This is a genomic window from Kosakonia sp. LAM2021, assembly GCF_016620385.1.
GTDB lineage: Bacteria > Pseudomonadota > Gammaproteobacteria > Enterobacterales > Enterobacteriaceae > Kosakonia > Kosakonia sacchari.
Genome location: NZ_JAENHT010000005.1, coordinates 230,325 through 287,211, shown reverse-complemented (window position 1 = coordinate 287,211; position 56,887 = coordinate 230,325). Strand labels below are relative to the sequence as shown.

Sequence of the window (56,887 nt, the reverse complement as noted above, 5' to 3'; positions counted from 1 at the left end):
CCCGCAGGTGGATAACGGCTACGACGTGGCGAATTACACCGCCATCGATCCGCTTTACGGCACACTGGCAGACTTTGATGAACTGGTCGCTCAGGCGCACCAGCGCGGTATCCGCCTGGTGCTGGATATGGTGTTCAACCACACCTCGACCCAGCATGCCTGGTTCCAGGCGTCGCAGGATCCGGCCAGCCCATACCGTTCTTTCTATATCTGGCGCGACGGTGAACCAGAAACGCCGCCGAATAACTGGCGATCGAAATTCGGCGGCAGCGCATGGCGCTGGCACAGCCAGAGCGGTCAGTACTATTTACATCTGTTCGCGCCGGAGCAGGCCGATCTCAACTGGGAAAACCCGGCGGTACGCGACGAGCTGAAAAAAGTCTGCACCTTCTGGGCCGATCGCGGTGTCGACGGTTTGCGTCTCGATGTGGTGAATTTAATCTCCAAACAGCAGGATTTCCCCGACGATCACAGCGGCGACGGGCGACGTTTTTATACCGATGGCCCACGCGCCCATGAGTTTTTGCAGGAGATGAGCCGTGAGGTTTTTCGCCCGCGCGAGCTGATGACGGTTGGTGAGATGTCATCCACCACGCTGGAACATTGCCAGCGCTACGGCGCACTCGACGGCAGCGAGCTGTCGATGACGTTTAACTTCCACCATCTGAAAGTCGACTACCCTGACGGCGAAAAATGGTCGCTGGCGAAACCGGATTTTGTGGCATTGAAATCGCTGTTCCGCCACTGGCAGCAAGGAATGCACAACGTAGCGTGGAATGCGCTGTTCTGGTGTAACCACGATCAACCGCGCATTGTGTCGCGCTTTGGCGATGAGGGTGCGTTGCGCGTGCCTGCTGCCAAAATGCTGGCGCTGGTGCTGCACGGCATGCAGGGCACGCCGTACATTTATCAGGGCGAAGAGATCGGTATGACCAACCCGCATTTTGTGCGCATTACCGATTATCGCGATGTGGAAAGCCAGAATATGTTTGCCGAACTGCGTGCAGCCGGGCGCGAGCCTGAAGAGTTGCTGGCGATCCTCGCCAGTAAATCGCGCGATAACAGCCGCACGCCGATGCAGTGGACCGCGCGCAAAAACGCCGGTTTCACCACCGCCGATCCGTGGATTGGGCTGTGCGATAACTATCGGGAAATCAATGTCGAAAACGCGGTCAACGATCGCGATTCGGTGTTCTATACCTATCAGTCGTTGATTCGCCTGCGGAAAAACTTGCCGATACTCACCTGGGGCGATTATCAGGATCTGCTCCCCACTCACCCGCACTTATGGTGTTACCGCCGTCAGTGGCAGGGAGAAACGTTGTTGGTTATCGCCAACCTCAGCAATCAATTCCAGCCGTGGCGGCCAGAAACCTTGCCGGGAGACTGGCAGGTTATCATCAGCAACTATGCGGAAATTTCCCCTGTTCCAGGTGAAATGACCCTGCGACCGTTCGAAGCCGTTTGGTGGCATCAAAAATAAGCGTTTTTCACTTCCCTGGCGCAAAAAAACAGCAGGCATAAACCTGCTGTTTTTGTTGAATTTTTAGTCAAAATGAGAAAGGCTAAATTTACATTTCCTCTGAGTGCCCGTCCTCTGCGCTATCCGGTTTTTACTTTGTCCTGAGTCAATAAAAACGCAAACATGTTTGATGCAAATCACTATATATAGAAATTAGAATGCACCCCGGCCCTATATGTTGTATTAATCGACTACTATTCGAACAAGCTGACCACCGCGAAAGCGATACACGCTGTGGATAACACGGGCCTGGATGGGACGAACTTATTGGTTTTAGTAATGAATAACCAGCCAGTCTGCGCGTCCTCCTATTGTGGATAACCTGTTTTCTAAAATGGAGTGATCATGACACCGCATGTGATGAAACGAGATGGCTGTAAAGTGCCTTTCAACTCAGAGCGCATACAAGAAGCAATTTTGCGTGCAGCTAAAGCAGCGGGAGTCGATGACGCAGACTATTGCGCCACCGTCGCAGAGGTAATTAGTCGTCAGATGCAGGGCCGATCGCAGGTCGATATTAGCGAAATCCAGACTGCCGTCGAAAACCAGTTAATGTCCGGGCCGCACAAACAACTGGCGCGCGCCTACATTGAGTATCGCCACGATCGCGATATCGCCCGAGAAAAACGTGGCCGTCTGAACCAGGATATTCGCGGTCTTGTTGAGCAAACCAACTCGGCGTTGCTCAATGAGAACGCCAACAAAGACAGTAAAGTGATCCCGACCCAGCGCGATCTGCTGGCGGGCATTGTCGCCAAACACTACGCTCGCCAGCATTTGCTGCCGCGCGATGTGGTACTGGCGCACGAACGCGGTGAGATCCACTACCACGATCTCGACTATTCCCCGTTCTTCCCGATGTTCAACTGTATGCTGATCGATCTGAAAGGCATGCTGACCCACGGCTTTAAAATGGGCAACGCGGAGATTGAACCGCCAAAATCGATCTCCACCGCCACGGCGGTTACCGCGCAGATCATCGCTCAGGTCGCCAGCCACATTTATGGCGGCACCACCATTAACCGGATCGATGAAGTGCTGGCACCGTTCGTCAGCGCCAGCTTCGAAAAACACCGCAAAGTCGCCACCGAGTGGAACATTCCGGATGCCGACGGCTATGCGCGCAGCCGCACCGAGAAAGAGTGTTACGACGCGTTCCAGTCGCTGGAATATGAAGTTAACACCCTGCACACCGCGAACGGCCAGACACCGTTTGTCACCTTCGGTTTCGGGCTGGGTACCAGCTGGGAATCCCGCCTGATCCAGCAGTCGATCCTGCGTAACCGCATTGCGGGTCTGGGTAAAAACCGTAAAACCGCCGTGTTCCCGAAACTGGTGTTCGCTATTCGCGACGGCCTGAATCACAAGTTCGACGATCCGAACTACGACATCAAACAGCTGGCGCTGGAGTGCGCGAGCAAGCGCATGTATCCGGATATCCTCAATTACGATCAGGTCGTGAAAGTGACCGGCTCGTTTAAAACGCCGATGGGCTGCCGCAGCTTCCTTGGCGTGTATGAAGAGAACGGCGAACAAATACACGACGGGCGCAACAACCTCGGCGTCATCAGCCTTAACCTGCCGCGCATCGCGCTGGAAGCGAAAGGTGATGAAGCGGCGTTCTGGAAACTGCTCGACAGCCGCCTGCAACTGGCGAAAAAAGCGTTGATGACCCGTATCGCGCGCCTCGAAGGGGTGAAAGCCCGCGTTGCGCCAATCCTCTATATGGAAGGGGCTTGCGGGGTGCGCCTGAAAGCGGACGACGATATTGCGCCCATCTTTAAAAACGGTCGCGCCTCGATTTCGCTGGGTTATATCGGCATTCACGAAACGATCAACGCGCTGTCTGGCAATAAACATATCTACGACAGCGAAGCACTGCGCGCCAAAGGCGTGGCGATTGTTGAACGTCTGCGCCAGGCGGTTGATCAGTGGAAAGAGGAGACCGGCTACGGTTTTAGCCTTTACAGCACACCGAGCGAAAACCTGTGCGACCGCTTCTGCCGTATCGATACCGCTGATTTCGGCGTCGTGGAAGGGGTAACCGATAAAGGTTACTACACCAACAGCTTCCACCTTGATGTCGAGAAAAAGGTGAATCCGTACGACAAAATCGATTTCGAAGCGCCGTACCCGCCGTTAGCCAGCGGTGGCTTTATCTGCTACGGCGAGTACCCGAACATTCAGCACAACCTGCGCGCACTGGAAGATGTCTGGGATTACAGCTACCAGCATGTGCCGTATTACGGTACCAACACGCCAATTGATGAGTGTTACGAGTGCGGTTTTACCGGCGAGTTCGAATGCACCAGTAAAGGCTTTACCTGCCCGAAATGCGGTAACCACGACGCCTCCCGTGTCTCCGTTACCCGCCGCGTTTGCGGCTACCTCGGTAGCCCGGATGCACGTCCGTTCAACGCTGGCAAGCAAGAAGAAGTGAAACGCCGCGTGAAACACCTCGGCAACGGGCAAATCGGTTAACGTCTCTGTCGCCCGGTAAATGGCGTTTACCCGCGCCGGGCACATGGTCAGTGACGTCACCGTACCTGATTGCCCGATGGCGCTACGCTTATCGGGCCTACGTTTTCTGCCGCTACAATTTCTGTCTGATACGTTTCCTCTAAGCAGTTGACGTTGTAGCAAGGCGGCAAATGAGTAAATCCCGGGGAGCTTACATAAGTAAGTGCCCCGGGTGCGCGAGAGTAGCCAACGCAGCTACAGCGCCAAATGCGACGAGGAAACATGAATTACCACCAATACTACCCAGTCGACATCGTCAACGGCCCCGGCACGCGCTGCACGCTGTTTGTCTCCGGCTGCGTACATGAATGCCCTGGCTGCTACAACAAAAGCACCTGGCGGCTGAATTCCGGCGTGCCGTTTACCGCAGAAATGGAAGATCGGATCATTGCCGATCTCAACGATACGCGCATCAAACGCCAGGGGATTTCGCTCTCCGGCGGCGATCCGCTGCACCCGCAAAACGTGCCGGATATTTTAAAGCTGGTGACCCGCATCCGCGTCGAGTGCCCCGGTAAAGATATCTGGGTGTGGACCGGTTACAAAATGGACGAACTGAACGCCGCGCAGCGGGAGGTGGTCGGGTTGATCAACGTGCTGATCGACGGCAAATTCGTTCAGGATCTGAAAGACCCGATGCTTATCTGGCGCGGCAGCAGCAACCAGGTGGTGCATCACTTGCGTTGACCACACTAGAGCCGCTTACTGGCATCTTGATAAGCGGCTGCTTTTTCGCGTTTACCGATAGACACAACGAATACCGTCACCACATGGTCTCTGACCTGATAGACCAACCGGTAGCCTGATGATCGTAATTTGATCTTGTAGCAATCCGGAAATTGATGCAGTCGGGCCTTTTCAATTCTTGGTTGAATCAGCACATCTGCCAGTTTCTTTTTGAACTGTGTTTTTACCGTGGCACCGAGTTTTTTCCATTCGTTGTATGCGCGGGGATCAAACACCAGCTCATAATTCATCCAGATTAACCTTGATGCCTTTTTGCGGGTTCGCCAGCCGCTCCCGGACAATCTCCAGCAACGCCGATTCGTCCTCGCTCACCGTCACTGTTTTGATCGGCATACGCCCGTTTTCAGCGACATATTGAAACAGTAAGCGAACGGCTTCGGTTGGGGTGATATTGATTTTTTCCAGCACGCGCCAGGCCTCTTCTTTGAGTTTGTCATCCAGTCGAACATTTAACGTCGCCATTATGCCTCCGGTAAAAAGAGAATGTGTAATGCAATATAGCATTACATGCGCATTACACGCATTTGTGGAAAGCCGCTCTCATTCTCGCTCTTTCAGTGCGACGAGATATATTCCGACGCTGAATGCGCCGGAGGAACGGCAAAACTGTTTTGCATACGTCTGACCTCCTCCGCTGGCGGTAAACCGAAGAGCCGTTTGAATTCGCGGTTAAACTGTGACGGGCTTTCGTAACCGACAGCGTAACAGGCCCCTGCGGCAGTGAGTCGCTGGCGAACCATTAACATCCTCGCCTGGTGCAGTCGCACCGATTTTACATACTGCATCGGCGGCGTCCGGGTTATCGCTTTGAAATGGCTGTGGAATGTCGGCACGCTCATCCCGGCTTGCTGAGCCAGTTGCCTCAGCGATAAGGGTTCTGCATATGTCGCGTGAATGTAACGCAGCGTTTTGCCAATTTTACCGAACTGCCCCTGCAAGGCTAACGCGGCACGCATTGCATTGCCTTGTGCGCCGGTCAACACACGAAAATAGAGTTCTCGTACCCGCGCCGGGCCAAGGATCGCCGCCTCAAGCGGGTTACCGAGCGTTTCCAGTAAACGCAGCACCGCTGTTTTCAGTGTCTCGTCCATCGGGCTGGAGATCATACTTTGCGGCGCAGCGGATAATAGTGGAAAGCCGTGCTGTTCAATTTGCAGCATCACATCTGCGGCAACCTGAAAATCCAAATGCATGTAAATCGCCAGCAGCGGGTGATCTGTCGATGCATCCGTTTCCATCACAAAAGGCACAGGAACCGATACCGCCAGGTAGTGCTGCTCGTCATAAAGATAGATCTGTTGACCGAAATATCCCCGCTTGCTGCCCTGGCAGACAATCACGATCCCCGGATCGTAGAGCACCGGCGTGCGGGCCAGCGGGCGATCGGAACGCAAAATACGCACATCCGCCAGCGCGGTCAGGTTGTACCCCTCCTGCGGGGCAAGTTCCATTAACCTCGCGATCATGTCAGACATCGCGCACCTCATAAGATCAGGCAATAAAAAGAGAAGATATGGCCTAAAAAGCCAGCAGGTCAGAGAATACTATGCAGCTTCCATTTTTCATGGGAGTAGACGTTATGTCATCTGTAAAAACACTTTTTATCACTGGCGTCAGCAGCGGCTTTGGTCGCGCGCTGGCTCAGGAAGCACTGGCTGCGGGTCACAAGGTCATTGGTACGGTGCGCAACCGCGAAGCGCAGCAGGCATTTGAAGCCCTGCATCCTGACCGGGCATTTGCCCGCCTGCTTGACGTCACCGATTTCGCGCAAATCACTGACGTGATCGCAGAGGTTGAATCACGCATCGGGGCCATCGACGTACTGGTAAATAACGCCGGTTACGGCCATGAAGGGATCATGGAAGAGTCCTCGCTTGCAGAGATGCGCCGCCAATTCGACGTCAATGTATTTGGCGCCGCGGCCATGATGAAAGCCGTGCTACCCGGCATGCGCCAGCGCCGCAGCGGGCACATTATCAATATCACCTCGATGGGAGGTTATATCACCATGCCGGGGATCGCCTGGTACTGCGGCAGCAAATTCGCACTGGAAGGGATCAGCGAAACGTTAGGCAAAGAGGTGAAGTCTTTTGGCATCCACGTGACGGCAGTAGCGCCGGGATCGTTTCGTACCGAGTGGGCCGGACGCTCAATGATGCGCACGCCTCGCGCCATTGCCGATTACGATGCGCTTTTTGATCCGATTCGCCAGGCGCGCGAGGAAAAAAGCGGGAAACAGCCCGGCGATGCCGTCAAAGCAGCTCGCGCCATGCTGGCGATAATAGACAGCGACACACCGCCCGCGCACCTGCTGCTGGGCAGCGATGCGCTCAGCCTGGTGCGTGAAAAACTGGCGGCACTCACTGCGGAGATTGACGCATGGGAGGCGCTTACCCGCTCTACCGATGGTTAACGGGCACGGGGCGTGAAAGCGCCCCGGCATTGGCTCAAAAGCGGCTCAGCGACTCCATCGCCACGCGTTTAAACGACGCGAAATCCGCACAGGCACAGAGTCGCGCCGTCACGCGCTCGCGCAGGAAGGTGACGAAAATATCGTAGATCGCCATCGCCTCTTCATATTCGCTCTTGCTGATCGCCAGCAAGAAGATGACATGCGCAGTTTCATCGCCCCACGCGATCCCCTGCGGCGCCAGCACGGTGTAGACCACCGTTTTTTTCGCCAGCAGCCCGAGGGCGTGCGGCAACGCGATGCCCTCGCCAAGCAGGGTGCTAACAATCGCTTCGCGCTCGACCACCGAATCGAGAAACTCCGCATCGACAAAGCCTTCATCCTGCAATTGATGGCACAAAGTGTTGAACAGCGTTTGTTGATCCATCGCGCCATCGATGATGCGGAAATGTGCGGCATCAAAATACTTTTCCAGCATCCACGGGCGCGTTCTGTCTACCAGCACCAGCTTGCCGATCTGCTCCAGTTGATACTCGCTGGGAAACGGCGCGATGGTGACGACCGGCTTATCTTTTTCATTTACCCGCGCGGTGGAGATAACAAAATCCTCCGCGATACCGTCGCACTGCTCGTACTCACGCAGCGTCACGGTGCGCGTCACCACAATCTGCGGATATTTACGCGCCAGCACCGCTTCAATCATCCGCACCATCGCATTTCCAACATCGCACACCAGCAACACGCGAGGCTGGCGCTGATAACCCACGTTGTAATGGCGCTCAAGGCCGACACCAATATGCAGCACCAGAAAACCGATCTCGTTTTCGCTGATCACATACGGCGTGTATTTCCCCCAACTGGAGACCGCCGCCAGCGTCATATCCCACGCCATGGGATAGTGCTGTTTAATGTTATCCAGCAATGGGTTAGGGATCATTATCTGGTAGCGCACGCGGGTGATCATGGTTTTGATATGGGTGAGCAGATCCGCGTGCAACTGGTCATCGTTTTGCAGGTTGTAGTTATAGTGCGTGTTGATGTAGCCAAGAATGTAGTTGACCAGCGTTTCGTCGTCATCGGCGCTGATGGCGCTGGGCGCAATCTCCTGCACGCGCCGTCCGGCGATATGCACCCGCAGCCAGTGCTCTTCCGCCGCCGCCAGCGGTTTTCCCGCCAGTTGTTGCAGCGCGGCGGAGATATCCCGCGCAGCCTCTTTGACATTTTCGTCCCCATCTTCGGCGCTGAATTCAGAGAGAGGATAGCCCTCGCTGATACGGCGGACCGCCACCGCGCAGTAGAGGCGGATAAACAGATCGCCCTCATCCGTGAGGCGAATATGGTGGCGGTTAAAACAGTCATGCAGAATGGCAGCCAGCGCCTCTGGCACACCCGGATTGAGCGCCTCTTCGATGATCAGCGGGTTATCCGCATTTTGCTGCGCCAGTTCCCACAGCAGATCCGTCAAACAGGCGCGCAGCGCCATTTCGCTGCCAAACAGTTTCATGCCGTGGCGCGGGCGCGTTTCCAGCGTCAGACGGTAGCGGGAAAACCACTCCCGCACCTCGGTCATATCATTTTGCAGCGTGGCGCGGCTGACAAACCACTCATCCGCCAGATCTTCCAGCTTGAGCGAGAACGCAGAGGTGAGAAAACGCACCACCAGATAATGCACGCGCTCCGGCCCGCTACGCGGAATGCGCAGCGCGCGCGGGCGCGCCGCCTGCAAGCTCTGGTAACGCGTGGCGTCATCAATTTTCAGTTGATAGCCGCTGCCGCGCGTCAAAATAAACTGCGCGCCATGGTGCAGCAGTAGCGCATTCAGTGCGGTGATATCGGCCCGAACGGTACGCGTCGAGACCGACAAGCGCTGTGCCAGCTCATCCTGCGGTAGCGTCTCGTTTTGCAACATCATAAACAGTTGCGCCAAACGTTGGTTCGGGAATCGCACGTCGCTCTCCAGGCTTAAGGGTGAGATGAAATAACCATCTGAGATGGGCTGCCTACCGGCGTGTAGTCCGGCTCAAAATGCAGTTTCCCGTCGCGTTCCACGCGAAAACGGGTGATGTTATCGCTGCGCTGGTTCATCACGTATAACCAGCGGCCATTATCCGCCAGCGTTAGCGTGCGTGGGTAATCGCCGCGTGTCCAGACATCGTCCTGATGGGTAAGCGAACCATCGGCTTTCACCGTAAAGTGCGCGATGCTGTTATGCAACCGGTTGGCGACATACAGCTGTTTACCGTCACCACTTAATACCAGCCCGGCGGCAAAACTGGTGCCTTTGTACTCTTTTGGCAGCGCCGAAAAGGTTTTCCCCGGCTGCAACGTGCCGGAGGTTTTGTTCAGCGCATAGTGCGTGAGCGTCGAGGCTTCTTCATTTATCAACCACAGGCCATCGCCCTTTGGCGTGAACACAAAATGGCGCGGCCCGGCACCTTGCGAAGAGGCGCTAATAAAGGGTGGATCATTCGGCGTTAACGCGCCCGTTTTGCCATCAAACTGATACTGATAAATGCGATCCAGCCCCAGATCGGTGGAAAAGACGAATTTCCCGCTTGGATCGGCGGCGATCATATGCGCATGCGGACCATTATGATCGCTAATCGCAAAACTGCCTTCCACCGCCGCAGCCGGTTTCGCCGCGCCCGGTTCGCCCTGATCCTGACGCGTATCCACCGCTTCGCCGAGGCTACCATCCGCTTTCACCGGCAGCACGGCAATCGATCCGCTGACATAGTTCGCCACCAGCAAAAAGCGCCCATCCGGCGTTAGTGACAGATAGACCGGTCCGGCACCGCCAGACGCCACCTGGTTCAGCACACTCAGCTCACCGTTATCGCCAATATGCAGCGCCTGCACCGCGCCCTTTTCCACCTCGCTGGCGAGATAGAGCGTTTTACCATCCCGCGCCACCGTTAGCTGCGCCGCATTCGGCAATGGGCTGACCAGCGTTTTATTGCCAAGCGCGCCAGATTGCGGATCCACGGTAAAGCGATAAAGCCCTTCGCCGTTTGGGTTGTAGGTTCCCACCCAGGCGTACTGCGTTTGTGCCATGGCGCTGGTCGCCAGCAGAGAAAGTGAAACGGTAAGCAGATGACGAGCGGTAAGCATGGTGGCTCCTTACGTGACGAGGGGGAGTTTCCCTCCCGTATCGGGAGGGAAGATCGTTTACTTCACCAATGTTTTGGTCATGTCCAGCAACTGGCGAACATCCGCCGGGCGCGTGTCGCCACTCGCCTTATCAATAATCGAACTGTAAATATGAGGGATCACTCTGCGAACGCCCGCATCCAGCGCGATTTGCAGGATTTCGCTGAAGTTGTCCAGATCGATACCGCCGGTCGGCTCCAGCCAGAAATCATGTCGTGCGCAGGCTTGCGCCACAGCGATAAATTCGTCGCGGCATTTCAGCCCGCCCATCGGGAAGTACTTAATGGAGCTGCCGCCCATATCTTTTAGCAGTGCAATGGCGGTTTCCACCGGCACAATGCCGTCTGGCACCTGGCTGCTCAGCGGCCCAGTGGAAATTTTTACCCTTCCCGGCGTGCCAGTTGGCGAAACCAGACCGTTAACCACCGTGTCGTTCTGCCCGAGTAGCGCGCGGCTGGTCGCCACGCCGGTGAACACCTGGTTAACGTGCTGCGGTTGTACTTCACGGGAAATGGCGCTGACCATGGCCGACTGGTTCGGATCGCCCGCGCCAAGGCCAACGGAAAGCGCATTATCGATACGCGCCGCGTAGTCGCGCATATCCGCGACGGCACTCGCTACATCCGGGTAGTTTTTCGACAGCACGCCGACCAGCACATGGCCTTCCGCGGCCTCGTAAATCGCGCTGGCGTTCTCTTTGCTTCCCGCCAGCACGTTCAGGCATACGCGGTCACGGTAAAAATTTGGCGTCAGTTTCATGCGTTTGATCCCTTGTTCAGTTCTTCGGCGATGCGGCGATACACAATCGCCAGTTGCTCAGCGGTGACGCTGCGCACATCGGCTTCGATAATCCCTTCGTTGGCTTTATAACCACGGAAGTAAATGGCGTATTCCCCCTGTTTGAGGGTGCTGACCAGCTCGCCGGTGGCGATACCGGTGACGGCTTCATCAAATTTGATTTCGCTGCGGGCAATATCGCGCCCGGCGCTGTCCCACACCACGCGGGCGCTCACGCCTTTCAGCGTGTTTAGCTGGTCGATAAACGGTGTCATTTTGGCGACCATTTCCGCCCCGCTCTCTTTGCTGGCAGAAAGATAATGCTCAATGGCACAGGTCAGGCCGAGAATGCCCTCTTTGCCCACTTTCATCGCCCGACCAATGCCCGCCGTCTGGCGTTTTACCCACTCCACATACTGCGTTTTGCCGATCACCAGCCCGCTGGTTGGCCCTTCAATCGCTTTTGCGCCGCTGTAGATAACCAAATCCGCACCGGCGCGGTAATAACACTGCAAATCCTCTTCTGCCGCCGCATCAACAATCAGCGGCAGGTTGTGTTTGCGAGCTACCACAGCGGCCTGCTCCACGCTGAGCATGCTTTTTTGTACGCAGTGATGAGATTTGATAAAGAGGATCGCTGCCGTGCGCGGCGAGATCGCCGCCGCCAGTTGATCGGCGGAGCATTCATTGGCATAACCGGCTTCCACCACTTTGCCGCCGCCCAGCGCCACCATGGTGCCTACCGGTGCGCCAAAGTTAACGTTGTGCCCGCGCGGCAGCACGATTTCGTTGTTCTCAATCGGCGTGCTGTGCAGGTTTTCCAGCAGCCAGTCGCTGTCTTTCACCAGCACGGCGGCGACGGACTGGGCAATTCCTGCGGAAGCGCACGACACCACGGTCGCGCCTTCGACATCCAGCAGTTTTGCAATGTACTCGCCGGTTTTATTCACCAGGTCTTTCATTTCGAAGTAGTGATTTATGCCGCTGACTACAGCGTCGACCACTTCCGGGCGCGGCGTGGAAACGCCGAGCGCCGTCATGCGCCCGGAGGCATTAATCACCTGTTTTAGCTGGTACTTATCATAAATCGAAGGCATGTTCGGCACTCCCTTGTTCGGTCATATAGCCCTTGCCCGCGCGAATGGCGGCAAGCGGCGTGAGGATCTGTTCGGCCTGTAGGGTTTCGTTTTCCGCATCGGTGAACAGCACCGGCTGGCGTTTCAGATCGAAAATGGTCAGGTCGGCGTCGAAACCCACGGCAAGACGCCCTTTATGCTTCAGGCGCAGGCCATCGGCGGCGTGGTCGGTCACACAGGCGATCACCTGCGGCAGCGACATGCCAATGGCGAGGAATTTGGACATCACATTCGCCAGCGAGCGCACCGGGCCATCAATACGGTTGCGGCAGTAAATGTCGGAACTGATGGTCTGTGGCAAAATCCCAAGCGCAATAGCCTGCTGCGCTACCGCAAAGCTGAAGCTGGCGCTGCCGTGCCCGACATCAAGGCGCACACCGCGCGCAATGGCGCGCGTTACCGAGGCGCGCAGTTCGCCGGTTGGCGTCAGAATGCGGTTCGGCTTGCCGTTATAGCAGTGGGTAATGATGTCGCCGGAAGTCAGCAACTCAGCAATCTCATCGAGGTTTGGCGGGTTGTTGCCAATATGCACCATCAACGGCAAATCGCCATTCTGTTGCTGGATGGCTTTGGCGCGTTGCAGCGGCGTGATGCCGTTGTCGCCGACCACGCTGCTACTCATGCGCGCTTTCAGGCCGACAATAAAATTCGGGTGACGTTTTATGGCCCCACGCGTGGCGTCGGCGTCGATATTATTCAGGTTCGCCAGTTCGTTTTGCGCAATCAGCCCGACGCGCGAGATATTCAGCAGCGCATAGACGTCCGTTGAAGCCTTACGGGTAATGGCATAGAAATCATCAATGTCGTCCGCGCCGGTGCTCCCGGCGTCAATCACCGTAGTAACGCCGGTCTGAATGCCGACGCTATCGGGCTCGTCATGATAAATGGGTGAGTTCGGGTAACAGTGGACATGGGAGTCGATCCACCCGGCGCTGACATAGTGTTCGCCGCGTAAATCCACGCTTTTCGCCGCCGGGCCGTCGATATCGCCAAGCGCCGCGATTTTGCCCGCCGCGATGGCGATATCCGTCACCGTATCGTCAACCAGACGCGCCCGGCGCAGGAGTAAATCAAACATGCGTATCTCCAGGAGTAACGGGCGCCGCAGCGCCCGTGGGTGTCAGAGGGCTACCGGGAAGATGGAGCCCAGCAGCATCGCACCGAGGATCGCGCCCCCGGTGATCGGCTTCTGCCAGAGGTAAAACAGCAGCGCGCCAATCAGCGAACCAATACCAATCGGAATGGAAGCGGTCATCGCGCTGAGGATAATCAACGGGCCAAGGAAGCGCCCGGATGCGTTACCCGCGCCCATCATCACGTCTGCGCCGTAGGTGGAGTCGCTCTGATTGATGGTGAACTTACGCGCCAGGATAATCAGGTAGCCAATTGCCAGGCCGATGATCAGCCCGGTAGCCAGCGAAGCCACAAAGTTCGCCACCGGGAAGACAAAGCCCGCGCCGAGCAGCAGCGCCGGCACGCCAAGGCCAACGCCGGTTTGAATCGCCCCGCCGATATCGAGAATACCGACCAGCGAACCTTCGATAATGCGGGCGAACAGGAAGCTCGCGCCAAACGCCGCCACCGCGCCGTAAACGCCGGTATCCATGCCGGAACGCAGCATCGAGACAAACGCCACTTCGTTAAACGCGCCAATGCCGTACAGGTAGTACATGTGTGTCCCGGCGAACACGCCGGAAGAGAGCAGGCCGACGAAAATCGGGAATGACCAGTCGGCGTACCAAAAGCCTTTATTCTGTTCCATCTCGGTTCCTTATTTGCCGCTGAGCGAGTTGTGGATAAGCGACAGCCAGTCCGGCGCGCTCAGGTGGAAGGACTCGATCATTTTCAGGTCAAAGCCGCGGAAGAACGCACTCAGCACAAACAGGGCGACAATCGCCGTCATCATCACTTTGGTGACGCGATTCCAGCCGCTCTCTTCCACGCCTTTACCAATCAGAATACCCAGCACCAGGCCCGGTACGGCGTTGCCCATAATCAGCTGCGCCGCGCCGCCAAAGACGGTCGCCCAGAAACCGGATTTCTTGCCTGCATCAATTGCCGCCAGCCAGAAAATCACCGGCATCACGGTGTTGACCAGCAGGTTCGCGGCCGGAACCAGCACTTTCACCGCGGTCACCTGCAACGCCGCCGGAACGGAGGAGGCGGTCAGATTGAGGAAGGTGACGACCACCATGCCGATCAAGCCACAGGCGATAGCCATCTTTTTCGGGTCATGCAGGGTTTCGCCCACGTTGCGGTTTTTCACCATCAACGCAGCCGCACCCCAGTTCGGAATAATGCGGTGGTCAACGTCCTGAGTGAACGAGCCCGCCGCAACGGATGACGCCCAGGCGTTAAAGAAGAAACCCAGGCCAAAGGAGAAGTGCGAAGCCGGGTCCCCTTCGCAGGAGTTCAGTTCGCCCAGTGTACGAAATGCGCCCATCCCTTGCGTGGTCGGCGCGTGGAACATGCGTGCAGCCCCTGCGCCCACACCAACGCCCACCAGGCCGCCGATAATGAGCGATTTTATTAGTATGATTAAGAACATCAGTCTGCCCTCTTCTACCCTGTGATACTGACTCACGGGGTATGCGGTGAGTTATTGCGTGACGAAATCCACTTTATCGAGATTGATGGCGGTCACGTTGACGGTGACGTCCAGCTCCACGCTGTACGTGCGTCTTATACGGCGCAAAAAGAGGAACAAAAATGCCTCTTTGCGCGTCGTTTCCTGCGCCTGAACAACCTGCACGTCCTGTGGCTCAATGCGCAGTAAAATGTGCGGCGACGTTTTCATCACCGCGGCCTGAACATGGTTCAGTGCATCGGCGAAGGCGCGCGCTTTCGCATCGCCCTTGCCCTTTACCCTGACCGTGGTGGTGAACTGTTCTTTCATGGTTATGCGCCGTATTTTTTCTGCCACGCCTGCACCAGACGCTCGCCTAACTCTTCTTTGTCCATAAAGCCAAAGCCCAGCACGTTGCAGCCTTCGTTAATCGCCGTCACGCCCTCTTCCACAGAACGCATGCCATATTTCGCTTTGTAGCCATGCTTGTTCTGCGCGGTGATAGCACCTGCGCCGCCGCTGCCGCAAAACGAGATGCCAAAGGTGGCGTTTTCCGCTTTCATCACATCGCCAAGTTTCATATCCGCCGCCACGCCCGGCACGACCACCGCGCGGCCGCCCGCTTTTTCTACGCCGGCCGCCACTTTCTGGCCTTTACCCAGGCGGTCGCCAATCACTACGGTAATCTGTTCCATTTTTCGCTCCTTAAAGGTTGTCTTTCGCCACTTCGAAGTGCACCGACAGCAGCCAGGCTTCTTCTTCCGGAAGGTTGCCAAAGGCCGCCACGACATCGCGGGCAAGGTTCATGGAATCCGCCGAGATCTCATCAAACAGGCTGGCGTCCACTTCCGGTAGCGGTTCGCCGGTCACCGACCGGTGCGCCATCGCGCGGACATGAGAGGTCAGCATCTGTTGCTGAACCGCATTCGGCGTAATGTTCTGAGAACTGAGTAAGGCATACACCTGCTTCAGCATGCGTTCAGCAAGGGTTGCCGTTTGCGCAGCCTGCTCCGCGTCGTTTATTACCGCTCCGTTATTCACTCGTCGTACCCCGTTAATGGCTTCGGAATAAAACTAGCGTTGCAGGTTAAGAGTTTGTAGCGAGGAGTTTTCCACTTCGAAGTGGAAACGCGGAAGGCTTTAGTGATCTGCGCCGCAAAATGAGGCCGTTCAGGTTTTTTTCACTGTATAGCGGTCACAATTTTGACCAAAAGAGGCGGAAAAACGACAGCCAAAAAGCACAAAAAAACGGCGGACTGGCGGGGAAAAGTGTGAGGTGAATAAGGTTTACTTATTCCTGCCCGTTGTTCAGCGCCCGCAACAGATAATCCGTGAATGACGACACCAGCGGCAGCAACGGCCTGCCGGGTAAATGTAATAAATGCATCGGGCGCGGCGGCGGTAAATAGCCCGGCAGTACGGCGCACAGACGGCCTGCATCGATATCCCGCTGCAACATGATGTCGGCGTGCTGCACAATCCCCAGCCCGGCCAGCGCCGCCTGGCGAATCGCCTCGCCGGAATCCACCATCAGCCGCGGGGTGATCGGCACGTCTTGTTTACCGTCCGGCCCTGCCAGTTGCCAGCTGTGATCGGATCGCCACTGGCTAAAACTGATGCAGTGGTGCTGTTTCAACTCATCCGGGGTTTCGGGCGTGCCGTGGCGCGCTAAGTAATCTGGCGACGCGGCGAGGATCATCTGGTACGGCGCCAGCGGAATAGCAATCATCCCTTCATCGTTGATAGCGCCGACGCGCACAGCGAGCTGAAAGCGCTCCTCAATCAGCGAGACTTTGCGATCGCCCAGCACCATTTCCGCATTCACGCCGGGATATTGCTGTAAAAAACGCGACAAAATGGGGGTTAAAACATGATTGCCCCAGGCCACCGGTGCGCTGATGCGCAGCAGGCCAGAGACATTTTCATAAAGATGATTGGCTAACCCGTCTGCTTCGCGAACGGTGGCAAGGATTTGCAGGCCATACTGGTAAAAACGCTGACCGGCTTCGGTTAGCCCCTGGCGGCGCGTGGTGCGGTGCAGCAGCTTGCAACCGGTGCGGCGTTCCAGTTCGCGCACATGTTTACCGACCATCGCTGGCGTGATGCCTAACGAGTCGGCGGCGGCGGTAAAACTGCCGAACTTGATGGTGCTGACAAACGACTCAACGCATTTGAGATAATCCATTTTCCACCCGCATTCTAAACCCACAGTATCAAATGAAGATAACAATGCCCCATTTATCCGCAACAGGACGCGGGAAATAATAGCGCCATTATCGTTTATTAGGTTCTTAATGATGCAATCGCTGGTTTTCAATGAGTTTGGCGCATCGGACGTGCTCTACCTGCACAATCAACCTACGCCGCAGCCCGGCGCGGGCGAGTTGCTGGTCGACGTGTCTGCCGCCGGGCTGAATTTTGCGGATATTTATCGCCGCCAGGGGCGTTATCCACTGGCAGGAAACGCCCCCTGGGTTGCCGGGTATGAAGGAGCCGGCCAGGTGATTGCCGTGGGGAGCGGTGTGAGCGGCTGGCAACCGGGCGATCGCGTGGGTTTTGCCGATGTGCCGCTGGCGCACGCCAGCCATATTGTGGTGGCGCAGGAAAACGCTATTCGCCTTCCCGACTGGCTTTCTGAAGCGCAGGCCGCATCGATTCTGTTGCAAGGCTTAACCGCAGATTATCTGGTACATGACGTGTTACCGGTAGTACCCGGCATGCGTGTCGCCGTGCTGGCCGCCGCTGGCGGCGTGGGCAGCCTGCTGACGCAAATGCTGGTACACCGGGGGGCGCAGGTGTTCGCCGTGGCCTCAAACCAGGCTAAGCAACGCCTCTGCCTGCGTAACGGCGCAGACGCCGCCGCCGATTACAACTCATGGCCTGAGCAGGTTCGCGCCTGGCATACGCCGGGTTGCGATATCGTGTTTGATTCGGTTGGCAGCACGCTGCTACAAAGTCTGGACAGCCTGAAAGATGGCGGGCGCGTTGTGCTGTTCGGTATGTCCGGCGGCACGATCCCCACGCCGGATCCGGCGCAGTTTTTATTGCGATCCACCGGTGTTATCGGTGCCGATCTGTGGACTTACCTGACATCGCAGCAAGAGCGACAGCGCCGCGCCGACCGCCTGTTCGCGCAGCTGAAAGCAGGGCATATCAAATTGCCGGAGGTGACATCGTTTCCGCTCTACCGGGGTAAAGAGGCGCATGATTTGCTGGAAAACAGAGAGTTTAGCGGGAAGGTGATTTTGATCCCCTGACCTTGCAGCGATACGTTATTAAAAAAGTGCATGAACTTCGCAGCGATGGGGTTGGGTCCCCGCTGAAATCGGCGAACCGAAGAGTGAATGGCAAGGTCTGGACGCCATGGATGGCGGCCAGAGGCGAAACGAGACATGGACAAAATTGCCGGGAGCAATTTTGAACAGCGCCTGCGCTGGCCCCGAAGGGGCGAGTCCCAGGGATGGGACGAGTAATCTTGAGTCGAGCCGACCGCAGCCAGACGCTCGGGAGGTGAGCGTAGTGCGAAGCACCGATGTCCTGCGGGGCTGCGGGGATTGATAAGGGGGACGCAGTGTCCCCCTTATCCCGTTCACAGCACGGGGGTTAATTAAAATAATCCTTCTATTAATGAACGGAACCATTCCACCAAACTAAAAAAAACTGATGCTGACAATGTTTACTCAACACGAGAGAGATTTAACAACAGATGATTTTGATCCCCTGACATAACGCGTTTTAAAAATGAAACAGCACCAGGGAAGCACACAATAAAAAGCGGACACCGGAAATTCCGGTCAAGAAGCTGAAGTAAAAAGCGGGGCAATTGCCCCGCTTCGTTTAACCTGATACCGAATTAACGATATTTCTTGTGATACGTGTTGCGGGTATCAATGAACCCTTTGGCGGCATCCTGCGCCTCTTTCACTTTGCCTTCGTTAGCCAGTTTCAGCGCGCCGTCGATCTGCCCAACCAGCACATCAAAGCCGTGGCGGAAATCTTTCATCTCTGCGCTGTCTGCCGCTTTACCTTCCAGTTTCGGCGGCGTTGCTTTTTGCGCATCCAGCGCAGCGGTACGCATTTTGGTTAATGCATCTTTCATCTCGCCAGCGTCGCTGGTTTTCTGCACCACTTTCAGATTGTCATTCAGGGTGCCCATATCATCTTCGAGATCGGCGGCGAACACCGACGATCCAACAAACAACGATGACACAGCAAGGATCGCTAACAGGTTTTTACGCATTGCTCACTTCCTTTTTTATTATTCACGCTAAAGGCGCAGCTCTGTGCGCCACGGAGTTATTGTCCGGCGATTTTCATCTCCGGGAGTAACACTGAACCACACTGAATATTGCTACGGTGTTCGATATCGTCACCAACGGTAACGATATTACGCCACATATCTTTCAAATTTCCGGCAATGGTAATTTCGCTCACCGGGTACTGGATTTCACCATTTTCTACCCAAAAACCGGACGCACCGCGCGAATAATCACCGGTAATGCCGCTCACGCCCTGGCCCATCAGCTCGGTGACCACAAGCCCGGTGCCCATTTCTTTTAGCATTTGCTCAAAGCTCAAACCGCGCCCGGCAATGCGCCAGTTATGAATGCCGCCCGCATGTCCGGTGCTTTTCAGCCCCAGCTTACGCGCGGAATAATTGGTCAGCAGCCACTGCATCAGCACGCCATCTTTAACGATATCGCGGCGTTCGGTACGCACGCCTTCGCTGTCAAACGGTGAAGAAGCCAGCCCTTTGAGCAGATGCGGATGCTCTTCAATGGTCAGCCACTCCGGCAGGATCTGTTTGCCGAGATAGTCCAGCAGGAAGGTCGATTTGCGGTAGACAGAACCACCGGCAATCGCGCCCACCAGGTGACCAAACAGGCCGGTTGCCACTTCGTGGCCGAAAATGACTGGCGCTTTCATGGTCGGCAGCTTACGCGGCGACAGGCGGGACAACGTGCGACGCGCACACTCTTCGCCCACCCACTCCGGCGTTTGCAGCTCGTTGATGTCACGGCTGATGGTGTACGCGTAATCGCGCTCCATGTCGCCATTCTCTTCGGCAATCACGCAGCTCGACAGAGAGTGGCGCGTAGAGCAGTAGCTTTGCAGCATGCCGTGGCTGTTGCCGAAGACTTTAATGCCGTAGTGGCTGTTGAAGCTGCCGCCTTCGGTATTATTAATGCGTTTATCCGCTTTCAGCGCCGCCTGTTCAGCGCGCGCGGCCCATTCAATGGCTTCATCCGGCGTCACTTCCGCCGGGTGGAACAGGTCGAGATCCGGTGCCTCAAACGCCAGCAGCTCTTTATCTGCCACGCCCGCGTAAGGATCCGGCGAGGTATAACGTGCAATATCCAGTGCTGCCTGTACGGTGCGGGCAATCGCCTCCGGGCTGAGATCGGTTGACGAGGCGCTGCCTTTGCGGTTTTGGTGATAAACGGTTATCCCAAGTGCGCCATCGCTGTTAAATTCGACATTCTCCACTTCGCCGTAGCGCGTGCTGACGCCGATCCCGGTGGTTTTGCTGACAGCCACTTCCGCACCGTCCGCTTTTCCGACGGCTAATTCCAGCGCTGTGGAAACCGCCTCTTCCAGCGTTTTGCGTTGTTGTGCAACTTGTGTGATTACTTTCATTGCCAATGCCATAATTAAGGGAGAGATTCTTTGAAGTCTAACAGAGAACCGTTTTTCAGTGCGCGCCTTAACTGGTAACATTAGCCTCTTTTTTTAAGGAGCCTGAGATGACAAAGCAGCCCGACGACTGGCTCGACGACGTGCCCGGTGATGATATTGAAGACGAAGATGACGAGATCATCTGGGTCAGTAAGAGTGAAATTAAGCGCGATGCTGAAGAGTTAAAGCAGCTCGGCGCGGAAATGGTCGATCTTGGCAAAAACGCGCTGGATAAACTCCCGCTCGACCAGGATCTGCGCGACGCTATTGAGCTGGCGCAGCGCATTAAGAAAGAGGGTCGCCGCCGTCAGTTGCAGTTGATCGGTAAAATGCTGCGTCAGCGCGATGTCGATCCGATTCGCCAGGCGCTGGATAAGCTGAAAAACCGCCACAATCAGCAAGTTGCCTTTTTCCACAAACTGGAGCAGATCCGCGATCGCCTGATTGAAGAGGGTGATGATGCGGTGCCAGAGGTGCTGAACCTGTGGCCGGACGCTGATCGCCAGCAACTGCGTTCGCTCATCCGTAATGCGAAGAAAGAGAAAGAAGGTAATAAACCGCCGAAATCCGCGCGTTTAATCTTCCAGTATCTGCGTGATCTGGCTGAAACCAGCGAGCAATAACCTTTCTGCATTATCCCTCTCCTGCGGGAGAGGGCTTTTCCCGCTTCCCTTTTCCTGTTTCATTTATTTTCCCCTGGATGCTGCGCTGCTTTAGCTGAATCGTTAAAGCTAAAAACATTCCACATCACATATTTACCACACACATAGCTTTCATTTCATAGATAAATGCGATCAATACCAGCTATTTGCCTTCTCATCCTCGCTCATTTTCAGCAAATGAAACGGATCACATTTTCTCCCCTGCGCAAAACGTAGATTTCAGCCATGGTGCAAATAATCGATTCAGCTAAAAAGGACAAAATGATGAAAAAAACCGTAATGCTTTCCGCACTTGCTCTACTTGTATCTGCTCCGGTAATGGCGAAAACCTGGGTGCTGACAAGTGCTGAAGGCGGCGTAGAGCAAGGAAACTGGCGGATCAGCAGCGATCAGCTGAACATCAAAGATCAGCAGTTCAGCATTGAGCAGGTAGTGCTGCATGGTGGTAAACAAGAGGGCAGCAAAGTCATCAAACTGAGCAGTAAAAACGGCCTGACTATCGCGCTAAGTCCGACGCGCGGTATGAATTTGCTCTATGCCGACGGTTTTGGCGTGCATATGGGCTGGAGTTCACCAGTAAAAGAGGTCGTTAACCCGGCATTCATCAATCTGGAAAGCCGCAACGGTCTCGGCTGGCTGGAAGGTTTCAACGAAATGGTGGTGCGCTGCGGTTATGAGTGGACCGGCCATCCGGTAACGGCGGACGGACAGATTTACACCCTGCATGGCAAAGTCGGTAACACGCCCGCTTCGCAGGTTTCCGTCGATGTTAGCGAAACGGCGCCCTATGAAATTCGCATTCGCGGATTAGTGAAAGAGAGCACTTTCAAAAAAGCGGATCTGCAAACAGAAATGGAACTGCGCTACATTCCTGGCAGCAACAGTTTCAGCTTGCATGACGTGCTGACCAACCACGCTGACTATCCGCATGATTACCAAATCATCTATCACAGCAATTTCAGTAAGCCGATCCTTGAACAGGGCGCGCGCTTTATTACGCCGTATGAAAACGTCAGCCCATTCAATGATTACGCCAAAAAGGGGCTGAAAGCGTGGCAAACCTACGCCGGACCAACCAAAGGCTTCGATGAGATGGTGTTTAATATCAAGCCGCTGGCTGACGCCAGTAAACAGACTGTCGCGGCATTGCTGAACAAGGCCGGAGATAAAGGCGTGGCGATTAGCTACAACACCGAACAATTGCCGGTGCTGACGCTGTGGAAAAATACCGACACGGAAAAACAGGGCTACGTCACCGGTATCGAACCGGGCACCAGCTACGCCTATCCAGTCACTATTGAACGCGAACAAAAACGCGTGAAACAGTTGCAACCGGGCCAGAGCACCCGCTTCGATTTAACCTATACGCTGCTGCACAATAGCGGCCAGGTGGCTGAAGTCGAGAAACGCGTGCAGGAAATCCAGGGCAGCAAAACCCCGCAGTCGATTGAAACGCCGATGGCGAAAGAGTAACGCGCAGGCATAAAAAAACCGCGCCTGGTTGTGGGCACGGTTTTTTATTTTACTTAATGCAATCAGGCGTTTTCAGCAGCGAGTTGCGCTTTTTTCGCCAGCCCGTCGAGCAGCTTCTGGTGGATACCACCAAACCCGCCGTTGCTCATCACCAGAATGTGATCGCCCGGCTGGGCGCTTTTGACAATCATCTCCGCCAGCGTATCGATATCCGCACTCCAGTACGCAGGCTGCACGCAGGCGTCCGCCACTTCCGCCACCTGCCAGGGAATATGCGGCGGCTGCAGCAGGTACACTTCGTCAGCACGTCCCAGCGACGGTGCCAGATCGTCTTTGCAGATACCCATTTTCATGGTGTTTGAGCGTGGCTCCAGCACGGCGATAATTTTCGCGGTGCCGCCCACTTTCCCGCGCAGCGCCGCGAGGGTTGCCAGGATTGCCGTCGGGTGATGGGCAAAATCGTCATACACGGTCACGCCATTGGCTTCGCCACGCAGCTCCAGACGGCGGCGCGCGTTGATGAAAGAGCCCAGCGCGTTCGCCGCATCTGCCGGGGCAACGCCAACATGGCGCGCGGCGGCAATCGCCATCAGGCCGTTATGCATGTTGTGCTCGCCCACTAAGCCCCAGTTCACCTGGCCGACGCATTCGTTATCCAGCCACACTTCCCAGTTAGAGGCGTCGGTGTTCAGTTTTTTCGCCTGCCAGTGGCCCTGCTCGCCCACCAGTTCCTGCTCGCTCCAGCAGCCCATCGCCATCGTCTGTTTCAGGTTGATGTCGTTTTCCGGCCAGATGATTTTCCCCTGCCCCGGTACGATGCGCACCAGGTGGTGGAACTGTTTCTGAATCGCTTTCAGATCGTCGAAAATATCCGCATGGTCAAACTCAAGATTATTGAGCACCAGCGTGCGCGGGCAGTAATGGACGAATTTGGAACGTTTGTCGAAGAAGGCGCAGTCATATTCATCGGCTTCAATCACGAAGAACGGGCTGTCGCCCAGACGCGCCGAGACATCAAAGTTGCCCGGTACGCCGCCAATCACAAACCCCGGTTTATAACCGCAGGCTTCCAGAATCCAGGTCGCCATGCCTGCCGTGGTGGTTTTACCGTGCGTACCGGCAATCGCGACAACCCAACGGTCGCGCAGCACAAAGTCATGTAGCCATTGCGGCCCCGACATAAACGGAATGTTCTTTTCCAGCACCGCTTCCACACAGGGATTACCGCGCTTCATCACGTTGCCGATGATGACCAAATCCGGCGCCGGATCGAGCTGGCTGGCGTCATAACCTTCAATCAGTTCAATCCCTTGATTCTCAAGCAGCGTGCTCATCGGCGGATAGACACTGTCGTCCGAGCCCGTTACCTGGTGTCCCAGCGAGCGCGCCAGCATTGCCAGCCCGCCCATGAAAGTGCCACAAATCCCCAAAATATGAATGCGCATACGTCATTATCCTTTCTTAAACTGGCGCACATTTTACTCATATGTTTCACTGCAGAGAAATGCATTTCAGGATAATCCGTATGTAGCTGGCGCGATTCACCTGTGCGCGGACTTTTGAATGTTTGTTAGTATTGTTGCAGGACCTTCGCGTTTTCGTTTGCGAAAGCTCTGGCTGTTACGGCGTCAGCTGTTTACTATCCGGAACTTGCTGTGAGCAGCAACCTGAAAACCACAGGCTACAATCGCTTTACTCCATCATGAAAAATGCAGGGAAAGTGTTATGAAAACGTTAGGTGAATTTATTGTCGAAAAGCAGCATGAGTTCTCGCATGCAACGGGTGAACTGACTGCTTTGCTGTCGGCGATAAAACTGGGCGCCAAGATCATTCATCGCGATATCAATAAGGCCGGTCTGGTCGATATCCTGGGTGCAAGCGGTGCTGAAAACGTGCAGGGCGAGCAGCAACAAAAACTCGACCTGTTCGCGAACGAAAAACTGAAAGCCGCACTCCGCGCCCGCGATATCGTGGCTGGGATCGCCTCTGAAGAAGAAGATGAGATCGTCGTTTTCGAAGGCTGCGAACACGCCAAATATGTGGTGCTGATGGATCCTCTGGATGGTTCCTCCAACATCGACGTTAACGTCTCCGTTGGGACAATTTTCTCCATCTATCGCCGCGTAACGCCAGTCGGTACGCCGGTCACCATGGAAGACTTCCTGCAACCGGGCAACAAACAAGTCGCCGCTGGTTATGTCGTTTACGGTTCGTCCACCATGCTGGTTTACACCACTGGCTGCGGCGTACACGCCTTCACTTACGATCCGTCACTTGGCGTGTTCTGCCTGTGTCAGGAGCGTATGCGCTTCCCGGAGCGTGGCAACACCTACTCCATTAACGAAGGCAACTACATCAAATTCCCGCAGGGCGTGAAGAAATACCTGAAGTTCTGCCAGGAAGAAGATAAAGCGACCAACCGCCCTTACACCACGCGCTACATCGGTTCGCTGGTGGCGGATTTCCACCGTAACCTGCTGAAAGGCGGGATCTACCTCTATCCAAGCACCGCCAGCCACCCGGAAGGGAAACTGCGTCTGCTGTACGAATGCAACCCGATGGCTTTCCTCGCTGAACAAGCGGGCGGTAAAGCCAGCGACGGCAAAAACCGCATTCTGGATATCCAACCGGAAAGCCTGCATCAGCGCCGTCCGTTCTTTGTCGGCAACGAGCACATGGTGGATGACGTAGAACGCTATCTGCGTGAGTTCCCGGACGCCTAATCGGCCGGGTACAATGAGAGAGCGCCACGATTGTGGCGCTTTTTTTTAGCGCACGAAGGTGCGTTTGACGCGAATGGACACCAGGAAATAGGGGATCCAAATCGCTGCGCTTACCGCGTTACGCAGCAACGGCTTAACGTTATCGTAGACGTAAGGCAGATCCATAAGCTGATGTGCCAGCACTAAATCCATCCCGTAAAACGCAAGCCAAAGCAGCAGAAAACCAATGAAAAAACGCGGAAGCTGACGCTTTTTGCGAAAGAACAGGCTCGAAACGAACAGCGTGTAAGCAAACATCGCCACAAAGAAAACCAGCTCAAAAATAAGCAGCCCTTTCTGCCCTGCGACGAACGCGCCGTCGTGCTCCATCAGTTCCTGAACGGTCGTGTTGATTGACACAATAATCGTCAGCAGAGAAAGCACCAGCGAGATCGCCGGAACAAACAGCCAGCCGCGAATTTTTTTAAACTCGCGCGCCTCGCACTCCGCGCAGAAATCACTCTCTTTCAGCGCGTCCTTATCGCATTGAATACAGATTCCCATGTCGTTGCCTTTCGTTATCCCTGCGTCTGTAAACGGAATGAAGCCATTGCCTGCAACAATTCGCGCGACTGCTCTTCCAGCGAACGGGTCGCCGCAGAAGATTGCTGCACCAGCGCCGCATTTTGCTGTGCGGTTTCATCCATCTGGCTGACGGCGATATTCACCTGCTCAATACCGCGACTCTGCTCCTGCGACGCATTGGCGATTTCGCGCATCAGTTTGGTCATGCGCAACACTTCTTCAGCGATTTCGTCCATCGTTTCACCGGCCTGCATCGCCAGATCGCTGCCTTCAGACACCTGCGCCTGCGAGCTGCTGATGAGCGCCCGGATCTCTTTCGCCGATTCGGCGCTGCGGCTGGCAAGGTTACGCACTTCACCGGCTACGACTGCAAAACCGCGCCCCTGCTCACCCGCGCGTGCCGCTTCAACGGCGGCGTTCAGCGCCAGAATATTGGTCTGGAAAGCAATGGCGTCAATCACGCTAAGAATGTCGGCGATACGATCGGAGCTGGTGGAGATATCGCGCATTTTTTCAATCACATAGCAGACCATTTCGCTGCCGCGATCGGCGGTATCGGAAACCGTCTTCGCCAGTTTGTGTGCCTGTTCGGCGTTGTCGGCGTTCAGTTTCACCGTGGCGGTGATCTGCTCCATGCTGGCCGCGGTTTGCTCCAGCGATGTGGCGGTCGATTCCGTACGCTGCGACAAATCGATGTTGCCCGCCGCCAGTTCACGGCTGCCGGTATCAATTTGCGAGCTGGCATCACGCACGCGGGTGACCGAACCCACCAGCGACTGGCGCATCTCTTCGATGGCCGCGTTCAGCCGGTTAAATTCTTTGCTACTGACATCGGTTTTCAGGTAGGTCAAATCCCCTGCCGCCACCTGTTCCAGTTGCTGAATGGACGTATCCAGCGGCTTGAGCAGCAAATGGCGCAGCGCCAGCCAGGCCAGCACGATGATCCCGGCCACCAGCAACGCCACCACCAGAATCAGCAGCATAACGCCGTTTTTGCTGCTCTGAACGGCGCTCACTTCCGCTTTGCCGCGCACTTCGCCCCATTTCTGGAATGCCTGCATGTCGTTGTCGAACTGGCGGGAGATAGGGATCAGTTTGTTTTCCAGCAGGTCATAATAGGCATCGGCGCTCTGTTGGTTGAGCGCATCCTGCATCGGTTTAATGCCCTGATTGACATAGTCGCCGTAGCTTTTCGCTAACGCCGCCAGCAGTGCGGAACCTTGTTCGTCATCAACGCCCGCCTTAATCACCCCCGTAAGCGATTGCTCACCGTGTTCAATTTCGCCATTGATCATTTTCACCGATTTGGCGGCATCATCCAGCAAACCGACTTCCATCATGCGCACGGCCTGGCCCGCTTCATTACGCGCACGCAGGATCAGCGTGTAACCTTCGCTCAGGCGCGCCATCTTTTCGCCCTGAAGCTGGCTAATTCGCTCCAGCGATGAGGAACTTTTATTGAGTGCATAAACTCCGATGCCGCTAACCAGCAACAGGAGAAACGTCATAACAGCCAGCAAAGAAAGTAAACCAGTACGGATCGAAAGCGTTTTAAGCATGATGTGAATCCCGGTAGCAGCGATACTTTTTGGCGTAAATTAAGCCGATTCGTCAGTTATCGACCGCCACCGGAATTACTTTAGGGAAAAATAGTCATTTCAATATGTTATTACTTTGTTGCCGTTGTGCTAACTCGTGTAACAGGCGAGCTTTGGCGGTTCTCCCACAGCACCGTTAAGCCACGTTGCAACGCGATAAAAATAAACAACAGAATGCCGATGGCAATCTTGGTCCACCAGGAACTGAGCGTGCCATCGAAGTTAATATAGGTCTGGATAAGCCCCTGAATACCCACGCCAAACAGTGTGCCGAGCACCGTGCCGACGCCGCCACTCAGTAATGTGCCGCCAATCACCACCGAGGCGATGGCATCCAGCTCAACCCCCACGCCCGCCAGCGCGTAACCGGCCTGGGTGTAAATCGAAAAGACAATCCCCGCCAGCGTCGCCAGCCCGGTCGAGAGCATATAGATACGAATGGTGGTACCGCGCGTTGAGATACCCATCAGGTTCGCGGAAGTGGCGTTACCGCCAATCGCGTAGACTTCATTGCCAAAACGAGTGCGGTGTGCGAGGAAAATACCGATTACCACCACGAACAGCATCAGCAGCCCCATTGCGCTCAAACGTCCGCCGCCGGGGATCATCCACGCCATGCTGGAGAGCGAATCATAAATCGGGTGATTAATTGGAATGGACTCTTCCGAGAGCAGGTAGCTTACGCCGCGCAGGAAAAACATCCCCGCCAGGGTGATGATAAACGCCGGGATTTTTAACGCGTCGATCAGAAGCCCCATAAACGCGCCAAACGCGGTGCCCATCAGCAGAATCAGCGGGAATGCCAGCAGCGGCGAGATGCCCCAGTCACCAATGGCTTTCGCCAGAAAAACCCCGGTAAAAGCAATCACCGAGCCGACGGATAAATCAATGCCGCCAGAGAGGATCACGAAGGTCATACCAACGGCGATAATCCCCAGAAAAGCGTTATCTGTGAGGATGTTACAAATCACGCGCGTTGACGCAAATCCGGGAAACTGCGTCAGGCAGTAGAGGTAGCCGAGCACAAACACGCCCAGCGTTATCATCAGCGGTAAATTACGTTTTATCATGGCCGCGAGCTCCTTTAATCAGCGCGATAAAGCGCGGCGACTGAACAATCAGTACGCACATCACCACCACCGCTTTCACCACCTGGTTGAGTTCCGGCTGGAAACCGGAGAGCAAAATGCCGGTATTCATACCCTGAATAATCAGCGCACCCACCACCGACAGCACAAGATTAAAGCGCCCGCCCATCAGCGAACCGCCGCCGATAACCACCGCCAGAATCGCGTCTAATTCCAGCCACAGCCCGGCGTTGTTAGCATCCGCCCCGCGAATGTCCGCCGCGACAATCACCCCGGCTATCGCCGCGCACACGCCGCTCAGCACGTAAGTCAGCATCACCACAACACGGGTATTCACACCGGCGTTTTTCGCCGCGCGAATATTGATGCCCACCGCTTCAATGAACATGCCGAGCGCGGTTTTGCGCGTGAACAGCCAGAACAGCACCAGCGTGACCAGCGCGATAATCACCGGGGTTGGGAATAGCAGCAGCGAACCGCTGCCCAACCAGGCCAGCGACGGGGCGTTAAAGGTGACTATCTGCCCGGAGGTGATCAACTGTGCGACGCCGCGCCCGGCGACCATCAAAATCAGCGTGGCGACAAACGGCTGGATCTTCAAAATCGCCACCAGAATACCGTTCCACAATCCAGCCAGCACACCAGTGCCAATCGCCGCCAGCACCACCACCGTCAGGCTGTATCCGGCAACCGTTAACGACGCCGCCGTCGCGCCGGCAATCGCCATCACCGCCCCGACCGACAGATCAATACCGCCGGTGGCAATCACCAGCGTCATACCAATGGCCAGCAGCGCCACCGGCGCGGCACGGTTAAGAATGTCTATCGGGCTACCGAACAGGCGACCATCCTGTAACACCACCTGATAAAAATGCGGCGCGACCAGGCTATCCACCACCAACACCAGCAGCAGCGCTATCAACTGCGGCGTTCCGGTCGGCCAGTTAAAACGGCGCTTTGGCGGCGTCGTTTGGCCAAGTGATTGAGGCATCACACTCTACTCCTTACGCCGCAATGGCATTCATGATCGCCGGAACGGACAACTCAGCGAGCGGGATCTCCGCCACCTGTTTACGATCGCGCATGATAATCACCCGATCCGCATAACCGACCAGCTCTTCCAGTTCGGACGAAATAACCAGCAGCGCGAGACCATCGGCACAGAGGGTTTCGATCAGGCGAATGATCTCCGCATGCGCCCCCACATCGATACCACGCGTTGGCTCATCGAGGATCAGGAATTGCGGGCGCGTCAGCAGCCAGCGGGAAAGCAACACTTTCTGCTGGTTGCCGCCGGAAAGAAACTCAATTGGCTGCTCGGCGCTCGGTGTGCGAATGCCAAGCTGGCGAATGAAACGCTCGGCAATCGCGTTCTGCTCTTTGCGCGGGATCGGCCGCAGCCAGCCGCGCTGCGCCTGTAACGCCAGTACAATGTTTTCCCGCACCGACGCAGCGGCGATAATGCCGTCGGTTTTGCGGTCTTCCGGGCAAAAACCGATGCCCAGACACGAAGCCTGGTGCGGTGAGCGTAAGGATTGCGACTTGCCTTTGATGGTCGCGCTGCCGCTGTCGGCGGGTTTAATGCCAAAAATCACTTCGGCGGTTTCGGTGCGACCCGAGCCTAACAACCCGGCCAGACCGACAATTTCACCGGGGCGCACTTCCAGATCGAACGGGGCGATCACCCCTTTTTTGCCGTAACCATTGAACGCCGCCACCGGTTTTTCACTCAGTAGCGTGCGCCCGGCGCGCTGCAGGGCGTTGCTTTCCAGCTCACGGCCCAGCATCATTTTGACCAGCTCTATTTGCGGCAACTCACTGGTCGGTTTGCAACCGACAAAACCGCCGTTGCGCAGCACGGTGATGCGATCGCTGACTTCATAGACTTGATCGAGAAAGTGGGTGACGAAGATCAGGCTAACGCCCTGATCGCGCAACTGGCGCATCAGGGTAAACAGCATCTCCACTTCCTGGGTATCGAGGCTGGCGGTGGGTTCATCAAGGATCAGCACCTTGGCGGAGAGATCGATGGCGCGGCAAATGGCCACAATCTGCTGCATCGCCACCGAATAGCGGTTAAGCGGCTCGCGCACATCCAGCGAGAAACCGTAAGACTCCATCAATTCAGTCGCGCGTTTTTCCATCTCTTTACGACGCAATAAACCAAAACGCCGGGGTTCGCGACCAATAAATAAGTTATCCGCCACCGACATGTTCGGCAGCAGGTTGACTTCCTGGTACACCGTCCCGATGCCGAGCTGCTGGGCGTGGGCGGTATTTTTCGGATCGATTTGCTGGCCTTCCAGCCAGATGGCGCCTTTATCGGCGTGGTAAACGCCGGTTAATGCTTTAATCAGCGTCGATTTTCCCGCGCCGTTTTCCCCGAGCAGGGCCATGATTTCACCGCGGCGCAGGCTGAAATCCACGTTATCGAGCGCTTTTACGCCGGGAAAGAATTTACTTAAGCCTTCGGTACGCAGGATTTCCTGGTGTGCTTCCGCGTTCATTGTTGACCCCTTACACATTTACCCTCTCCCCGCCGGGGAGAGGGTTTTTGCGACTCAGTAACCCATGTTTTTCTTTTTCTCTAACTCCTCTTTCGCCGTATCCGGCAGATAGAGCGTCGATTTGGTTATGGTCAACTTCGGCGGCATGGTGCCATCTTTTTTGTATTTCTCCAGCGCGTCGAACGCCGGGCCTGCCATATTTGGCGTCAGCTCAACGCTGGCATTGGCTTCGCCGTCGATCATCGCTTTGTAGATATCCGGCACGCCGTCAATAGAACCGGTGAGAATGTCTTTACCCGGTTTCAGACCCGCTTCTTTGATGGCCTGGATAGCGCCGATCGCCATGTCATCGTTGTGGGCGTAAACCATGCAAATGTTTTTGCCGTTGTTTTCCGCCTTGATAAAGCTCTCCATCACCTCTTTACCTTTACTGCGGGTAAAGTCGCCAGACTGAGAACGGATGATTTTGATGTTAGAGGCTTTCGAAATGGCTTCAGCAAACCCTTTCTTACGATCGATCGCCACGCTCGCACCCACGGTGCCTTGCAGCTCAACAACGTTACACGGTTTGCCATCGACCGTTTTCACCAGCCAGTCACCAATCAGCTTGCCTTCAAGGATGTTGTCGGCGGTCACCGTAGTCATGTAGAGCGATTTGTCTTTGACATCGATGGAGCGGTCGAGCAAGAACACCGGTATTTTGGCGTCTTTGGCTTCTTTCAATACCGGCTCCCAGCCTGTTGCCACCACCGGCGCGATAAAGATGGCGTCAACGCCCTGGGCGATGAACGAACGTACCGCTTTGATTTGGTTTTCCTGCTTCTGCTGGGCGTCAGCAATCTTCAGCGTAATGCCGCGCTTGCTGGCTTCGCTTTTGGCGACATTGGTTTCAGCGGCTCGCCAGCCGGATTCAGATCCGACCTGCGAAAATCCTACGGTTAACGGGGCGGCCATTGCCATAGACGACATGGCTGCCGAAACTGCTGTGACAAGAAGTAAGCGCTTCCACATAAGAGCATCCTCGAGGGTTATTGTTGGCTACAACTTCACCTGCGGGAAAACTATAGACAATCGAGGATGTAACAGAATGCGTTACATCACAAATCGGAAAAGTGAATGAATTGTTGATGACCAGTTGCGATCTGGCGCGCGAAAAGCGCGGTTTTAATTCACCTCATTTATCCATTGAAATTGCAGAAATTTACTGCGTACGGATTAGAATGAAATTTCGCTGTAATCGGTTACACAAATTTATTGATGATGCTGCTATGGTTATGGATAAAACGGTCAAAAATGGGTGTCAGAAAGCGTCTGAAAAAGTGTGAGTAAGTTAAAACAGCCCAAGACATTCACCGCCAGTTGGCTATAATACCCGGCACTTGTTTGCCACACATTTTAAAGGAAACAAACATGAGCTTACTGAACGTCCCGGCGGGTAAAGATCTGCCAGAAGATATCTACGTTGTTATCGAAATTCCGGCTAACGCTGACCCGATCAAATACGAAGTCGACAAAGAGAGCGGCGCGCTGTTCGTAGACCGTTTCATGTCCACCGCGATGTTCTATCCGTGCAACTACGGTTATATCAACCACACCCTTTCGCTGGATGGTGACCCGGTAGACGTGCTGGTGCCGACGCCGTACCCGCTGGAGCCAGGCTCTGTGATCCGCTGCCGTCCGGTTGGCGTGCTGAAAATGACCGACGAGTCTGGTGAAGATGCCAAACTGGTTGCTGTTCCGCACACCAAACTGAGCAAAGAGTACGATCACATTAAAGATGTGAACGACCTGCCGGAACTGCTGAAAGCACAGATCACCCACTTCTTCGAGCACTACAAAGATCTCGAAAAAGGCAAATGGGTGAAAGTGGACGGCTGGGACAACGCTGAAGCTGCTAAAGCAGAAATTATTGCCTCTTTCGAGCGCGCAGCGAAGAAGTAATCCGTTTTAGTGAAAAAAGCCCCGGTGCGTGTAATGCGACCGGGGCTTTTTTTCGCCCTGGTTTTGTGAGCTGTCGGGTTAATGCCGGATGCGGCTTAACCTTAGCCAGGCACCAAAACGGGATAGTGCGGATAAGCGGAGCGCGCAAAGAAAAACCGCGCCAGCGGCGCGGTTCTCTAAGCGTGATTACTTCTGGTACTGCTCGCGGTCGAGCCAGTTACCGCTCTCGATTAAGGTTTTTCCCTCAACCGAACGCTGGTAAACATACATCCAGGCGCTGCCATAAGGCGTCTGGATCAACTGACGTTTGTACTCGCCGCCCGCGGTGCGCAGAGCGTCCAGCTCACCGAGCGTTGCTGCGTCGATGCGATAAACTTCGCCCTTGACGCTTCCTTCACCGGCTACTGCGCCGGGATAGTGCCCCAGACTATACAGCTGATGATTTTCGACACAAAAGTCCCCCAGCCACTGAGCATTGGTCATCCAGTGGCTGTTGCCCTGCTTGCGTCGTAAACTGCCGTAGACAAATATTCGCATTGCTAAAACTCAAACTGATAGAGCAAATCTAGTGCCTGATCTACGCCAGACACCGCTTCAAGATACAGCTTAGGCATCAGGCGATAACGTAACGTGAGAGTCGCCAGTGAGTCAAAAATTCCTACACCATATTTTACTTGTAGACCCGGTAGCACATAGCCGCTAACCACCACCTGCGAGGAGTCGCCGACGCCCTGGGTGTCCAGCGCCAGATTGCTGACGCCAAAAGTCTCGCCGATTTTACCCACAACCTGCCCACTTTGTGCAACCCCTAAGCCAATCAGCATTGATGTCATTGCCGCACTGTCGCTCTGTTCGCTCTCCAGCCCCTGACCACGCAGCAGGTACGAGAGCGCTTCTTGTTGCGACATCGCCGGATCGGAGAAGATCTCCGCTTTCGGCTCATCGGCGGTACCGGTGACGCGGACCCCGGCAATCACATCGTTTTCTGTCGATTCCGGGTTACGAATCGCTTCGATATTCAGCATCGGTTGATCCGGCGGCCCGGAGAATAGCAGTTCGCCTTTACGCACCAGCAAATCCTGGCCGTAAGCATGGAAACGCCCTTCCGGGATGTTGATCTGCCCGTTCAGGCCCAGCCCCTGCTTATCCTGCGCTACTTTCAGATCGCCCGTCAGCCGCGCTTTCAGGCCGAATGCATCGAGCCGCACGTTGTTGCCGACATGCACCGTCAGGTTGCTGTTGATCGGAATCGACGCGCTTTTGGGTTGCTCAGGCTGCAAGTCGTTATTCAGCATCACTTCATCACTGGAGACGCCGACCGCGTTTTCTGGTAAGTCATGCACCACGATGCGCGCCCACGGCACGTCCACGTTGCCATCCAGCGTAAACAGGCTTGGCGTCGCTTCGAATACCACATCCGGCGAGACATCCAGGCGCACCATCGGCGGCACGGTAATGCGCACTTTGCTGCCTTTCGCCGCCACGCGCGCGCGCCAGTTATCAATCTGGCTCCAGTCGGCATCGCCGCTCAGGTTGATCTGCCCCTGCCCGGTACGCACCACGCCTTGCAAGGTCGAACTCATGCCGTTGAAATTCATCGCCAGCTGGCTGGGCTGCATATCAAACGGCATAAAGTTGCCGTCAATGTCCAGACCGTTCAGCCCCAGTTGCCCGAAGAGCTGCGGGCTTTGCACGTTGCCGCCAAGGCGTAAACTGGCATTCAACGTGCCTGCAGCTTTCTCGCCCCGGCTGAAAATGGCGTTCGCCATCGCCAGCGAGAAGTTGCGAATATTGACGTTGCCGCCCAGATTGCGCCGCCCTTGCGGATCGGTGACCTGCACCTGGCCGTCGAATTGGCCGTTATTGGTCAGGCGGATCAGCCAGCCGAGATCGGCCCGGTTATCACGTAGTTTTGCGTTGAGATTAAGGGTGTCAAACGCGAGCGGCAGCGGCGCGTCATTCACCACCTGCGTCACTTTCACGCCGCGCCCGGAGAGCGTCACCTCACCCTGCGGTAGCCCCTCTTTAGTGGTGTCCCAGCTGACATCCGCATTACCGCTGAACACACCGCTTGCTTGCGTGGTTTCCGGCATAAAGGGCTTCAGCATCGCCAGGTCGAAGCGGTTCAGGTTCACCACCGCGCGGCCTTCTGCGCCTGCGTCGATGGTTTGCGGAATGCAAAGTTCAGCGTTCGGGTTCAGCCAGCAGTGCGGGCCGATAGCAATTTTCTGCTCCTGATTGCGGTAATCCAGCGTCACCGGGCGGTTAATCGACCACGGCCCAACCGGCGTGGCAAAGCGCGTATCGCTCAGTGTCCCTTTCCAGCGCTGCTGCTGGCGGTCAAAACTGCCTGCCAGATTAAGCTGGCCGGAAACCGGCTCGCCCTGCACGCGCAGCTGCAGTTTATGCTGTTGCTCATTGCCGTCCGCCGCCAGCGTCACCAGGCTGAGGTTCACGCCTGGCTGGGCAATGCGTTCCACGCGTACGTTCAGTTTGCCGCCAATCTGGTCGCTGGATTTCACATCGCCTTCCACGCGCACGCGAGCCACGGAAAGTTCCTGCCAGCGCAGATTATTGGCGGTGATATCCGCCAGCGCCTGTGGCGCATCCACCGTACCGCGAATTTTCACCAGCCCTTTCGCCGTACCGCCCAGCCCTGGCAACGCGTTATTCAGCCCCGGCGCATCAATCGTGGCATCAAGATTGAGATCTTTAACGCCCAACTCGCCTTTGATATCGGCGCTGTTTTTTCCCAGCTCGAGGTGCAGGCCGGGAATGGTCCACTGTAAATAGCTGTTACCTTTAAGCTGCCCGTCAACGTTGACCTTGTTCTGCTTCACGTTGCCGCTCAGTTTCAGCTCCGGCACCTCCATTTGCCAGCTACCGCCATACAGGCTGCCGCGCGTTTTGATGAGGCCATTCAGTTTTGACGGCCACTCCGGGAAGGCTTTTGCGGTATCGATATCTTTCAGCGTTAATTCACCGCGCCAGCTGATGGCCTGCTGCCAGTCGAGCAGCGCTTTCAACTCGGTTTTACCTTCCAGCGCAGCGATAACCAGTTTATCGAGGTTCAGTTGCTGCTCGTTGCCCTTACCATCAAGCGTAATGGTCGCAGGCGGTAGATCCTGGCCTTTCACCGCCGTGCGAAACGCCAGCGTATAGTCGGTCATTTTGCCGGTGAGTTTCAGGTTCAGGTCATCGGCCTGGTACTGCTTTTCGCCGGTAAACGGCCAGTAAAGCTGCTTACTGGTTATCTCCAGATCCAGCGGCAAACCGGCTTCGGCCAGTTGTGTTTGCGCGCGCAAATCCATGTCAACCGGACCGGAGAGGTTCACGCCAACGTCGAGTTGCTTACGCATTTCGCCGCCGACTTTCAGTTTCACCTTCTCGCCTTTCAGCGGATCGATATTCAGCGTGGTATTGAGCGTAATATCCACCGGCCAGGTATCGCGCAACTGGGCACTACCGGTGGCGCGCACCTGCCCCTGGTTGGAATCCACATCCAGCGCGTCGAGCTTCATCTGCCCGTCGATACTGCTCACTTTCAGCAATAAGCTGCGCACCAGGATGTCGGTATCGCCGGTGAGACGCAGTTGTTCGCCGCGAAACGCTTCAATATTGAGATTGAGCGGCAGGTGAACATCGGTCATTTCCGGTAGCAGCGGCTTTTCAAACAGCGCTTTCATGGTTTCGCCGAGCGGTTTTTCCTGCGGCTGCGGGTTCTGGATTTTCGGTTCAACGACCTCTTTTTGCGCCACATCGGCCACTTTCGGCAGGGCAATTAACAACCCTTGCAGCGAGGTCGGTTTCAGCGTCAGGTTTTTCTCCTGCCAGTTCAGACCGGTGGTGAAATCCATTATCGAGACGGTGGTGTCGTCGATTTTGATGTTTACATTGTTGAGCGCCACCCGGCTTAGCGTTATCGGGTATGGCGTGGAGAGGTTCAGCGGCCCGCTCTCTTCCTCTTTTACCGGTGCGGCGGGCGGCATTTTTTTGCTGTCGATAACGACATTGATATCTTTCAATGACAGATCGTTCACGCACAGGCTGCTGTCGCGCAGGCAGCCGAGCTTCACCGCCAGATGCACTTCGCCCGCGTTAACCGCCACGCCCGGCTGGGTAAAACGGATATTTTTTAGCGTGAGATCGCGCCAGCCGCCGGTCACCTGGCTGATTTCCAGCCCCGGCACCCAGCGGTTGGCCGCTTTAAATAACAGATGCAGCCCGCTGGTAGTGCCAACCAGAAAGACCACGGTGCCCAGCACCAGCAGGATAAACACCAGGACGCCGAGGCTGATTTTCTTCCATAAACTCATAATTCCGGCCCCAACCCGATGTAAAACTGTAATCCGTGTTCTTCTTTATCGCCGACCGGTACGGCGAAATCGAGCTTGATAGGCCCGACCGGCGACTCCCAGCGCACGCCAACACCCGCGCCGGTTTTCACATTACTGCGCCGGATATCGCTCACCGCTTCGCCACTATCGACAAACGCCGCGCCCCACCATTTGCCGGTGACGTTGTACTGATACTCCAGTGAACCGGTCGCCAGTTTGGAGGCACCAATCAGCTTGCCGCTGTCATTTTTAGGCGCGATAGATTTGTATTTGTAGCCGCGAATACTGCGATCGCCCCCGGCGAAGAAGCGCAGATCCGGTGGCACGCGATCAAAATCGCCGGTTTCGATCCAACCCAGATTGCCGCGCGCCACAAAACGGTGGCGATCGTAAAGGGTGCGGATCCAGACGTTTTGCGCCTGCAAAACTAAGAAATCGACATCCGATCCCCAGGCAGTATTCGAGTAATCCACCGAGTAGCGCTGCGAATCCCCCCAGGTTGGCATCAGGCCGCCGCGCGAGCGGGTACGGCTGATCATCACGCCTGGGTAAAGCAGCATAGTGGTGTTAGTAACATTCGCCTGGGTAAAGTGATCGAGGCTCCAGCGCAGGTTAATGGCGCGCTGCCAGCCGCTGGAGAGATCCCAGTATCGCGACAGCGCGAGCGTGGTGGAATCTGCTTCGGTGTCGTTCAAATCGGTACGCTTAAAGCCGCCCTGCACCAGGTAATATTGTTCAAGCGGGTTTTTCAGCAGCGGCATCTTGTAGCTGAAATCGAGCTGCTGTTCCGGCGCGGAGATGCTGGTGCTGGTGGTCAGGCTGTGACCGTAGGAGTTCATCCACGGCTTTTTCCATGTTGCTTTGACGCGCGGCCCGACATCGGTCGAGTAGCCCACCCCGGTTTCAATGGTGTTTTCCGTGCGCGGTGACACCACGCCTTTAAGCGGCAACACTTTGGTTTTACGCGCTTTATCAAACTCTGGCGCGACAACGACCGAATTAAACCAGCCGGTGGCGGACAGGCGGCGGTTTAGCTCTGCCAGATCCTGCGTCTGGTAATAATCCCCTTCGTGGAAGGGCACCAGGTTTTGCAGGTATTCGTCGCGGATTTGCGAGCCTTCAAACGTAACCGTACCAAAGCGGTAACGCTGGCCGCTGTCGTAATCGATATCCCAGAACGCCTGGCGGCGCTCAAGGGCAATGCCAAGCTGGCTTTTAAGGAACTGACTGTCGAAGTAGCCTTTACGCAGCGCCACGCTGGTGAGCGATTTTTTGAAATTGTCGTAATCGTTATGGTGCAGCACCGTGCCGATAGCGGGGCGTTTTTTGAGTAAGTCGAGATAATCACTGTCCGTACGCGCGCCGCCGCGCAGGATCACGCTATTGCCACCAATGCGCACCGGTTCACCGGCTTGCACACGCGCAATCAGCACCTGGCGCCCTTTCGCCGGTGGCGGCCGCAGTTCGAAATCGATGGTGGGTTCGTAATAGCCTAAGGCTTTTAACCCTTCGCGAATGGCGTCATCCACGCGCGCCTGAAAACGGCGGTCCGGGGTCACTTCATCACTTTCAATGGTGGACAACTGGGCGCGCACGTTTTTTTGCAGCTCCCCGGTTAGCCCCTCCAGTTGCAATCGCACATTGGCGGCGAAAGCCGTTTCGCCCACCAACAGTAAAGCGGCAAAACATAACAGACGGATCTTTGGCACGTTCTCTCCTGAATATCCTTGTTCCCACCCCTGGAAGGAAACGTAAGCGCAGCTCCGCGCTGAGCCAGGTTTTGCCTTACGACAGAACACAAGCCGATAAAAACCCGTTAACACAGGTTGAAAAACAGACGACTACCCCAAAATTTCTTATGTTTAAATCTAGTCTGCTTTATGGCGTTTATTGTGTTAAAACACAGGCCGCAACACAACCCTAACCGCAATTAGCCCCTCCGGGAGGTATCACCGTGAGTCTGTTCGATAAAAAAGAGCTTGTTTCCCAATCAGATGCATTGCCCGGACGCAATACACCGATGCCCGTTGCCAGTTTACATGCTGTTAACGAGCATTCAATGAGTCATGTTCCGGAAGGAATGGAAGTCGCCCTGTTCGCGATGGGCTGTTTCTGGGGCGTGGAACGCCTGTTCTGGCAGTTAGACGGGGTTTATAGCACGGCTGCTGGCTATACCGGCGGCTACACGCCGAATCCGACCTACCGCGAAGTCTGTTCCGGCCTGACCGGCCATGCGGAAGCGGTGCGTGTGGTTTACGACCCGAACGTGGTGAGTTACGAAAAACTGCTGCAGGTTTTCTGGGAAAACCACGATCCGGCGCAGGGTATGCGTCAGGGTAATGATTCGGGCACCCAGTACCGTTCCGGGATTTACCCGCTGACGCCAGAGCAAAGCGATGCCGCACAAGCCAGCCTTGCGCGCTTCCAGCAAGCAATGCGCAGCGCAGGCGACGCGCGCCAGGTGACGACCGAAATCAAAGCCGCGACGCCGTTCTATTACGCGGAAGATGAGCATCAACAATATTTGTATAAAAACCCGCACGGCTACTGCGGTATCGGCGGTATTGGCGTTTGTTTGCCGCCGCAGCTTAACCCTTAAAAAGCTGCAGCTTTTATCGCCGAAAAACGGCGCAAATTAAGCCTCTGGCAGCCTGCAACAGGCTTACGCTATACTACCCCTCGAAATTGCCGGTCCACCGCTTCGGGCCGGCTTTCATTAGTGTTTACCACATGGATATTCAAAACCCCTTCCGAGGATCCGGTTAATAGCTGGATAAATTATGTTAAACAGTATCTTAGTCATACTCTGTCTGATCGCGGTAAGTGCGTTTTTCTCGTTGTCCGAGATCTCACTCGCCGCATCGCGAAAAATTAAGCTCAAACTGCTGGCCGATGAAGGCAATATCAACGCGCAACGCATTTTAAAAATGCAGGAAACGCCTGGTATGTTCTTTACGGTGGTGCAAATCGGTCTTAACGCCGTTGCCATTCTTGGCGGTATCGTCGGCGACGCGGCATTCTCCCCCGTTTTTCACGGCCTGCTGATCAATGTCGTTTCACCGGAGCTTGCCGAACAACTTAGCTTTATTATCTCTTTCTCGCTGGTAACCGGGTTGTTCATCCTGTTTGCCGATCTCACCCCGAAACGCATCGGTATGATTGCGCCTGAAGCCGTGGCTTTGCGTATCATCAACCCGATGCGCTTCTGCTTATTTGTTTTCCGCCCGCTGGTCTGGTTTTTCAACGGCCTGGCCAACGTCATTTTCCGCATCTTCAAACTGCCGATGGCGCGTAAAGATGACATCACCTCTGACGATATTTACGCGGTGGTGGAAGCCGGTGCGTTAGCCGGGGTGCTGCGTAAGCAGGAACACGAACTGATTGAGAACGTGTTTGAACTGGAATCGCGCACGGTGCCGTCATCCATGACCTCACGCGAAAACGTCATTTGGTTCGATCTGCACGAAGATGAGCAGAGCCTGAAAAAGAAAGTGTCGGAACATCCGCACTCGAAGTTTCTGGTCTGTAACGATGATATCGACCACATTGTCGGCTATGTCGATTCCAAAGATCTGCTCAACCGCGTACTGGCAAACCAGAGCATGGCGCTGAATAGCGGTGTGCAGATCCGCAATACGTTGATTGTTCCGGATACGTTAACGCTCTCTGAAGCGCTGGAAAGTTTCAAAACCGCTGGCGAAGACTTCGCGGTGATCATGAACGAATACGCGCTGGTGGTGGGCGTTATCACCCTTAACGATGTAATGACGACACTGATGGGCGATCTGGTTGGTCAGGTGGAAGAGATGATCGTCGCGCGTGATGAAAACTCGTGGCTGATTGACGGCGGTACACCGATTGATGACGTGATGCGCGTACTGGATATCGATGAATTCCCGCAGTCCGGAAACTACGAAACCATCGGTGGCTTTATGATGTTTATGCTGCGTAAAATCCCGAAACGCACCGATGCGGTGAAGTTTTCCGGCTACAAATTCGAAGTGGTGGACATTGATAACTACCGCATCGATCAGTTGCTGGTAACGCGCATTGATACCCGCGCGGCGGTGTTAACGCCGAAGCTGCCGGATGCCGAAGGTAAAGGCGCGGCGTAATCTACCGCAGAAATGTCAACGGCCCCTTTGGGGCCGTTTTTTATAGTACTTGAACTACTGCATAGCACAGCTGTTAAGCCATCTCGGTCTGCAAACGCAGCACCTGACGGTTAACTTCAGACATGACAGACAGATGCTGTTTGTCTTTCACTTTCGGGATAAGGATTTTGCCCTTATCGAACTCGAAAGCGCCAACGTCCTTGATATACAACCGTCCACGAAACAGGATTTTTACGTACTTAGCCACCTGAAGTGGGTTGTAACGCTGGAAAATTTTCATTCTTGTATCTCCTGTGAAACATTACGCTCTTGCGGTTCCACAATCGGACCAACGTAGGTGAGCGCAAATTTTAATGCTCAATGACTATAGTTCAGAACCTAACCTATACATAGTGTGAATAACTTTATTTACCTTTTGATGACAATTATTCAGAATATTCTTTTCAACACCTTACTCTGCGCAGTATAAGCCCACATTTTTTCGCGGTTATGTGCGTTCGCCCGCAAACTGGCATCCAGATTGCGGGAAAAAGGCATTGATCGCATTTATGATTAAAACGCGAGCCCAAGTGGTCGGATCACCTGCACAAACACAAGAGATAATAAGGAAACGCCATGACCCTACGTAACATCCTGGCAGCGACATGCCTGTTACTGCCGCTGGTTGCTTCAGCCCATAATTTTGAAAACAACCAACGCGTGCCGCCTGTGGGCATAGCCGACAGAGGGGAGTTGATGCTGGATAACGACAAGTTTAGCTATAAAAAATGGAATAGCGCCCAACTTCCAGGCAAAGTGCGAGTGGTGCAGCATATTGCTGGTCGAACGTCAGCAAAAGAGAAGAATGCCGCGCTGATTGAAGCGATCAAATCCGCAAAACTGCCGCACGATAAATACCAAACCACCACCATCGTTAACACCGATGACGCCATTCCCGGCAGCGCGATGTTTGTGCGCAGCAGTATCGAAAGCAATAAGAAGCTCTATCCGTGGTCACAATTTATTGTGGATAGCGAAGGCGTGACGCGCAAAGCCTGGAAACTGGACGAGGAGAGCTCGGCGATTGTGGTACTGGATAAAGACGGGCGCGTACAGTACGCAAAAGATGGCGGGCTGAGCCAGCAAGAGGTGCAGCAAGTCATCGACCTGCTGCACAAGCTGCTTAATCAGTAGAGCGAAACCCGAAAGCCGGGGTTGAGGAAGGATTCACGCGGGGTGTAATCCAGTGTGCGTCCCTGCCAGTCGTGAACATGCGCCCCGGCGGCGACCGCCACCGCATGGCCCGCCGCCGTGTCCCAGACGCTGGTTGGCCCAAAGCGCGGGTAAAGCTGCGCTTTGCCTTCCGCCACCAGGCAGAACTTCAGCGAAGAGCCAATCGCGGTGGTCTGGTGTTCGCCAAGGTGCTGTAAATACTCTTTCAGTTCATCGTCCGCGTGTGAGCGGCTCACCACCACCAGCGGCGGACGGGCATCGCGCACCTGAATCTGCTGATGATGCCCCGCTTCATCTTTCCACGCTTTCCCTTCTGCGGCGGAATACATCACTTTCAGTACCGGTGCGTAAACCACGCCGAGCACCGGTTTTCCGTCCTCAATTAGGGCAATATTGACGGTAAATTCGCCGTTGCGCTTGATGAACTCTTTGGTGCCGTCCAGCGGATCCACCAGCCAGTAACGTCCCCATGTCTGGCGAACCTCCCAACTGGGCGGATCTTCTTCAGACAGCACCGGAATGTCCGGTGTCAACGCCTGTAAGCCGCGCACAATCACCCCGTGGGCGGCAATATCGGCGGCTGTCACCGGTGAGTCATCCACTTTGCTGGTGACTTCCATCGGCTTATGCCCATCGTAGACCTGCATAATGGCATCGCCCGCTTCGCGCGCGAGCTGGCAAATTGCATCTAACATTTTCCACCTCTTCTGTTCAGTGGTTTGTAACTCATTGTTTTACTTATATCGTATTGCGGCGGAATCTGCCATCTGTGATAGCGATTGCGTTTTCTTTGCGCGCTTTTATGGCAGTATTCACAATTCTGTAAGCAACAAAATGTACATAACACTTTCTTTTGTGGCTTAGATCGAAAAAGGATGCCTCTGATGATTAAGTTTAGTGCAACGCTTCTGGCCACGCTGATTGCGGCCAGCGTGCAGGCTGCAACGGTGGATTTACGTATTCTGGAAACCACTGATTTGCATAGCAACATGATGGATTTTGATTACTACAAAGACACGGCGACGGAAAAATTCGGCCTGGTGCGCACCGCAAGCCTAATTAACGCCGCGCGAAATGAAGTCAAAAACAGCGTGCTGGTGGATAATGGCGACTTAATCCAGGGCAGCCCGTTGGGCGATTATATGGCGGCGAAAGGGCTGAAAGCAGGGGAAGTTCACCCGGTGTATAAAGCGATGAACACCCTTGATTACGCCGTCGGCAACCTGGGCAACCACGAATTCAACTACGGTCTGGATTACCTGCACAAGGCGCTGGCTGGCGCGAAATTCCCGTATGTAAATGCCAATATCATTGATGCGAAAAGCCAAAAGCCGCTCTTCACACCTTACTTAATCAAAGAGACGCCGGTAACCGACAGCGAAGGCAAAACGCACTCGCTGCGCATCGGTTATATCGGCTTTGTGCCGCCGCAGATCATGGTCTGGGATAAAGCCAACCTGAGCGGCAAAGTGACGGTGAACGACATCACCGAAACCGCGCGTAAATATGTGCCGGAAATGCGCGCCAAAGGCGCGGATTTGGTGGTTGTGGTCGCACACTCCGGACTGTCGACTGAGCCGTATCAGGCGATGGCGGAAAACTCCGTTTATTACCTCAGCGAAGTGCCAGGTGTTGATGCGATCCTGTTTGGTCACGCCCATGCCGTCTTCCCGGGTAAAGATTTTGCGGCGATAAAAGGCGCGGATATCAAGAAAGGAACGTTGAACGGCATTCCGTCCGTGATGCCTGGCATGTGGGGCGATCATCTTGGCGTGGTCGATCTGGTGCTGAACAATGATTCTGGCAAATGGCAGGTGCGCGAATCCAAAGCCGAAGCGCGCCCGATTTATGACGCGGCGGCGAAAAAAGCCCTCGTTGGCGAAGACAGCAAGCTGGTGCAGATCCTCAAGCACGATCACGATGCCACCCGCGAGTTTGTCGGTAAACCGATCGGCAAATCCGCCGACAACATGTACAGCTACCTGGCGCTGGTGCAGGACGATCCGACCGTGCAGGTGGTGAACAACGCGCAAAAAGCCTACGTTGAGCACTTTATTCAGGGCGATCCGGATCTGGCAAAATTGCCGGTGCTTTCCGCTGCCGCACCGTTTAAAGTGGGCGGTCGCAAGAATGATCCCGCCAGTTATGTCGAAGTGGAAAAAGGCCAGTTAACCTTCCGCAATGCCGCCGATTTGTACCTCTACCCGAACACGCTGGTGGTGGTGAAAGCGACCGGCAAAGAGGTGAAAGAGTGGCTGGAGTGCTCCGCCGGCCAGTTTAACCAGATCGATCCGCACAGTGATAAGCCGCAAAGCCTGATCAACTGGGACGGTTTCCGCACCTATAACTTCGATGTCATTGATGGTGTGAACTACCAGATTGATGTGACGCAACCGGCGCGCTACGACGGCGAATGCCAGAGTGTTAACCCGCAGGCAGAACGTATTAAAAATCTGACCTTTAACGGCAAGCCGATTGATCCGAACGCCGTGTTCCTCGTCGCGACCAATAACTACCGCGCCTACGGCGGCAAGTTTGCCGGTACCGGCGACAGCCATATTGCCTTTGCCTCGCCGGATGAAAACCGCGCGGTGCTGGCGAAGTGGATAAGCGATGAAACCCAACGCGCAGGCGAAATTCACCCGGCTGCCGACAACAACTGGCAACTGGCGCCCATTCACAGCGACACCAAGCTGGATATTCGTTTTGAAACCGCGCCCACGGACAAAGCCGCCGCGTTTATCAAAGAGAAAGCTCGCTACCCGATGGCGAAAGTCGCCAACGACGAGATTGGCTTTGCTATCTATAACGTTCAGTTAAACAAGTAGTTATTCAACCAACGCCTGCTGGCCTTCCCGTTCATCGCGGAAGGCCAGTACCTGCGGAACATTCAGTTCGATCCAGTCAGCAAGCGCAGCGACTTTCTCGCTTACCTGCTCACCCAGCGGGGTCAGGCTATACTCGACATGCGGCGGCACCACCGGGTAAGCCACGCGGTTGATAAAGCCATCCTGCTCCAGCCATTGCAGGCTCTGCGCCAGCATCTTTTCACTGACGCCGCCCATTTTGCGGCGCAAATCGCTAAAGCGGTGAGTGCCATCGCGTAGCGCCACCAGAATCAGCACCCCCCAGCGGCTGGTGACATGTTTCAGAATATCCCGCGAGGGACACTGCTCGGCGAACAGATTGCCGTCGCGGATCTGTTCACTCAATGTTTGCGGTCGGGATTGCGTTTTCATACTTACCTTTTTGTACGTACTTACTAAAAGTTAGTTAAGGTGGTAGCGTACCACAACACTCACCGAACACCGAAGGAGAATACTCATGATCGCACTCACCGGCGCGACCGGCCAACTGGGCCAGTTTGTGGTAGAAGAACTGCTGAAAACCGTGGCGGCAAAAGAGATTGTCGCTATCGTCCGTAACCCGGCGAAAGCCGAAGCGCTCAGCAAACAAGGCGTGCTGGTTCGCCAGGCCGATTATGGCGACCAGGCCGCGTTCACCCAGGCGCTGGCAGGCGTGAACAAGCTGCTGCTGATCTCCAGCAGCGAAGTGGGTCAGCGCGCCGCGCAACATCGCAATGTGATTAACGCCGCCAAAGCAGCCGGGGTGAAATTCATTGCTTACACCAGCCTGCTGCACGCCGATAAATCCCCGCTTGGCCTGCATGTTGAACACGTTGAAACCGAGAACATGCTCGCCGATTCCGGCATTCCTTATGCCCTGCTGCGTAACGGCTGGTACAGCGAAAACTACCTGGCAAGCGCGCCAGCGGCACTGGCCCATGGTGTATTTATTGGCGCCGCGGGTGACGGCAAAATCGCCTCTGCTACTCGCGCCGATTACGCTGCCGCCGCCGCGCGCGTGATAAGTGAAGAAGGGCATGCGGGCAAAGTGTATGAACTGGCCGGTGATAACGGCTGGACGCTCACTGAACTGGCCGCACTGCTCAGCAAAGCCAGCGGTAAAAACGTGGTCTATCAGAACCTGAGCGAAACCGACTTCGCCGCCGCGCTGAAAGGCGCTGGCCTGCCGGACTGGCTCGCCACCATGCTGGCGGATTCCGATGCGGGTGCCGCCAAAGGTGGCTTGTTTGATGACAGTAAAACGCTCAGCAAATTGATTGGCCGCCCGACCACATCGATTGAAAAGAGCGTCAACGACCTTCTGTAAAGGTTACAAAGTGGTTAATTTTTGTAGCCTCCCGCCGGGCCATCCCTAATAATGAAGGGATGACCCGTGTGGAGAGAGACCGTGGAAGGCGTACCTGAGCAGTTTACTGACGAGCGAGATTGCGCGCGCTTTCGCCACCTGGCGTTACTGCCAGGGGTGGAGTTGTACCACGCGCATATTTCGCGTTACGCCTTTGAGCCGCACACCCATGAAGCGTTTGGCATTGGCGCTATCGAAGCCGGTGCCGAACGCTTTCGTTATCGCGGTACGCAGTATGTCGCGCCGATGCATTCCGTGGTCACCATGAACCCTGACGAGCTGCACACTGGCGAAGCGGAAACTGCCGACGGCTGGCGCTATCGCATGGTTTATCTTGAGCCCAATCTCCTGGAAGAGGTCACCGGGATCCGCCACTGGTGGTTTAGCGATGTGATGCGCCACGATCCGCTGCGCACCCGGCTGATCTGCACCCAGATCCACGGCTTGTGGCACACCGACGATCCGCTGGCGCAACAGGGGATTTTGCTGGATCTCATCGATACCTTCCGCCCGCTGGCGCACCATGCGCCGCAGCGCCCGGAAGGCGCGCACCGGTTTGAGCGCGTGCGCGATTACCTGCATGACAACTATATGCACAGCCTGACGCTCGATGAACTGGCGAAAGTCGCGGCGCTCAGCCCGTACCATTTTCAACGCCAGTTCAAGGCGCATTTTCATGTCACCCCGCACCAGATGCTGATGGCGATCCGCCTGTGGCGCGCCAAATCGTTTCTGACCCAGGGCATGGCCGCCGCCGATGTCGCCGCCGTTACCGGCCTGACCGATCAATCACACCTCACCCGCGCATTTACGCACCGCTACGGCATCACGCCGGTGCGTTACCAAAAGCAAGTCACGCGCCGTTAATGCGCAATCTCATACAATATTCCCGCCCGTCGCTCTCCTACACTGTTCGCTGCCGATGTAAATGTAGGTGGAAAGATGATTAGTGGTGTGTTGTATGCCCTGCTTGCCGGGCTGTTGTGGGGGCTTATTTTTGTCGGCCCGTTGATCGTGCCGGATTACCCGGCGGCGCTGCAATCTACAGGGCGCTATCTGGCTCTGGGGATTATCGCCCTGCCGCTGGCGTGGCTGGGTCGCGCGCGCTTGCGCCAGCTTACGCGCAGCGACTGGTTCACCGCCTTATGGCTGACAGTCATGGGCAACCTTATCTATTACGTCTGCCTGGCAAGCGCCATTCAGCGCACGGGCGCGCCGGTGTCGACGATGATTATCGCCACGCTGCCGGTGGTGATCCCGGTGTGCGCTAACCTGCTCTACAGCCAGCGTGACGGCAAACTTTCATGGCGGCGGCTTGCTCCTGCACTGGTCTGTATTGCGCTGGGGTTAGGCTGCGTGAATATCGCCGAACTGCGCCACGGGCTGCCCAATTTCAGCGGCTGGCGCTACGGTTCCGGTATTGTGCTGGCTTTCACCTCGGTCGCCTGCTGGGCCTGGTATGCGTTGCGCAATGCCCGCTGGCTGCGGGAAAACCCGGACAAAAACCCGATGATGTGGGCCACAGCACAAGCGCTGGTGACGCTGCCGGTGTCACTGGTGGGTTACCTTGCGGCATGCCTGTGGCTTGGCGTCCAGCAACCTGATTTCACCCTACCCTTCGGGCCGCGTCCGCTGGTGTTTATCACGCTGATGTTCGCCATTGCGGTGCTCTGCTCGTGGGTGGGTGCATTGTGCTGGAACATTGCCTGCCAGCGGCTCCCGACGGTGATTGTTGGCCCATTGATCGTCTTTGAAACGCTGGCCGGGCTGCTCTATACCTTTATGCTGCGCCACAGCTTGCCGCCGCTGCTCACCGTCTGCGGTATTGTCTTGCTGGTTGGCGGCGTACTGATGGCGGTGCTGTCGAAGCCGCAAAAAGCCAGCGTCACCGCGCTTAGCGCAGAGTAAAAAGTAACTTTCGTATTAGTTTCGCGCCGACAAGCGGCGCGAAAAGCAGGTTCCACTTGTTCAAGGAATGTACATCCAAAGGGAATAAGGCAGAGCGCGGTGTTTTTGCTGAGCACACCCTGAGGAGAGGCTTTTCCGAGGGCAATAAAAAACCCGGCAAGCGCCGGGTTTTGATCTGAATACCACGCTCGCGGGATTAGAACGTTTCCCAGTTGGCTTCGCTGAAGCTTTCGCTCGCTTTGGCCTGCGGTTTGCTGGCTGGCGTGACTAACGCCGGACGGCGTGCGCTGCGCGTACGGTTGACCTTGAATACCGCCACGGTTTCAGTCAGGCGCGCGGCCTGCTCTTCCAGTGCCGCAGCGGCAGCGGCGGACTCTTCTACCAGCGAGGCGTTCTGCTGAGTAACGCGGTCCATCTCGGCAACGGCCTGACCCACCTGATCGATACCACGGCTCTGCTCGTCAGACGCAGACGAGATTTCGCCCATAATGTCGGTCACGCGCGTGACGGCGCTGACGATTTCAGCCATGGTTTCCCCGGCTTCATGCACCAGTGCGGCACCCGCATTGACACGATTACCAGAGTCTTCAATCAGCCCTTTAATCTCTTTCGCTGCCTGCGCACTGCGCTGCGCCAGGGTACGCACTTCGCCCGCAACCACGGCAAAGCCACGGCCTTGTTCGCCCGCGCGCGCCGCTTCAACGGCGGCGTTCAGCGCCAGGATGTTAGTCTGGAAGGCGATACCGTCAATCACGTTGGTGATCTGCGCGATTTTGCTGGAACTGGTGGCAATCTCATCCATGGTGCGCACTACGCCATCAACCACGTCACCGCCTTTCTTCGCGGTACCGGACGCATTCAGCGCCAGTTGTGTCGCCTGGCGAGCGTTGTCGGCGTTCTGTTTCACCGTCGCGGTGAGCTGCTCCATGCTGGCGGCGGTCTCTTCCAGAGAAGCAGCCTGCTGCTCAGTGCGTGAAGAGAGATCGTTACTGCCGGCAGAAATTTCACCCGCGCCAGTGTAAATGGTGTCTGCGCCATCGCGAACGACGCTCACGGTTTTCACCAGCGACTGCTGCATTTCCAGCACATTCTGCGCCAGCAGCGCCATTTCGTTTTTGCCTTCGGCGTCGATGTCATGCGTCAAATCGCCGCTTGCGATATGGCGGATATGGCCCATCACCTCATGCAACGGCTTCAGCAGGACGCGCTGCATCGCAACCCAGCTCATGACAATCACCGCCAGCACGACCAGCATCACGGTGCCAAGGATCCACAGGATACGCTGGTAATCGCGTTCATTCTGGACGATCCCTTCACTCGCCAGTACGGTTTGCGCATCGCGCCACGCGCGATAGCTCTTCTGCATGGCAACTTGTTTCGCTTCGGCGTTCTGGCGGAACATATCTTCCAGATTCCCGGCGAGCAGCAGACGGTTCATCTCTGTCAGCGTCGCATGGTAGATGCCGTATTGCGTTTCCAGATCTTTCGACAACGCTTTATCCAGCCCTGGCGTGTCCGGAATGGTTTTGTACTTCTCGAAATGCTGTTGCGCCTGGTTCAGCAAGTTGGTGGCCGTTTGCACCAGTTCATTAAGCTGGCCGCCATTAATCTGGCTGGCAGTGCTACTTTGCAGACGCAGCATGCCGCGGTTCAGCGTCACACGCGCCTGGTTGAGGCTGATCCAGGCATCGGTAAATTCGGAAACGTTCTGGCTGGAAACCTGAGAAACATTGAAGTTGTTTTTATCGTTATTAAGCGCACTGATGAACACGCCAGCGGAGATCAGCTGCATTGCACCAAGTACAAGTAATACCATGATTAATAAAGTAATAACTTTTATTCTTTTGAACATTGTAAGCCTTTATAGCGTGCAGGATATTGTCTGGAGTCTTGGTATCGGCAGCGGCGCGGAGTTGTTTAATTGTGATGCAGGCCGCAATCCCGTAATTTCCAATAAAAACACCGCTATTCAACATGTTAAATTCGTAATATTTTTTGTGATGAATATCACATTTTTTTCGTGTAAGAAAGGAATAAGGCGATTTCCGCCACCCCAAAAGGGGTATATCATCGGCTTAAAGATGCATTTAAAATACAACTTATAAATTACACATGAGGTAACTGCTATGGCTTTCCGCGATCAACCCCTGGGTGAGCTGGCGCTCTCTATCCCCCGCGCCTCCGCACTGTTCCGTAAATATGATATGGATTACTGCTGCGGCGGTAAGCAGACGCTGGGACGTTCTGCGGCCCGCAAAGAGCTGGATATTGACGTCATCGAAGCCGAGCTGGCGACGCTTGCCGGGCAGCCGATTGAGAAAGACTGGCGCGTGGCGGGGCTGGCGGAAATCATCGACCACATTATCGTGCGTTACCATGACCGTCACCGCGAACAACTGCCGGAACTGATCCTGCAGGCCACCAAAGTCGAGCGCGTCCACGCCGATAAACCGAACGTTCCGCGCGGCTTAACCAAATATCTGACGATGCTGCATGAAGAGCTGTCCAGCCACATGATGAAAGAGGAGCAGATCCTGTTCCCAATGATCAAACAGGGCATGGGCTCGCAGGCGATGGGGCCGATAAGCGTAATGGAAAGCGAGCATGATGAAGCGGGCGAACTGCTGGAAGTGATCAAACACATTACCAATAACGTTACGCCGCCGCCGGAAGCCTGCACCACCTGGAAGGCGATGTATAACGGCATCAACACGTTGATTGACGATCTGATGGAACACATCAGCCTGGAAAACAACAATCTGTTCCCGCGTGCCCTCGCTGGCGAATAAATAAAGGCGCCCGAGAGCGCCCTGATTCATGGAAGTTTAGAGCCGCCGCGCGGCTCTTTTTTTATGGCTGGCGGTTAGCCAGACGCTTTTTGCCCGCGTACAGCCAGCCCGCGCCCAGCACCACAAACCACAACGGCGTCACGATCAGCGCCTGGCGGGTATCCGCTTCCAGCGTCAGCAGCACCAGCACAAAGGCGAAGAACGCCATGCACACCCAGCACATCATTTTGCCCAGCGGCATTTTATAGTTCGACTTTTCATGCAACTGCGGGCGCTGCTTACGATACACCAGGTACGAGCAGAGGATGATAGTCCAGACGAACATAAACAGGATCGCTGATACGGTAGTGATCATGGTGAACGCGGCAATCGCGCTTGGGTTCACATACAACATCACTACGCCGCCCAGCAGGCAGATACAGGAGAAGGTCAGCCCTTTTGCCGGTACCGCGCGTTTAGAGAGCTTAGCGAACGCTTTCGGCGCTACGCCATCCTGCGCCAGGCCGAACAGCATCCGGCTGGTGGAGAAGACGCCGCTGTTGGCGGAAGACGCCGCCGAGGTCAGCACCACGAAGTTGATAATGCTCGCCGCCGCCGGAATCCCCACCAGCACGAACAGCTCAACAAACGGGCTTTTATCCGCCACCACAGAACTCCACGGTGTCACCGACATGATCACAATCAGCGCGAAAACGTAGAACATAATGATGCGCACCGGGATCGAGTTGATGGCGCGCGGCAGGGATTTCTCCGGATCTTTGGTTTCCGCTGCGGTCGTACCGACCAGTTCAATCCCCACAAAGGCAAACACCGCAATCTGGAAACCGGCAAAGAACCCACTGATACCTTTCGGGAACCAGCCGCCGTCATTCCACAGATGCGAGAAGGAGGCTTCAACGCCGGTCGGGGATTTAAAGTGCATCAGCACCATCACTACCCCCACGATAATCAGCGCGACAATGGCGACGATTTTGATCATCGCAAACCAGAACTCCATCTCGCCGAACATTTTTACCGTCGCGAGATTGAGGCTCAGCAGCACGACGACAACGGCCAGCGCCGCTACCCAATCGGCAAGTCCCGGGAACCAGAACTGCGCATAAGCCGTGATAGCGACGACATCCGCCATACCGGTTACCACCCAGCAAAACCAGTACGTCCAGCCGGTAAAATACCCCGCCCACGGCCCTAACAGGTCGGCGGCGAAGTCGCTAAAGGATTTATATTCGAGATTCGACAGCAGTAATTCACCCATGGCGCGCATGACGAAAAACAGCATAAAGCCGATGATCATATAGACAAAAATGATCGACGGACCGGCGAGGCTGATGGTTTTCCCGGAGCCCATAAACAGCCCGGTTCCGATGGCACCGCCAATGGCGATGAGCTGAATATGCCGGTTTGTGAGATTTCGCCGTAGCGACTGTTCAGTCGAAGCCTGTTCGTCGGCCACGACTTTAACCTGATCTACCATGTTGTATTCCTGTCTGTGTTGTTGGGGCTCTACTGGCCTTTTTTAGTTGCGTGTTCCGCCCTTGTATGGACGCAAAGATATTAGGTAAGAATCGGCGGGATGAATACTCGGAATTAAAAACAATGTTAAATATTTGTTTAAAGTGAGTGTCATATCACTCAGGTAACGCGAAATAGCTCACAAAAATACACCCGATTGCGCCATTTGCAAGATAATCTGTCGGTATTGGTTTTATTAACAAACGATCAGCGCACAAGGTGTAGCCCCTTCCCTGACGGGAAGAGGCATTCATGCGGGGAATTACAGAATTTCCAGCAGTTCCACTTCAAATACCAGCGTGCTGAACGGCGGAATAGACGCGCCAGCGCCGCGCTCGCCGTACGCGAGGTTGTGCGGAATCGTCAGTTCCCATTTGGAACCTACCGGCATCAGCGTCAGGGCTTCGATCCAGCCAGCAATTACGCCGTTAACCGGGAATTCAGCCGGTTCGCCGCGCGCAACGGAGCTGTCAAACACGCTGCCGTCAATCAGTTTACCGGTGTAGTGCACACGCACACGGTCGGTACGCGCCGGGATAGCGCCTTCGCCCTGGGTGAGCACGCGGAATTGCAGACCGGATTCGGTGCTGTTCACGCCTTCACGCTCGCGGTTTTCTTCCAGATATTTCACACCTTCCGCTGCCATCTCTTCGAAACGGGAACGACGCACAGCGTCGGCACGCTCGTGAATTTCACGCAGCGCACGATGTACAACATCTACCGGAACAGCGGGTTGTTTGCCTTCCAGTGCATCAGCGATGCCTGCGACCAGCGCTTCCGGTAACAGCCCCTCTAACCCGGATTCGCTCAGCTGCTGTCCTACCTGCAAACCAATGCCGTAGCTGGCTTGCGCTTCGATCGTGTCAAAAGTTGGGGTTGTCATGGGTTTTCCTTTCATCGCTTTTTAAGGTAGCGCGCAGCATAACAGCCGCGCTGCACCGGGTAAAACTTTGTCGCAGGAAAGATGACAAATCGCAGGGAAAGGGAAAGAATACAGCAAGTAAGATTTATCCCGAATTGCGCTCACAAAATGCAGCTTTTTGTCGACTTTCAGGCAGTTAAAAACGGCGCACGCCGCGGTTGCGGGATAAAGTGTATATACTCAACGAGACAGGACACTAAATGACGCGGAGCAGGAGGAAAGCCATGCCCGGGCGATTTGAACTGAAACCTACCCTGGTGAAAATCTGGCATGCCCCGGACCATTTTCGCCTGATGGATCCGCTCCCGCCATTGCACCGTCGCGGCCTGATCTTCGCGGCTTTGCTGGTGGTTATCGGTTTTCTGTTACCGTCAACTGACGACAGCAACCGCGCCACTGCGCCATCCGGCGCTCGCGAAGCGCAACTCAATCTTCCCACCGCTTCACAGCCGCAACCTTCCTCAACGGAACCCACACCGCCGCAGGTGCTGAGCGAGCCGCAGCAGACCGCGCCGAGTGCGGAAGCGTCCATGCAACAGCAGGAACCCGTCGAGCAACAGCAACCGCGCCAGCATGTAGCGCAGAACACGCTGCCCTCTTCCAGCGGCATTGAGCAGCAGTGGCGCGCTTACCGCGTTGAAGAGGGGAAAACGCTGGCGCAACTGTTTCGCGATCACAATTTGCCGCCAACCGATGTCTATGCGATGGCGAAAGTGGAAGGTGACGGTAAACCACTGAGCAGCCTGCAAAGCGGCCAAATGGTGAAAATCCGCCAGAACGCCAATGGCGTAGTCACCGGGCTGACCATCGAAACCGGCGGTCAGCCGGTACTGTTTACCCGCCAGCCGGACGGTAGTTTTATCCGCGCACGTTAATCCACTGTGCCGGGTAACGCGTTACCCGGCTCGTTTGTTGACCCACCAGATCCCTGAGCAGACCAGCACCAGTGCGACCGCGTATTTGATATCGAGAATATTTTCACCGAGGAAAATGGCGGAGAGCACCGTACCGGCAACCGGTATCACGAAATTGAACGGCGCGATCATACTGACGCGGTTCACTTTCAACAGCATGCTCCACAAAGCGAACGCCACCGACGACAGCAGCGTAAGATAGCCGAGGATCGCCACTGCGCTGAGGCTATGCACCGCCAGCGTTCCACCCGACAGATAGCCGCCAATCAGCAGCGCGATACCGCCAATAGCCAACTGCCAGCCGGTCATCACCGTCGGATCGACCGTCTGGGAAATACGTTTGCCATACAGCGTGGCGGCAGAGAGGATAAACGCCGCCAGCACAATGAAACCGTCGCCGTTCCAGACAAAAACAAAGTCACGCATACCGCTGTGGAAGTTCACCAGCATGACGCCGGCAAAGCCCAAAATACAGCCGAGGCCTTTGTTGTAGCTGAGCTTGTCGTTTTGATAGATAAAGTGCGCCAGCAGCACGCTGAAGAAGGTGCCGGTCGCATTCATGATCGACCCGTTTACGCCGGTAGTATAAGCAAGCCCAATATAGAAGAAGGTGTATTGCAGGGTCGTTTGCGTTAACCCGAGCACCGTCAGTTGCCCAAACTGCATAGCCGATAATCGACCGATCGGTTTGCGCTGCGCCAGCGCAAACAGCAGCAGCAACACACCTGCAAACAAGAAACGATAACCGGCAAATACCACTTTTGACGGGATGTCGTCGGTGGCGATGTGAAAGAGTTCGTAGCCGTTTTTAATGGCCGGGTAGGAGCTACCCCACAGCAGACAACAGAGCGTGGCGCAGGCGTAAGCCACATTTCGGCGGGCAAAAACGGACGCGGGCAGAGCGGTTTCCATGACAAATCTCAAAGATAAAATTGCGTTTCAATTATTATCCGAGGATGCGTCAGAATGCGCGATTAAACAAGCCATAATGGCTTGTTCTGCGAGGTCTGAAAAGCAAAACGCCGGCACAAGGCCGGCGTTTTACACATTGTTTTAGAGTAACGAATTACTCAGCAACAACGTTTACAGTCAGTTTAGCGAATACTTCGCTGTGAACCTGGAAGTCCACTTCGTGCTCACCAACAGTACGCAGAACGCCGTTCGGCAGGCGAACTTCGCTCTTCGCAACTTTCACGCCAGCTGCAGTTACAGCGTCAGCGATGTCGCGAGTACCGATGGAACCGAACAGTTTACCTTCGTCGCCAGATTTAGACGCGATGGTAACAGAGCCCAGTGCATTGATGCTTTCAGCGCGAGCGTTAGCAGCCGCCAGAACGTCAGCCAGTTTGGCTTCCAGTTCAGCGCGACGTGCTTCGAAATACTCAACGTTTTTCTTGGTAGCCGGAACAGCTTTACCCTGCGGTACCAGGAAGTTACGAGCGTAGCCCGCTTTAACGTTAACCTGATCACCCAGGCTACCCAGGTTTGCTACTTTATCAAGCAGAATAACTTGCATTACCTTATCCTCTCAAAGTCGTATTAATGGACCGTGACCGATTACTGATGACGATCAGTGTACGGCAGCAGGGACAGGTAGCGAGCGCGTTTGATAGCGCGTGCCAGCTGGCGCTGATATTTTGCACGGGTACCGGTGATACGGCTCGGGACAATCTTACCGCTTTCGGTGATGTAGTTTTTCAGCGTAGCGATATCTTTATAGTCGATCTCTTGAACGCCTTCCGCGGTGAAACGGCAGAACTTGCGACGACGGAAATAACGTGCCATTTGGCTAGTCTCCAGAATCTATCAATTCAATCTGCTCGGCATGCAGAACCATTTTGCTCAAGCCGTTCTTTGCCTTGTGGCAACTGATGAACCCCTGAACAGTTACTGCGCTGCCGACCG

The 56,887-nt window shown here is 55.4% G+C and carries 54 protein-coding genes (2 of these 54 only partly in view); 18 read left to right on the top strand and 36 right to left on the bottom strand.

Features of this window, described 5'->3' with window-relative positions; translation table 11 throughout:
• The 3 genes from treC to nrdG form a co-directional block, all read left to right on the top strand.
• On the top strand, positions 1-1,483 hold the 3' portion of the coding sequence (treC, locus tag JKP81_RS13680) for an alpha,alpha-phosphotrehalase (RefSeq protein ID WP_200552167.1). 173 nt of this gene lie to the left of the window's left edge; only the last 1,483 of its 1,656 coding nucleotides appear in the window; its start codon lies beyond the left edge, outside the window; its stop codon occupies positions 1,481-1,483.
• Between the two features lie 384 nt (positions 1,484-1,867).
• A complete protein-coding gene (gene nrdD / locus JKP81_RS13675) occupies positions 1,868-4,003 on the top strand; it encodes an anaerobic ribonucleoside-triphosphate reductase (RefSeq protein ID WP_065369955.1) in 2,136 nt (711 codons plus the stop codon).
• Between the two features lie 261 nt (positions 4,004-4,264).
• The gene (gene nrdG, locus JKP81_RS13670) at positions 4,265-4,729 is read left to right on the top strand and encodes an anaerobic ribonucleoside-triphosphate reductase-activating protein (protein WP_200552166.1); all 465 of its coding nucleotides are present in this window, start codon (positions 4,265-4,267) and stop codon (positions 4,727-4,729) included.
• Positions 4,730-4,734: 5 nt separating this feature from the next.
• On the opposite strand, the gene JKP81_RS13665 is transcribed toward nrdG, so the two are convergent.
• The 3 genes from JKP81_RS13665 to JKP81_RS13655 form a co-directional block, all read right to left on the bottom strand.
• Positions 4,735-5,019 (bottom strand): type II toxin-antitoxin system RelE/ParE family toxin, encoded by a 285-nt coding sequence (locus JKP81_RS13665; protein WP_200552165.1) that lies wholly within the window; start codon positions 5,017-5,019, stop codon positions 4,735-4,737.
• A complete protein-coding gene (locus JKP81_RS13660; RefSeq protein WP_200552164.1) occupies positions 5,009-5,251 on the bottom strand; it encodes a type II toxin-antitoxin system RelB/DinJ family antitoxin in 243 nt (80 codons plus the stop codon). The genes JKP81_RS13665 and JKP81_RS13660 overlap by 11 nt, the downstream gene beginning before the upstream one ends.
• 92 nt (positions 5,252-5,343) lie before the next feature.
• Positions 5,344-6,264 carry an AraC family transcriptional regulator gene (locus tag JKP81_RS13655; protein WP_200552163.1) on the bottom strand — a complete coding sequence of 307 codons (921 nt, stop codon included), beginning with the start codon at positions 6,262-6,264 and terminating at the stop codon, positions 5,344-5,346.
• Between the two features lie 104 nt (positions 6,265-6,368).
• Here JKP81_RS13655 and JKP81_RS13650 point away from each other — a divergent pair, with 104 nt between their 5' ends.
• Entirely contained in the window at positions 6,369-7,202 is an 834-nt protein-coding gene (locus tag JKP81_RS13650) for an oxidoreductase (protein WP_200552162.1), read from the top strand.
• A 34-nt stretch (positions 7,203-7,236) separates the two neighbouring features.
• Here JKP81_RS13650 and JKP81_RS13645 read toward each other — a convergent pair whose 3' ends face one another.
• The 11 genes from JKP81_RS13645 to JKP81_RS13595 form a co-directional block, all read right to left on the bottom strand.
• Complete coding sequence (locus JKP81_RS13645; RefSeq protein WP_200552161.1) at positions 7,237-9,147, bottom strand: PRD domain-containing protein; 1,911 nt, start codon at positions 9,145-9,147, stop codon at positions 7,237-7,239.
• A gap of 14 nt (positions 9,148-9,161) precedes the next feature.
• Entirely contained in the window at positions 9,162-10,310 is a 1,149-nt protein-coding gene (locus JKP81_RS13640) for a lactonase family protein (RefSeq protein ID WP_200552160.1), read from the bottom strand.
• A 57-nt stretch (positions 10,311-10,367) separates the two neighbouring features.
• Positions 10,368-11,108: a KDGP aldolase family protein gene (locus JKP81_RS13635; protein WP_200552159.1), complete on the bottom strand. Its 741-nt coding sequence runs from the start codon at positions 11,106-11,108 to the stop codon at positions 10,368-10,370.
• A complete protein-coding gene (locus JKP81_RS13630) occupies positions 11,105-12,223 on the bottom strand; it encodes a DgaE family pyridoxal phosphate-dependent ammonia lyase (RefSeq protein WP_200552158.1) in 1,119 nt (372 codons plus the stop codon). The genes JKP81_RS13635 and JKP81_RS13630 overlap by 4 nt, the downstream gene beginning before the upstream one ends.
• Positions 12,207-13,340, bottom strand: coding sequence for an amidohydrolase/deacetylase family metallohydrolase (locus JKP81_RS13625; RefSeq protein WP_200552157.1), 1,134 nt, complete (start codon positions 13,338-13,340; stop codon positions 12,207-12,209). The genes JKP81_RS13630 and JKP81_RS13625 overlap by 17 nt, the downstream gene beginning before the upstream one ends.
• A 42-nt stretch (positions 13,341-13,382) precedes the next feature.
• Positions 13,383-14,024, bottom strand: coding sequence for a DUF4310 family protein (locus JKP81_RS13620; RefSeq protein WP_020456290.1), 642 nt, complete (start codon positions 14,022-14,024; stop codon positions 13,383-13,385).
• A gap of 9 nt (positions 14,025-14,033) precedes the next feature.
• The gene (locus JKP81_RS13615; protein WP_017459108.1) at positions 14,034-14,810 is read right to left on the bottom strand and encodes a DUF4311 domain-containing protein; all 777 of its coding nucleotides are present in this window, start codon (positions 14,808-14,810) and stop codon (positions 14,034-14,036) included.
• 51 nt (positions 14,811-14,861) lie between these two features.
• Positions 14,862-15,158: a DUF4312 family protein gene (locus JKP81_RS13610; RefSeq protein WP_020456289.1), complete on the bottom strand. Its 297-nt coding sequence runs from the start codon at positions 15,156-15,158 to the stop codon at positions 14,862-14,864.
• Positions 15,159-15,160: 2 nt separating this feature from the next.
• On the bottom strand, positions 15,161-15,523 hold the full coding sequence (locus JKP81_RS13605) for an SFCGS family glycine-rich protein (RefSeq protein WP_020456288.1): 363 nt from the start codon (positions 15,521-15,523) through the stop codon (positions 15,161-15,163).
• A gap of 10 nt (positions 15,524-15,533) precedes the next feature.
• Positions 15,534-15,869, bottom strand: a complete 336-nt coding sequence (locus JKP81_RS13600) for a glycine dehydrogenase (RefSeq protein ID WP_020456287.1) — start codon at positions 15,867-15,869, stop codon at positions 15,534-15,536.
• Between the two features lie 250 nt (positions 15,870-16,119).
• The gene (locus JKP81_RS13595; RefSeq protein ID WP_200552156.1) at positions 16,120-17,013 is read right to left on the bottom strand and encodes a LysR substrate-binding domain-containing protein; all 894 of its coding nucleotides are present in this window, start codon (positions 17,011-17,013) and stop codon (positions 16,120-16,122) included.
• Between the two features lie 109 nt (positions 17,014-17,122).
• Between JKP81_RS13595 and JKP81_RS13590 the strand changes: the two genes are divergently transcribed.
• Positions 17,123-18,085 carry a quinone oxidoreductase gene (locus tag JKP81_RS13590; RefSeq protein WP_200552155.1) on the top strand — a complete coding sequence of 321 codons (963 nt, stop codon included), beginning with the start codon at positions 17,123-17,125 and terminating at the stop codon, positions 18,083-18,085.
• A gap of 596 nt (positions 18,086-18,681) precedes the next feature.
• Here the strand turns inward: JKP81_RS13590 and cybC are convergent.
• Entirely contained in the window at positions 18,682-19,068 is a 387-nt protein-coding gene (gene cybC / locus JKP81_RS13585; protein WP_097401747.1) for a cytochrome b562, read from the bottom strand.
• A 56-nt stretch (positions 19,069-19,124) separates the two neighbouring features.
• A complete protein-coding gene (gene pmbA / locus JKP81_RS13580; RefSeq protein ID WP_200552154.1) occupies positions 19,125-20,477 on the bottom strand; it encodes a metalloprotease PmbA in 1,353 nt (450 codons plus the stop codon).
• Positions 20,478-20,572: 95 nt separating this feature from the next.
• Between pmbA and yjgA the strand changes: the two genes are divergently transcribed.
• Both yjgA and JKP81_RS13570 read left to right on the top strand, forming a co-directional pair.
• On the top strand, positions 20,573-21,127 hold the full coding sequence (gene yjgA / locus JKP81_RS13575; RefSeq protein WP_200552153.1) for a ribosome biogenesis factor YjgA: 555 nt from the start codon (positions 20,573-20,575) through the stop codon (positions 21,125-21,127).
• A gap of 303 nt (positions 21,128-21,430) precedes the next feature.
• Complete coding sequence (locus JKP81_RS13570; RefSeq protein ID WP_200552152.1) at positions 21,431-22,639, top strand: aldose 1-epimerase family protein; 1,209 nt, start codon at positions 21,431-21,433, stop codon at positions 22,637-22,639.
• 62 nt (positions 22,640-22,701) lie between these two features.
• Here JKP81_RS13570 and mpl read toward each other — a convergent pair whose 3' ends face one another.
• Complete coding sequence (gene mpl, locus JKP81_RS13565) at positions 22,702-24,084, bottom strand: UDP-N-acetylmuramate:L-alanyl-gamma-D-glutamyl-meso-diaminopimelate ligase (protein WP_200552151.1); 1,383 nt, start codon at positions 24,082-24,084, stop codon at positions 22,702-22,704.
• A 280-nt stretch (positions 24,085-24,364) separates the two neighbouring features.
• On the opposite strand from mpl, the gene fbp reads away from it, so the two are divergent.
• Positions 24,365-25,363 carry a class 1 fructose-bisphosphatase gene (gene fbp, locus JKP81_RS13560; protein WP_200552150.1) on the top strand — a complete coding sequence of 333 codons (999 nt, stop codon included), beginning with the start codon at positions 24,365-24,367 and terminating at the stop codon, positions 25,361-25,363.
• Positions 25,364-25,408: 45 nt separating this feature from the next.
• Here fbp and JKP81_RS13555 read toward each other — a convergent pair whose 3' ends face one another.
• The 6 genes from JKP81_RS13555 to ytfQ all read right to left on the bottom strand — a co-directional run bounded on the left by JKP81_RS13555 (position 25,409) and on the right by ytfQ (position 32,131).
• Positions 25,409-25,906, bottom strand: a complete 498-nt coding sequence (locus JKP81_RS13555; RefSeq protein WP_200552149.1) for a DUF2569 domain-containing protein — start codon at positions 25,904-25,906, stop codon at positions 25,409-25,411.
• Between the two features lie 14 nt (positions 25,907-25,920).
• The gene (locus tag JKP81_RS13550) at positions 25,921-27,486 is read right to left on the bottom strand and encodes a methyl-accepting chemotaxis protein (RefSeq protein WP_200552148.1); all 1,566 of its coding nucleotides are present in this window, start codon (positions 27,484-27,486) and stop codon (positions 25,921-25,923) included.
• Between the two features lie 110 nt (positions 27,487-27,596).
• Positions 27,597-28,595, bottom strand: a complete 999-nt coding sequence (gene yjfF, locus JKP81_RS13545; RefSeq protein ID WP_200552147.1) for a galactofuranose ABC transporter, permease protein YjfF — start codon at positions 28,593-28,595, stop codon at positions 27,597-27,599.
• The gene (gene ytfT / locus JKP81_RS13540; protein ID WP_200552146.1) at positions 28,582-29,607 is read right to left on the bottom strand and encodes a galactofuranose ABC transporter, ATP-binding protein YtfT; all 1,026 of its coding nucleotides are present in this window, start codon (positions 29,605-29,607) and stop codon (positions 28,582-28,584) included. Before ytfT ends, yjfF begins: the two co-directional genes overlap by 14 nt.
• A gap of 10 nt (positions 29,608-29,617) precedes the next feature.
• Positions 29,618-31,120, bottom strand: coding sequence for a galactofuranose ABC transporter, ATP-binding protein YtfR (gene ytfR / locus JKP81_RS13535; protein ID WP_200552145.1), 1,503 nt, complete (start codon positions 31,118-31,120; stop codon positions 29,618-29,620).
• A 54-nt stretch (positions 31,121-31,174) separates the two neighbouring features.
• Positions 31,175-32,131, bottom strand: a complete 957-nt coding sequence (gene ytfQ, locus JKP81_RS13530; protein ID WP_017459125.1) for a galactofuranose ABC transporter substrate-binding protein YtfQ — start codon at positions 32,129-32,131, stop codon at positions 31,175-31,177.
• 399 nt (positions 32,132-32,530) lie between these two features.
• Between ytfQ and ppa the strand changes: the two genes are divergently transcribed.
• Positions 32,531-33,061 carry an inorganic diphosphatase gene (gene ppa, locus JKP81_RS13525; RefSeq protein ID WP_008460444.1) on the top strand — a complete coding sequence of 177 codons (531 nt, stop codon included), beginning with the start codon at positions 32,531-32,533 and terminating at the stop codon, positions 33,059-33,061.
• Positions 33,062-33,247: 186 nt separating this feature from the next.
• Here the strand turns inward: ppa and JKP81_RS13520 are convergent, their stop codons facing one another.
• The 3 genes from JKP81_RS13520 to tamA are packed head-to-tail and all read right to left on the bottom strand — an operon-like array spanning position 33,248 to position 39,107.
• On the bottom strand, positions 33,248-33,598 hold the full coding sequence (locus JKP81_RS13520) for a gamma-glutamylcyclotransferase (RefSeq protein ID WP_020456270.1): 351 nt from the start codon (positions 33,596-33,598) through the stop codon (positions 33,248-33,250).
• Between the two features lie 2 nt (positions 33,599-33,600).
• Entirely contained in the window at positions 33,601-37,377 is a 3,777-nt protein-coding gene (gene tamB, locus JKP81_RS13515) for an autotransporter assembly complex protein TamB (protein WP_200552144.1), read from the bottom strand.
• Positions 37,374-39,107, bottom strand: a complete 1,734-nt coding sequence (gene tamA, locus JKP81_RS13510; RefSeq protein ID WP_200552143.1) for an autotransporter assembly complex protein TamA — start codon at positions 39,105-39,107, stop codon at positions 37,374-37,376. The genes tamB and tamA overlap by 4 nt, the downstream gene beginning before the upstream one ends.
• 245 nt (positions 39,108-39,352) lie before the next feature.
• Here tamA and msrA point away from each other — a divergent pair, with 245 nt between their 5' ends.
• Both msrA and JKP81_RS13500 read left to right on the top strand, forming a co-directional pair.
• A complete protein-coding gene (msrA, locus tag JKP81_RS13505; protein WP_200552142.1) occupies positions 39,353-39,997 on the top strand; it encodes a peptide-methionine (S)-S-oxide reductase MsrA in 645 nt (214 codons plus the stop codon).
• 181 nt (positions 39,998-40,178) lie between these two features.
• Entirely contained in the window at positions 40,179-41,513 is a 1,335-nt protein-coding gene (locus JKP81_RS13500) for a hemolysin family protein (RefSeq protein WP_017459132.1), read from the top strand.
• 73 nt (positions 41,514-41,586) lie between these two features.
• On the opposite strand, the gene JKP81_RS13495 is transcribed toward JKP81_RS13500, so the two are convergent.
• The gene (locus JKP81_RS13495) at positions 41,587-41,793 is read right to left on the bottom strand and encodes a DUF1107 domain-containing protein (RefSeq protein WP_004857160.1); all 207 of its coding nucleotides are present in this window, start codon (positions 41,791-41,793) and stop codon (positions 41,587-41,589) included.
• A 335-nt stretch (positions 41,794-42,128) separates the two neighbouring features.
• Between JKP81_RS13495 and JKP81_RS13490 the strand changes: the two genes are divergently transcribed.
• Positions 42,129-42,686, top strand: coding sequence for a YtfJ family protein (locus tag JKP81_RS13490; protein ID WP_200552141.1), 558 nt, complete (start codon positions 42,129-42,131; stop codon positions 42,684-42,686).
• On the opposite strand, the gene cysQ is transcribed toward JKP81_RS13490, so the two are convergent.
• On the bottom strand, positions 42,680-43,420 hold the full coding sequence (gene cysQ, locus JKP81_RS13485) for a 3'(2'),5'-bisphosphate nucleotidase CysQ (protein WP_200552140.1): 741 nt from the start codon (positions 43,418-43,420) through the stop codon (positions 42,680-42,682). The two genes, JKP81_RS13490 and cysQ, sit on opposite strands and share 7 nt — an antisense overlap.
• 189 nt (positions 43,421-43,609) lie before the next feature.
• Here cysQ and JKP81_RS13480 point away from each other — a divergent pair, with 189 nt between their 5' ends.
• Positions 43,610-45,553 carry a bifunctional 2',3'-cyclic-nucleotide 2'-phosphodiesterase/3'-nucleotidase gene (locus JKP81_RS13480; protein ID WP_200552139.1) on the top strand — a complete coding sequence of 648 codons (1,944 nt, stop codon included), beginning with the start codon at positions 43,610-43,612 and terminating at the stop codon, positions 45,551-45,553.
• Here the strand turns inward: JKP81_RS13480 and JKP81_RS13475 are convergent, their stop codons facing one another.
• On the bottom strand, positions 45,554-45,964 hold the full coding sequence (locus JKP81_RS13475) for a helix-turn-helix domain-containing protein (RefSeq protein ID WP_200552138.1): 411 nt from the start codon (positions 45,962-45,964) through the stop codon (positions 45,554-45,556).
• An 85-nt stretch (positions 45,965-46,049) separates the two neighbouring features.
• On the opposite strand from JKP81_RS13475, the gene JKP81_RS13470 reads away from it, so the two are divergent.
• The 3 genes from JKP81_RS13470 (at position 46,050) to JKP81_RS13460 (ending at position 48,845) form a co-directional block, all read left to right on the top strand.
• Positions 46,050-46,898 (top strand): SDR family oxidoreductase, encoded by an 849-nt coding sequence (locus JKP81_RS13470; protein ID WP_200552137.1) that lies wholly within the window; start codon positions 46,050-46,052, stop codon positions 46,896-46,898.
• 81 nt (positions 46,899-46,979) lie between these two features.
• Entirely contained in the window at positions 46,980-47,804 is an 825-nt protein-coding gene (locus JKP81_RS13465) for an AraC family transcriptional regulator (protein WP_200552213.1), read from the top strand.
• Between the two features lie 75 nt (positions 47,805-47,879).
• The gene (locus JKP81_RS13460) at positions 47,880-48,845 is read left to right on the top strand and encodes a DMT family transporter (RefSeq protein WP_200552136.1); all 966 of its coding nucleotides are present in this window, start codon (positions 47,880-47,882) and stop codon (positions 48,843-48,845) included.
• 196 nt (positions 48,846-49,041) lie between these two features.
• Here the strand turns inward: JKP81_RS13460 and JKP81_RS13455 are convergent, their stop codons facing one another.
• A complete protein-coding gene (locus tag JKP81_RS13455) occupies positions 49,042-50,697 on the bottom strand; it encodes a methyl-accepting chemotaxis protein (protein WP_200552135.1) in 1,656 nt (551 codons plus the stop codon).
• 274 nt (positions 50,698-50,971) lie between these two features.
• Here JKP81_RS13455 and ytfE point away from each other — a divergent pair, with 274 nt between their 5' ends.
• Positions 50,972-51,634: an iron-sulfur cluster repair protein YtfE gene (ytfE, locus tag JKP81_RS13450; RefSeq protein WP_097406616.1), complete on the top strand. Its 663-nt coding sequence runs from the start codon at positions 50,972-50,974 to the stop codon at positions 51,632-51,634.
• 61 nt (positions 51,635-51,695) lie between these two features.
• Here the strand turns inward: ytfE and cycA are convergent, their stop codons facing one another.
• Complete coding sequence (gene cycA / locus JKP81_RS13445) at positions 51,696-53,108, bottom strand: D-serine/D-alanine/glycine transporter (RefSeq protein WP_017459142.1); 1,413 nt, start codon at positions 53,106-53,108, stop codon at positions 51,696-51,698.
• Positions 53,109-53,408: 300 nt separating this feature from the next.
• Positions 53,409-54,029: an FKBP-type peptidyl-prolyl cis-trans isomerase gene (gene fklB, locus JKP81_RS13440; protein ID WP_200552134.1), complete on the bottom strand. Its 621-nt coding sequence runs from the start codon at positions 54,027-54,029 to the stop codon at positions 53,409-53,411.
• A gap of 263 nt (positions 54,030-54,292) precedes the next feature.
• Between fklB and JKP81_RS13435 the strand changes: the two genes are divergently transcribed.
• Complete coding sequence (locus tag JKP81_RS13435; RefSeq protein ID WP_200552133.1) at positions 54,293-54,943, top strand: LysM-like peptidoglycan-binding domain-containing protein; 651 nt, start codon at positions 54,293-54,295, stop codon at positions 54,941-54,943.
• Positions 54,944-54,964: 21 nt separating this feature from the next.
• On the opposite strand, the gene JKP81_RS13430 is transcribed toward JKP81_RS13435, so the two are convergent.
• The 4 genes from JKP81_RS13430 to priB form a co-directional block, all read right to left on the bottom strand.
• Positions 54,965-55,894: a DMT family transporter gene (locus JKP81_RS13430; protein WP_200552132.1), complete on the bottom strand. Its 930-nt coding sequence runs from the start codon at positions 55,892-55,894 to the stop codon at positions 54,965-54,967.
• A 154-nt stretch (positions 55,895-56,048) separates the two neighbouring features.
• Complete coding sequence (gene rplI, locus JKP81_RS13425) at positions 56,049-56,498, bottom strand: 50S ribosomal protein L9 (protein WP_017459146.1); 450 nt, start codon at positions 56,496-56,498, stop codon at positions 56,049-56,051.
• Between the two features lie 41 nt (positions 56,499-56,539).
• Positions 56,540-56,767, bottom strand: a complete 228-nt coding sequence (gene rpsR, locus JKP81_RS13420; protein ID WP_000135199.1) for a 30S ribosomal protein S18 — start codon at positions 56,765-56,767, stop codon at positions 56,540-56,542.
• A gap of 4 nt (positions 56,768-56,771) precedes the next feature.
• Positions 56,772-56,887 carry the 3' end of a primosomal replication protein N gene (gene priB, locus JKP81_RS13415; protein ID WP_017459147.1) on the bottom strand. Its footprint extends 199 nt past the window's final position, so the window shows 116 of its 315 coding nt (coding positions 200-315); the start codon falls outside the window, past its right edge; its stop codon occupies positions 56,772-56,774.

Bases quoted from the DNA above. Each gene is read 5' to 3' on its own strand.
- nrdD (WP_065369955.1), top strand. From the start codon at position 1,868: ATGACACCGCATGTGATGAAACGAGATGGCTGTAAAGTGCCTTTCAAC.
- nrdG (WP_200552166.1), top strand. From the start codon at position 4,265: ATGAATTACCACCAATACTACCCAGTCGACATCGTCAACGGCCCCGGC.
- JKP81_RS13665 (WP_200552165.1), bottom strand. From the start codon at position 5,019: ATGAATTATGAGCTGGTGTTTGATCCCCGCGCATACAACGAATGGAAA.
- JKP81_RS13660 (WP_200552164.1), bottom strand. From the start codon at position 5,251: ATGGCGACGTTAAATGTTCGACTGGATGACAAACTCAAAGAAGAGGCC.
- JKP81_RS13655 (WP_200552163.1), bottom strand. From the start codon at position 6,264: ATGTCTGACATGATCGCGAGGTTAATGGAACTTGCCCCGCAGGAGGGG.
- JKP81_RS13650 (WP_200552162.1), top strand. From the start codon at position 6,369: ATGTCATCTGTAAAAACACTTTTTATCACTGGCGTCAGCAGCGGCTTT.
- JKP81_RS13640 (WP_200552160.1), bottom strand. From the start codon at position 10,310: ATGCTTACCGCTCGTCATCTGCTTACCGTTTCACTTTCTCTGCTGGCG.
- JKP81_RS13635 (WP_200552159.1), bottom strand. From the start codon at position 11,108: ATGAAACTGACGCCAAATTTTTACCGTGACCGCGTATGCCTGAACGTG.
- JKP81_RS13630 (WP_200552158.1), bottom strand. From the start codon at position 12,223: ATGCCTTCGATTTATGATAAGTACCAGCTAAAACAGGTGATTAATGCC.
- JKP81_RS13625 (WP_200552157.1), bottom strand. From the start codon at position 13,340: ATGTTTGATTTACTCCTGCGCCGGGCGCGTCTGGTTGACGATACGGTG.
- JKP81_RS13620 (WP_020456290.1), bottom strand. From the start codon at position 14,024: ATGGAACAGAATAAAGGCTTTTGGTACGCCGACTGGTCATTCCCGATT.
- JKP81_RS13615 (WP_017459108.1), bottom strand. From the start codon at position 14,810: ATGTTCTTAATCATACTAATAAAATCGCTCATTATCGGCGGCCTGGTG.
- JKP81_RS13610 (WP_020456289.1), bottom strand. From the start codon at position 15,158: ATGAAAGAACAGTTCACCACCACGGTCAGGGTAAAGGGCAAGGGCGAT.
- JKP81_RS13605 (WP_020456288.1), bottom strand. From the start codon at position 15,523: ATGGAACAGATTACCGTAGTGATTGGCGACCGCCTGGGTAAAGGCCAG.
- JKP81_RS13595 (WP_200552156.1), bottom strand. From the start codon at position 17,013: ATGGATTATCTCAAATGCGTTGAGTCGTTTGTCAGCACCATCAAGTTC.
- JKP81_RS13590 (WP_200552155.1), top strand. From the start codon at position 17,123: ATGATGCAATCGCTGGTTTTCAATGAGTTTGGCGCATCGGACGTGCTC.
- cybC (WP_097401747.1), bottom strand. From the start codon at position 19,068: ATGCGTAAAAACCTGTTAGCGATCCTTGCTGTGTCATCGTTGTTTGTT.
- pmbA (WP_200552154.1), bottom strand. From the start codon at position 20,477: ATGGCATTGGCAATGAAAGTAATCACACAAGTTGCACAACAACGCAAA.
- yjgA (WP_200552153.1), top strand. From the start codon at position 20,573: ATGACAAAGCAGCCCGACGACTGGCTCGACGACGTGCCCGGTGATGAT.
- JKP81_RS13570 (WP_200552152.1), top strand. From the start codon at position 21,431: ATGAAAAAAACCGTAATGCTTTCCGCACTTGCTCTACTTGTATCTGCT.
- mpl (WP_200552151.1), bottom strand. From the start codon at position 24,084: ATGCGCATTCATATTTTGGGGATTTGTGGCACTTTCATGGGCGGGCTG.
- fbp (WP_200552150.1), top strand. From the start codon at position 24,365: ATGAAAACGTTAGGTGAATTTATTGTCGAAAAGCAGCATGAGTTCTCG.
- JKP81_RS13555 (WP_200552149.1), bottom strand. From the start codon at position 25,906: ATGGGAATCTGTATTCAATGCGATAAGGACGCGCTGAAAGAGAGTGAT.
- JKP81_RS13550 (WP_200552148.1), bottom strand. From the start codon at position 27,486: ATGCTTAAAACGCTTTCGATCCGTACTGGTTTACTTTCTTTGCTGGCT.
- yjfF (WP_200552147.1), bottom strand. From the start codon at position 28,595: ATGATAAAACGTAATTTACCGCTGATGATAACGCTGGGCGTGTTTGTG.
- ytfR (WP_200552145.1), bottom strand. From the start codon at position 31,120: ATGAACGCGGAAGCACACCAGGAAATCCTGCGTACCGAAGGCTTAAGT.
- ytfQ (WP_017459125.1), bottom strand. From the start codon at position 32,131: ATGTGGAAGCGCTTACTTCTTGTCACAGCAGTTTCGGCAGCCATGTCG.
- ppa (WP_008460444.1), top strand. From the start codon at position 32,531: ATGAGCTTACTGAACGTCCCGGCGGGTAAAGATCTGCCAGAAGATATC.
- JKP81_RS13520 (WP_020456270.1), bottom strand. From the start codon at position 33,598: ATGCGAATATTTGTCTACGGCAGTTTACGACGCAAGCAGGGCAACAGC.
- tamB (WP_200552144.1), bottom strand. From the start codon at position 37,377: ATGAGTTTATGGAAGAAAATCAGCCTCGGCGTCCTGGTGTTTATCCTG.
- JKP81_RS13500 (WP_017459132.1), top strand. From the start codon at position 40,179: ATGTTAAACAGTATCTTAGTCATACTCTGTCTGATCGCGGTAAGTGCG.
- JKP81_RS13495 (WP_004857160.1), bottom strand. From the start codon at position 41,793: ATGAAAATTTTCCAGCGTTACAACCCACTTCAGGTGGCTAAGTACGTA.
- JKP81_RS13490 (WP_200552141.1), top strand. From the start codon at position 42,129: ATGACCCTACGTAACATCCTGGCAGCGACATGCCTGTTACTGCCGCTG.
- cysQ (WP_200552140.1), bottom strand. From the start codon at position 43,420: ATGTTAGATGCAATTTGCCAGCTCGCGCGCGAAGCGGGCGATGCCATT.
- JKP81_RS13480 (WP_200552139.1), top strand. From the start codon at position 43,610: ATGATTAAGTTTAGTGCAACGCTTCTGGCCACGCTGATTGCGGCCAGC.
- JKP81_RS13475 (WP_200552138.1), bottom strand. From the start codon at position 45,964: ATGAAAACGCAATCCCGACCGCAAACATTGAGTGAACAGATCCGCGAC.
- JKP81_RS13470 (WP_200552137.1), top strand. From the start codon at position 46,050: ATGATCGCACTCACCGGCGCGACCGGCCAACTGGGCCAGTTTGTGGTA.
- JKP81_RS13460 (WP_200552136.1), top strand. From the start codon at position 47,880: ATGATTAGTGGTGTGTTGTATGCCCTGCTTGCCGGGCTGTTGTGGGGG.
- JKP81_RS13455 (WP_200552135.1), bottom strand. From the start codon at position 50,697: ATGTTCAAAAGAATAAAAGTTATTACTTTATTAATCATGGTATTACTT.
- ytfE (WP_097406616.1), top strand. From the start codon at position 50,972: ATGGCTTTCCGCGATCAACCCCTGGGTGAGCTGGCGCTCTCTATCCCC.
- cycA (WP_017459142.1), bottom strand. From the start codon at position 53,108: ATGGTAGATCAGGTTAAAGTCGTGGCCGACGAACAGGCTTCGACTGAA.
- fklB (WP_200552134.1), bottom strand. From the start codon at position 54,029: ATGACAACCCCAACTTTTGACACGATCGAAGCGCAAGCCAGCTACGGC.
- JKP81_RS13435 (WP_200552133.1), top strand. From the start codon at position 54,293: ATGCCCGGGCGATTTGAACTGAAACCTACCCTGGTGAAAATCTGGCAT.
- JKP81_RS13430 (WP_200552132.1), bottom strand. From the start codon at position 55,894: ATGGAAACCGCTCTGCCCGCGTCCGTTTTTGCCCGCCGAAATGTGGCT.
- rplI (WP_017459146.1), bottom strand. From the start codon at position 56,498: ATGCAAGTTATTCTGCTTGATAAAGTAGCAAACCTGGGTAGCCTGGGT.
- rpsR (WP_000135199.1), bottom strand. From the start codon at position 56,767: ATGGCACGTTATTTCCGTCGTCGCAAGTTCTGCCGTTTCACCGCGGAA.